The organism is Planosporangium spinosum (assembly GCF_049999945.1).
Classification (GTDB): Bacteria; Actinomycetota; Actinomycetes; order Mycobacteriales; family Micromonosporaceae; genus Planosporangium; species Planosporangium spinosum.
Genome location: NZ_JBLYUB010000001.1, coordinates 115,344 through 170,812, shown reverse-complemented (window position 1 = coordinate 170,812; position 55,469 = coordinate 115,344). Strand labels below are relative to the sequence as shown.

Below are 55,469 nucleotides of genomic sequence, written 5' to 3'. Positions count from 1 at the left end.
TTCCTTCCTCCAGGTCCAGTCGGTCGAGCGCGTCGAACCCGACGTCACCTACGACATCCAGGTGGGCGCCGACGAGCACGCGTTCGTGGCCGAGGGGTACGTCGTACACAACTGCATGGGTAAGTACCACCCGCACGGCGACAGTGCGATCTACGACGCGATGGTCCGCCTCGCCCAGGACTTCTCGCTGAACGTGCCGCTGATCGACGGGCACGGCAACTTCGGCTCGCCCGACGACGGCCCCGCCGCCGCCCGGTACACCGAGGCGCGGATGTCGCGGGAGGCCATGCTCCTGGTCGGCGAGCTGGGCGAGGAGACCGTCGACTTCCGGCCCAACTACGACGGGTCGCTGACCGAGCCGTCGGTGCTGCCCGCGGCCTTCCCTAACCTGCTGGTCAACGGCACGTCCGGGATCGCGGTCGGGATGGCGACCAACATGATCCCGCACAACCTGGGCGAGGTCGTCGCGGCGGCCCGGTGGCTGATCACCCACCCGACCGCGACGCTGGACAAGCTGATGGAGTTCGTGCCCGGCCCGGACCTGCCGACCGGGGGAATGCTGCTCGGCCTGGACGAGGTGCGCAAGGCGTACGAGACCGGCCGCGGCGTGGTCCGGATGCGTGCCAAGGTGGTGACCGGCCCGCTGGAGGGCAGCCGGGGCCGCCAGGCCATCACCGTGACCGAACTGCCCTACGGGGTCGGCGCGGAGAAGGTCATCGCCGCCATCACCAACGAGGTCAACAAGACCAAGCGGCTGCAGGGCATCGCCGACGTCAAGGACCTCACCGACCGGGAGAACGGCACCCGGCTGGTCATCGAGTGCAAGGTCGGGGTCAACCCGCAGGCGCTGCTGGCCGACCTCTACCGGCTCACCCCGCTGGAGCAGTCGTTCGGCATCAACAACCTCGTCCTGGTCAACGGGCAGCCGCAGACCCTCGGCCTGAAGGCCCTGCTCGAGGTGTTCCTGGCGCACCGGTACGAGGTGGTCACCCGCCGGACCGCCTACCGGCGCCGCAAGCGGCAGGAGCGGCTGCACCTGGTGGACGGCCTGCTCATCGCGCTGCTCGACATCGACAAGGTGGTCCGGCTGATCCGCGAGAGCGAGAACGTGCAGGCGGCCAAGGACGGCCTGATGCGCCGGTTCAAGCTGTCGGAGATCCAGGCCACCTACATCCTCGACACGCCGCTGCGGCGGCTGACCAAGTTTGACCGGATCGAGCTGGAGACCGAGCAGGAGCGGCTGCGCGCCGAGATCGCCGAGCTGTCGACGATCCTCGACGACGAGAACGTCCTCAAGAAGGTGGTCTCCACCGAGCTGGCCGGCGTGGTCAAGGAGTTCGCCGCCGAGCGGCGCACCACGCTCATCGACGGCGACCTCAAGGAGGTCCTCGCGGCGTCGGTACCCGCCGGGCCGCTCGAGGTCGCCGACGACCCGTGCCACGTGATCCTGTCGGCCACCGGCCTGGTCGCCCGGACCGCCGCGGCGTCCGAGGAGACGTCCGAGGGGCGCCGCCGCAACGGCCGCATCCGGCACGACGCCGTCCGGGCGGTCGTCCCCTCGACCGCGCGCGGGCAGGTGCTGCTGGTGACCAACACCGGCCGGGCGTTCAAGACGGAGGTCCTGCCGCTACCGGTCCTGCCCGAGCAGGCCGGCACGGTGTCGCTGCGCGGTGGCATGTCCGCCAGTGAGCTGGTGCCGCTGCGGCCGGGGGAGAAGGTCGTCGGCCTGGCCCCGCTGGGCGCGCCGGGCGCCGGGTCCCCGGGCCTCGCCCTGGGTACCCGCCACGGCGTGGTGAAGGTGTGCGCGCCGGAGTGGCCGGTCCGCTCCGACGAGTTCGAGATCATCAGTCTCAAGGACGGCGACGAGGTGGTCGGCGCCACCTGGCTCACCGACGGCATCGAGACCCTCGCGTTCCTCAGCACCGACGCGTCCCTGCTGCGGTTCAACGCGAAGGTCGTACGGCCCCAGGGCCTCAAGGGCGGCGGCATGGCCGGCATGAAGCTCGCCGCCGACAGCGAGGTGATCTTCTTTGGTGCTGTCCGCACCGACGACAGCGAACACGGCGAGCCGATGGTGGTCACCTCCACCGGCAGCACGGTGAAGGTCACCCCGCTGTCGGGGTACCCGGCCAAGGGCCGCGCCACCGGCGGGGTCCGGGCCCACCGGTTCCTCAAGGGCGAGGACGCCCTCGAGGTGGCGTGGGTGGGGGCGCGTCCGGTCGGGGCGACCGCGACCGGCGAGCCGGTCGACCTGCCGGAGCCGGACCGGCGCCGGGACGGGTCCGGCGCGGCCGTGGACTGCCCGAAGATCGTCGGCCACCTGATCGAACGGGACTGACCGCGCAGCGCAGGACGGGCGAGGGTCACCGACGCCGATCGCGTCGGTGACCCTCGCCCGCCTACGGCCTGTCTTGACCCCAACCGAGCTTCAGCTTGAACACTGGCCGGGACGCTGCTGGTGCAGTTGGTCGTCGAGGCCGGTGCCCGGATGGTGGCCGCCGCGTTCAGCGCCACCAACCTGGCGCTGGACGCGGCGGTCACTGTCGACTACGCGCGGCCAGGCTGGGTCGAACGGGTACGCGAGGCAACCGATGGTGGCGCGACGAGTGCTCGCCCCGCTGCTGGACGGCCACCGGGCCGGGAGACGGTGCGTGAGCTGCTGAGCCTGGCATTGGAGCGGGCCGCGGAGGGGCGGGGCGGCTGCGGCCGGCGATCGGCGCCACGAACCCGTTACCGCAAGCCGCCGACGCTCATCGCGTCCTGGCCGCGCGCGCGACGATGGGCACGTCGTTGCTGCTGATCGACGCCGAGCCGCCGGTCGGCTCGGGCCTGTCCTGTCGATCATTGAAAGTAGATCGGGCCGGTGACGGGCCAGGCAGGAGCGCTAGGCTGCCGCGCATGACGAGCCGGGTTGGCGACATCGTGGTCGACTGTGCGGATCCCGAGCGGCTGGCCGAATTCTGGTGCGGCGTTCTCGGGTACCGGATCTTTGATCGCGACGAGACGGGGGTGGCGATCCGAGGTGCGGCCGTCTGCCCGGACATCTTGTTCATCCGCGTCCCGGAACGCAAAGCAGCCAAGAACCGGATGCACTTCGACGTGTGCCCCACTGACCAGGACCAAGAGGAGGAGTTGGGCCGGCTGATCGCTCTGGGTGCCCGGCGGTCGAGCACTGTCGGCAGCGGGCGGTGGATAGTGCTGGAAGAGACAGAGGGGAACGAGTTCTGCCTGATGGCGAAGCGGATCCCGCCGGAGCCAGCGCCGTTTCACGATGTGTGACCAGCAGTCCGGCACGAGGAGGGCGAGCAGGACGCTCTCGCTTGCTCATCGAAGCCAGATGACGGCGGCGATGAGCAACAGGCGGGCGCGATAGATCGAGGCACGTTCGGCGAGGCGTGTGGCCCAGCCTCCACAACCAAGATCCCGTTGATGACCTGGCGATGATCGCGCCACCGACCCGCCTGTCCATCAGAGTGCGGCAGCCGCGGCTCGATCACCGCCCACGCCTTGTCCGTCAACCAGCCCGACCGACTACCGACACGTCATCGACGAACGCCTACATGATCGGCGGGGCAGACCCTGGTCGGTGGCTCGTAATCTCGGGTCATGTCGACCGAGATCGTGTTCGAGACGCACTCATGGAGTGAGGACAACGACCAGGGCATCGCCACCGGCTGGATGCCAGGCCGGTTGTCCCCTCGTGGACTCATCCTGGCGGAGCAGCTCGGTGAACGCAGGCGCCAGGACGGCATCGCCGCGGTGTTCGTCTCGGACCTACGTCGCGCAACGGAAACCGCCGACATCGCCTTCGCCGGTAGTTTCATCCCGGTCCTGCACGACTGGCGCCTGCGCGAGTGTGACTACGGCGACTACAACGGCATGCCGGCGGCTGAGCTGCATGAACACCGTGACCGCTACCTCGATGAGCCTTACCCCGGTGGTGAGAGCTGGCGGCAAGCAGTGCGCCGCGTCGGGCGTTTCCTGGATGATCTACCACTTCGGTGGGGTGGCCAACGGGTCCTGATTATCGGGCACGTCGCCACGCGATGGGCGCTCGACCATCTCCTGAATCGGGTTCCGCTGGAAGCCCTGATCAGTACTGATTTCGCTTGGCGGGAGGGGTGGGAGTATCGAGTCGGCGGACCCCATGATCGGCAGGGCAGGACCTAGGCCGCGGGAACCCGTCCGAGCGGACGGTGGCCAGCAGGCACAGGTCGCCGGTGGCGGCATGGCGGCGGGTGAATACCGCGGCGATCCGCGGCGCGGTCCCGGTGAACTCTCTCCATATCGTCATGGTCGTGACGTGATGGGCGGAACGGCGTCTCGGCACGGAGCGAGTTCCATTCGCGGGCCTCAATCGTTGTGCCGGTCTTGTATTCTCCACCGATGCCGACCTTCCACCTTCGTCCCGCGCGTGCGGAGGACGCCGAGGCGGTGGCGACCATCTGGTACGCCGGGTGGTGCGACGGCCACCTCGGGCACGTGTCCGAGGATCTCGTCGCGATCCGTACACCGGAGTCGTTCCGGTCGCGGGCCGCCGACCGCGTCGCGGACACGGTGGTCGCCGTCGCCGGTGACGAGGTCGTGGGGTTCGTGATGGTGGTCGGCGACGAGGTCGAGCAGGTGTACGTGTCGGCGGCCCACCGCGGGTCCGGCGTGGCGGGGCTGTTGCTCGCCGAGGCCGAGCGGCTCGTCGCCGCTGCCGGTCACCGGCGGGCCTGGCTGGCGGTGGTCGCCGGCAACGCGCGGGCCCGCCGCTTCTACGAGCGGTGCGGCTGGGCCGACGAGGGGATGTTCGACTACGCCGCCGCGGTCGAGGGCGGGACGATCGGGGTGCCGGCCCACCGGTACGTCAAGCCGGTCTGATCTCGGGCGGTCGGGCCCGGCGCGGAATCCGGCCCGGGGCGGGTTTACCGCCACCGCCGTGGGAAAGCAGCCTGCGCGTGCACCGCGGGGCCGCCCGCGGGTACCGGTCGTCGGGACGCCGGCGGCACCGGTGGGGTACGCCGATCCGTGACGGGCGCCGGGTACCGAGGGGAGGCCGGGTGGCGACGTACGAGTACCGCTGCCCGCGGGACGGGTCCTTCGACGTGCGCAGTCCGATCGGTACGGCCGCCCCGGCCGTGCCGTGTCCCGCGTGCGGCGACGAAGCCCGTCGGGTCATCTCCGCGCCGGCGCTGGCGCGCACCCCGCGCCCGTTGGCGGCGGCGCTGGACCGCGCGGCGCGCAGCGCCGAGGCGCCCGAGGTGGTGTCGGCGCCGCCACCGCGCCGGGCGGCGTCACCGGCGCGGCCGGCGCGGCCGGTCAACCCCGGGCACGCCCGACTGCCCCGGCCCACCCGATCCTGAGCCCCGCACGGTGACGAACCGCCTCGCATCCGACTTCACGCGAAGGGAACGGCGATGCCCGAGGTCCTGTTCCGACTGGATCCGACGAGGAAGTTCACCGATCAGGAGAAGATCGGCCACAACAGGTGGCACCCGGACATCCCGCCGGTGGCCACCGTCCGGCCCGGCCAGTCGTTCCGGGTGCACTGCCGGGAGTGGTTCGACGGCTGGATGCGCAACGACGACTCGGCCGAGGACGTCCGGGACGCCCCGCTGAGCCGGGTGCACTGCCTGAGCGGGCCGTTCGCGGTGGAGGGCGCTGAGCCCGGCGACCTGCTCATGGTCGACATCCTCGACGTCGGCCCGATGGCGGAGGACTCCGGCCCGCTGGCCGGCATGGGCTGGGGGTACACGGGGATCTTCCACAAGCGCAACGGCGGTGGCTTCCTGACCGACGAGTTCCCCGATGCGTACAAGGCGATCTGGGACTTCCGCGGGCAGAAGGCGACCTCGCGGCACGTCCCGGGGGTCACTTTCACCGGGATGATCCACTCCGGGCTGATGGGTACCTCCCCGTCACATGACCTGCTGACCAGGTGGAACGAGCGGGAGGCGGCGCTGATCGCCCGGGACCCGCAGCGGGTGCCGCCGCTGGCGCTGCCGCCCGAGCCCCGCGACGCGGTCCTCGGCACGCTGTCCGGCGAGGATTTCGAGCGGGCGGCCGGGGAGGCGGCCCGCACCGCGCCGCCCCGGGAGAACGGCGGCAACCAGGACATCAAGAACCTCACCAAGGGGACGCGGGCGTTCTATCCGGTCTACGTACCCGGCGCGAAGTTCTCGGTCGGGGACCTTCACTTCTCGCAGGGCGACGGCGAGATCACGTTCTGCGGGGCGATCGAGATGAGCGGGTACATCGACTTCCACATGGACCTGATCAAGGACGGCATGCGCAAGTACGGCGTCTCGGAGAACACCATCTTCCTGCCGGGCAACACCGACCCGCAGTACTGCCAGTGGCTGGCCTTCTCCGGCATCTCCGTCACGCAGGACGGGGAGCAGCGCTACCTGGACTCCCAGTTGGCGTACAAGCGCGCCTGCCTGCACGCCATCGACTACCTGACCCGGTTCGGCTACTCCGGCGAACAGATCTACCTGCTGCTGGGGGCCGCGCCGGTCGAGGGAAGGTTCTCCGGGGTGGTGGACATCCCCAACTCCTGCGCCACCATCTACATCCCGACCGAGATCTTCGACTTCGACGTACGCCCGACCGCCGCCGGTACGACCAGGGTCGACCCGGGGCGGGGAGCGCCGAGGGCGGGCTTCTGACACCCCGACACGGTTACTGAGCTTTCGCCCCATTTAGTCCTGGTTGTGGCACAGTCGTGGCGTGAACGAGACGGCCGGTTCCGCCACGGCGACCGAGCGGGAACTGCACCGGCGCAGCGCCATCCTCGCCGCGGCCGTCCGGTCGGCGGAGCGCTTCCTCAGCCACCCGGAGACCTGGCGCGCCGAGCTCGCCGAGGTCATGGCCGACCTCGGCGCGGCGGCCGAGGTCAGCCGCGTCTGGATCTCACACAACTTCGTCGGCGCCGACGGCGAGCTGTACTCCCGGCAGATCGCCGAGTGGGACGCCGACGGGGTGTCCTCCCAGCAGGAGGACCCCCAGCTACAGGCGTACCCGTACGAGGCGGGCGGGTTCGGCCGGTGGCGGCGGGTACTGGGCGCCAACCGGACGCTGTCCGGGCACGTCCGGGACTTCCCGGAGGCCGAACGGCGACTGTTCGTGCCGCAGGGGGTCGTGTCGCTGGTCGGCGTGCCGGTGTTCGTCGGCGACGAGTGGTGGGGCATCGTCGGATTCGACGAGTGCCACCACGAGCGGGCCTGGTCGGAGGCCGAAGTGGCGGCGCTGCGCACCGCCGCGACGACGATCGGCGCGGCGGTCCGCCACGAACGGCTGCTCAACCAGCTCCGCGAGCGTGAACTCCAGTACCGCGAGATCTTCGCGGCCTCGTCGGACGGCATGGCGATCGTCGATCTCGACGGCGTGCTCGTCGAGGCCAATCCCGCCTTCTCGGCGATGCACGGGTACGCCGACGGTGAGCTGGCGGGCCTGCCGGCCACCACCTGGACGCACGCCGACCACCTGTCCGCGGTCACCCACCACTTCGGCCACGGCGCACCGGAGCGCGCCCCGACGGTCACCGCCCAGCATGTACGCAGGGACGGCACGGTCTTCCCGGTCGAGATCCGCGGTACCACGTTCACCTTCCGGGGCAGCCCGCACCTTCTCGGCGTGGTACGCGACGTCACCGAGCGGGTGACCGCGCTGGAACTGCTGGAACGGCGGGTGTCGGCGCTGACCCGGGTCGCCGCGAACCTGGTCGTCGACCAGCCGCTCGAAACCACGCTGCGGGCCGCCGTACGGACCGTCGTCGAGGCCGGCTCGGGGGTCGCCGCGGCCGTCCACGTCATGGACGTCGACACCGGCGACCTGGCGATGCTCGCCACGTACGGGCTGCCCGACGGGTACGAGGACGCGCTGCGCGAGTCGTGGGCGCTCGGCGTCGACTCGCCCGCGGCGCGGGCCCTGCGCCAGCAGCGCCGGCAGCTCATCCGAGGCGCCCCGGCCCGCACGCTCGCCACCCCGACCGCGGCGCCGCTGCACCGCTTCCTGCCCCACGTACCGTGGGACACGCTGCTCGCCCTGCCGCTGGACTCGCAGGGCCGGGCCCTCGGTGCCCTGCACGTCTACTACCTACCCGACGTCGAGCCGGAACCCGAGGAGACGCGGTTCCTGTCGGCCGTCGCCGACCAGGTCGCCGTCGCCGTGGAGAACGCGCGCCTGCTGCGCGCGGGCCGGCGCAACGCCGCGCTGGTGGAGCGGCAGCGGCTCGCGCGGGAACTGCACGACTCCGTCTCGCAGGCGCTGTTCTCGATGACGCTGCACGCCCGGGCCGCGCAGCTGGCCATGGCCAGGCAGGACCTGCCCGCGGACGGCCCGCTGGGGCGCGCCGTCGAGCAGTTGCGGGAGCTGACCCAGGGCGCCCTGGCGGAGATGCGAGCGTTGATCTTCGAGCTGCGGCCGGGTGCGCTCGCCGAGGAGGGGCTGCTGAGCGCGGTGACCAAGCAGGCCGCCGCGATGACGGCCCGCGAGGGCCTGCCGGTCAGCGTGACCGGGCCGCGGGAGCGCCTGGCGGTGCCGGAGGAGACCGAGGAGCACCTGTACCGGATCGTGCTCGAGGCGCTGCACAACACCGTCAAGCACGCCGGTGCGTCCGCGGCGTCGGTACGGATCCGCGCCGCCGCCGGCGCGGTCGTGGTGACCGTCTCCGACGACGGACAGGGTTTCGACCCGGGGACGGCGTACCCGGGCCATCTCGGTCTGACCACGATGGCCGACCGCGCCCGGGCCATCGGGGCCACCCTGCGGATCGACAGCGCGCCGGGCCGGGGGACAACCGTGGAGGCAACACTGTGACCGACGACGTACTGACCGACGACGTGCTGCGCGTCTTCCTCGTCGACGACCACCGGGTCGTCCGCAGCGGCATGCGGGCCTTCTTCGATCTGGTCGACGACATTGAGGTCGTCGGTGAGGCGTCGAACGGCCGGGAGGCGGTGGACCGGCTGGCCGTGCTCGAACCGGCCGGCGAGCTGCCCGACGTCGTGCTCATGGACCTGCTCATGCCGGCGATGGACGGCATCGAGGCGACCCGACTGGTCAAGGAGCGGTTCGCCGGCGTCGAGGTGGTCGCGGTGACGAGCTTCCTGGAGGAGAGCAAGGTACGGGCGGCCCTCGAGGCGGGCGCCTCCGGCTACCTGCTCAAGGACGCCGAAGCCGATGAGGTGGCGGCGGCGGTGCGCGCCGCCGCCCGGGGAGAGGTGCACCTCGACCCCGCCGTCGCGCGCCAGCTCACCGCGTCGCTGCGCGCTCCCCGGGTGGGCGCGGTGACCCTCACCCCGCGCGAGCGGGAGGTGCTCGCCCTCGTCGCTGACGGGCGGTCCAACCGGGAGATCGCGAAGGCGCTGGTCGTCACGGAGCGCACCGCCCGTACCCACGTCAGCAACATCCTGGCCAAGCTCGGGCTGGCGTCGCGTACCCAGGCGGCGCTGTGGGCGGTACGGGAAGGGATCGCGCCCGGGGAACCCTCCTGACGGGGCACGCGGCTACGTCATTACGCCGATCCGGTCGGCGTAATGACGTAGCCGCAACGTGGTCCTATGCCCCGTTTCACCGGTCGGATCTGCGCCGAGACTGGTCGAATCGGCGCGACGACGACCCGGAGGTGGTGCTTGCGTACCGCCGTCCCCCGCAGCCGCCTGCTCCTGGTCGACCACGACGTCCGGGTACGGGCGGCGCTGACCGCCCTGCTGTCCGCCGTACCGGAGTTCGAGGTCGTCGGCAGTTGCGGCAACGCCACCGACGCCTGGTCCGCGGTGGCCTCCACCCGCCCGCACCTGGTCCTGCTCGACCTGCTGCTGCCGATGGCGCGTGATGGCCTGGCGCTGGTGGCGAGGCTGCGCGGCGCCGGCATCCCGGTGGTCGCGATGAGCATCCGCGGCGGGCTGCGCGCCGGCGCCCTGGCCCGTGGGGCGGTCGCGTTCCTGGAGAAGGACGGCTCGGCTGACGCGCTCGTCGCCGCCCTGCTGGCGGCGGCGCCCGGCGGGCACGACACCTGGCGGCGCGACAAATGACGGCGCGACAAATGACGGCGCGACAAATGACGTAGTCGCCTCGGCGGAAGAGCACGGCCCGACCTCGTCGCCGAGCCGTACGGCCGCCGCCCGCGATTTTCCTACCGTCAACGAGTCAGCACGTCACGACCCCGTCGGATCAGTACACCAGACAAGGAGCAGCGTATGTCCGTCATCGCGGTGGACCGCTTGACCAAGCGGTACGGCGCACTCACCGCCGTCGACGAACTCTCGTTCACCGCGGAGGCCGCGACGATCGTGGGTTTCCTCGGGCCGAACGGCTCGGGCAAGACCACGACCCTGCGGATGCTGCTCGGGATGGTCGCGCCGACGTCCGGTACCGCCCTGATCGACGGCGTACCGTACGCGCGGCTGGCCTCGCCGGTCCGCCACGTGGGTGCGCTGCTGGAGGCCCGGGCGACCCACCCGGGCCGCAGCGCCCGCGACCACCTGCGGGTCCTGGCCACCGCGGCGGGCATCGGCGACCGCCGGGTGGACGAGGTCCTCGACCTCGTGGGGCTGACCGCGGCCGCCCGCCGCCGGGTCCGCGAGTTCTCCCTGGGCATGCACCAGCGCCTCGGACTGGCCGCGGCGCTCCTCGGCGACCCACCGCTGCTCGTCCTCGACGAGCCGGCCAACGGCCTCGACCCGGAGGGCATCCGGTGGATGCGCCAGTTCCTGCGGGACCGGCGGGCCGAGGGGCGCACCGTCCTGGTCTCCAGCCACGTCCTCGCCGAGGTGGCCCAGGTGGCCGACAAGGTGGTGATCATCGCTCACGGCCGCCTGGTCACGGAGGCGCCGCTGGCACGGCTGCTCGCCGAGCACGGCGCGGCGGTACGCGTACGCACCCCGGAACCGGCCCGGCTGGCCGCCCTGCTCGCCGCGCACGGCGCGACGGTGCGCCCGGACACCGACGACGAGCTGGTCGTCGGTGGACTCCCGGCCGCCGAGCTGGGCCGGCTCGCCGTCACCAACCAGGTCGTCGTCACGCAGATCACCGACCAGGTGCCCGACCTCGAGTCACTCTTCCTCGACCTCACCTCGTCCGCTGGAGCCATCCGATGACCGCCCCGTCCACGACCGCCCCGTCCACGACCGCCCTGCTGGGAAGCGAACTGCTGAAGCTGCGTACCGTGCGGACACCCCGGTACACCCTGCTCGGCCTGCTGGTCTTCGTGTCCACGATCGCCGGTGTCGCGGCGACAGCCGTGCCGCGTGCGGGCGTGCCGGGCGAGGGCACGGCGGGCGAACTCCTGCGGACGGTACTGGGTGTCGCCGGAGGGCTGTTCCCCGCCATGGTGGCGCTTCTGCTGGGCGCGCTGTCGGCCGCGGGGGAGTACCACCACGGAACCATCCTCGGCACGTACCTGGTGACCCCGGACCGGCACCGGGTCCTCGCCGCGAAACTGCTGGTCACCAGCGCCGTCGGGGCGGCCGTCGGTCTCGCCTGCGCGGTGCTGGCGCTGGCGCTGGCCGTGCCGGTCGCGCATACGCGTGCCCTGGACACCGGCTTGACGGACGCCGGCGCCTGGGCCGGTCTGATCGTCACCTGCACCGGGGTGACGGCGCTGGGCGGCGCACTCGGCGTCGGGCTCGGCGTGTGCTTCCGCCAGCCGGTCGTCGCGGTCGTCGCGGTCCTCGCCTGGATGTCGTTCGGGGAGGGGCTCGTCAGCGCGGTCGTACCCGAGGCGCTGGTGCCCTTCGGCGCGATCCGCACCGCGGTCACCGCCACATCGGCCGTCGACGTCGGGATCGGCGCCGCCGCGCTGGCCGTCCACGCCACGGTCGTGGTCGTGCTGGCCGCGCAGGTCTTCACCCGCAAGGACGTCACTGTCTGAAGCGCCGCCGCCTGGCGAGCACCGCCACTTCGGCGCGACAGTCCCCCGAACACCACCGGCCCGAGCGGACGGCCGCGGCCGGCCACCGGGCCGTGCCCCGAAACCCGTCCGGACACCGAACAGGAGAGACAGGTACACATGGAACGCCCCCGCCACAACATCGCGGCCCGGATGGGCAGATGGAGTGCGTCCCATCGCAAGACGGCCATCTTCGGGTGGCTCGCCTTCGTCGTGCTGGCCGTCGTCATCGGCGGTTCGCTTCCCAAGACGGAGCTGACCAACGCCGAGTCGCTCACCGGCGAGCCGGCGCAGGCCCAGCGCATCCTCGACGCCAGCGGTATCAAGGAGCCACGGTCGGAGATCGTGTTCATCCAGCGCGGCGCCGACGTGCCGCAGGCGGCTGCCACCGACGCCGTCAAGGCCGTCGTGGCGCGGCTGGAGGCGACCCCGAACGTGGAGAAGATCGTCAGCCCGCTGACGCCCGGCCTTGACGGACTGGTCTCCAAGGACGGCCGCTCGATGCTGGTCAACTTCGCCATCGCGGGCGACCCCGAGAAGGCCAAGGACAAGATCGCCCCGATCATGGCCGCGGTCGAGTCGGTGGCCGGCGAGCACCCGGCGGTCAGCGTCCGGGAGTTCGGTATCACCAGCGCGGGCAAGCAGCTCGACCAGGCGATCAGCCAGGACATGAAGCGGGCCGAGATGCTGTCGATCCCGATCACCCTGGCGGTCCTGCTGCTCACCTTCGGCGCCCTCGTCGCCGCGGTGCTGCCGCTGGCGTTCGCGCTGACCGCGTTCGTCGGCGCGGTGGGCCTGCTCGGGTTCACCAGCCAGGTGCTGCACGTCAACAGCAGCGCCCAGACCGTCATGCTGCTGATCGGCCTCGCGGTCGGCGTCGACTACTCGCTGTTCTACCTCAAGCGCGACCGCGAGGAGCGGGCCCGCGGTACCGATCCGCGCCGGGCGCTGGAGGTCGCCGCCGCCACCTCGGGCCGGTCGGTGCTCATCTCCGGTATCACCGTGGTCATCGCCATGGCCGGCATGTTCCTCACCGGGCACCCGATCTTCTCCGGTATGGGCATGGCCACCATCCTGGTGGTACTCACGGCGATGCTCGGCTCCCTGACCGTCCTTCCGGCGCTGATGAGTTGGCTGGGTACGCGGGTGGACAAGGGGCGTATCCCGTTCGTCGGGCGCCTGTCCCGCTCCGACGGCGAGGGCCGCATCTGGTCGGCCGTGCTGACCGTGGTGCTGCGCCGGCCGGTCGTCTGGCTGCTCGTCTCCGGTCTGGCGCTGGTGGCCCTCGCGCTGCCCGCGCTGGGGATGCAACTGCGCAACGAGGGCATCGAGGACCTGCCGAAGAGCCTGCCGGTGATGCAGACCTACGAGCGGATCAACGCCACGTTCCCCGGCGGCTCCGACCCCGCGCAGGTGGTCGTCAAGGCCGACGACGTGCGGTCACCGCGGATGCAGCGGGCGCTGGCCGAGCTGCGGACCCGGGCGCTCGCCACCGGCAAGATGAACGAGCCGATCGACGTGCGGTTCAACCCCGACAACACCGTCGCCGTCGTGTCCGTACCGCTCGTCGGCGACGGCGAGGACGCGGCGTCGGTGGAGGCGCTGCGGGTGCTGCGCCAGGACGTCGTACCGGGTACCGTCGGCGCGGTCGACGGCGCGACGGCCAAGGTCGGGGGCGGCACCGCCAACTCGGTCGCCTTCCGCGACCTGATCATGGAACGTACCCCGTGGGTGTTCGCGTTCGTCCTGGCGTTCGCGTTCGTCCTGCTGCTGGTGTCGTTCCGCTCGTTGGTGGTGGCGGTCAAGGCGATCGTGCTGAACCTGCTCAGCGTCGCCGCGTCGTACGGCGCCGTGGTGCTGGTCTTCCAGCACGGCTGGGGCATGAAGCTGGTCGGTGTCGAGCAGACCGGTGCGATCATCAACTGGCTGCCGCTGTTCCTGTTCGTCATCCTGTTCGGCCTGTCGATGGACTACCACGTGTTCATCCTCAGCCGGATCCGGGAGGGCTTCGAGTCCGGCCGCAGCACCACCGACGCCATCGCGCACGGCATCAAGTCCTCGGCGGGGGTGGTCACCAGCGCGGCGATCATCATGGTGTTCGTCTTCCTCACCTTCGTCACGCTGTCGCTGACCAGCATGAAGCAGGTCGGCCTGGGCCTGGCCATCGCGGTGCTGCTCGACGCGACCGTGGTGCGCGCCATCCTGCTGCCGGCCACGATGAAGCTGCTCGGCGACGCCAACTGGTACCTGCCCCGGTGGCTGAACTGGTTGCCGCGGCTCGAACACGAGGCTCAGCCGGTGCCGGTGCCGGTCAGCCCGGCCGGCGATGACCTCGTCGGTGCCGGCCAGGCCGGGCCGGGTACCCGCCTCGGCTGAGGCGCACCCGCGCAGGCCGGGGCCGGAGACGTACCGCGGCGGTACGTGTTCGGCCCCGGCGTTCTGGTACCGGCATGTCGGGCCGCCGGGCTGGGCCGGCATATCGTCGGCCAAGGTGGGCAGAACGACAACCGAGCCGGGTCGGGCGACCAGGCAGGTGGCTGTCCGCGGCTGGCTGTCCGCGGCGTACCACCGGCGTGCCACGGGACCGGTGTGCCACCGGGCCGGCGAACGAGATCACCGGGAAGTGCCAGATCATCGGGAGTGCCATGGCAGCATCCGAGACGGTTTCCACGACCCGCGAGCGGCTGGGGCGGGTGGGGGTCTGGCAGGCCCTGCTGACCCCGGCCCCCGCCGGGCGGCAGCGTTCCTTCATCCGCCGGGTCGAGGTGCTCGGCTACGGGTCGGTCTGGTCCGGTGAGGTCGTCGGGGCCAACGACATCTTCGTGCAGGAAGCCACCTGGCTGTGCGAGACCTCCGTCATCATGGTCGGCTCCGGTATCGCCAATGTCTGGTCGCGTCACCCGGCGACGGCACAGGCGGCCGCGGCGGCGCTCGGCCACGCCTGGCCGGGACGGTTCGTGCTCGGCCTCGGCATCAGCCACGCGGCCATCGTCGATCGGACCGGGCAGGTCTACGAGCGGCCACTCGAACGCATGCGGCAGTACCTCGACGGCATGGAGCAGGCGACCGTCCGGGCGCCCGCCACGCCGGTACCCCGGGTCCTGGCCGCACTGCGCCGCCGCATGCTGGAGCTGGCCCGTGACCGCGCTGACGGGGCGCACACGTACTTCGTGCCGGTCGAGCACACCCGGCGGGCCCGCGAGACCCTCGGGGCGGACCGCCTGCTCATCCCCGAGCAGGCCGTCGTCGTCGACGAGAACCCGGTCACGGCGCGCGCCACCGCCCGCCGGCACACCGAGGGCTACCTGCGCCTGCCGAACTACGTGAACAACCTCAAGGAACTGGGCTTCAGCGATGAGGACGTTGCCGGTGCGGGCAGCGACCGCCTCGTCGACGCGATCGTGGCCTGGGGCTCCGCGGAGACCGTCGCCGCGCGGGTCCGCGAACACCACGACGCCGGAGCCGACCACGTCCTGCTCCAGCCCCTGGCGCCCAACCTGGACGGCGCGCTGAGCCAGCTCGAGGACCTCGCGATCCCGCTCCTGCCACCGTCCTGACCGCTTCACCGACGGCCGGCGGTCCTCCCCGGCCGACCCACCAGCGACCGGGACCTCACCAGCGACCGGCTCAGCCGGCCCGCGCGCTCACCCCGGCGCCAGCAACGTCTGGTACTCGCGTGGCAACTGCGCGGCAGTGTCGCGGAACTCCTTCTCGCCCACGGCAACGCGCAGCACGGACAGGACGGCCCGGGTATGTGCCGGCGCCTCCTGCCCGGGTACGCCTTCGCGTCGGGTGACCTGGCCGATGAACTCGCCGAGCGACATCCGCATCGCCTCCCCGCGACTGCGGTTCAGGCCCCGGTCGAGCGCCGGGCGCAACTCGTAGGGCAGCAAGGGGCGCAGGTCCTCGACCTGGCCGGCGCTGACCCGCATCGCGAGCACCTCGAGGACGGCCTCCGCCGCCCGCCGCGCCCCGTCGCGGTCGAGCCCGGCACGCTCGGCCACCCGGTCGAGGATGTCGTCGACCGACAGCGTCCCGATGAACGGAGGCTCCTCCTCCCGTGGCCGGGGCGGGGCGTCGAGCACGGCCGACTCGATCAACGGTACGAAGTCCCCGGGCAGTTGCGCGCTCATGTCGGCGAACTCCTTGGGGCCGACCGCGGTCCGCAGCGTGGCGAAGACGGCCCGCGCGAACCGGTCCGCGGCCGCCCGGTCGGCGCCCGTCTGCTTCTCGATGCGCCGCCGGAGGTCGTCGAGATGGAACACGGTCCGGCCCTCGTGCCGTACGCATGGGCGCAACTCCGACGGCAGCCGCTCGGCCAGGTCCGCCGCCTCGCCCTTCGAGACGCACTGCGCGAGCGCGCGAAGCGTGACGCAGGCCAAGGGCTCGGCCTGGTCAGGCGGGATGCCGGCGCGTTGCGCGACGCTGGTGATGAAGTACTGGTGATCCATACCGGTCCTCCTGTGCGGTGGCGGCGCCCTACCGGATAGCTGCCCCGCCCGGCACCCGATATGTCGCCGGGCGGGGTCGGGTACGACGGGGTGGTGCGCCGGTACGCCGGCCGTGCGCCGGGCACTGTCCGGCTCCTACCTGGCCTTCCTGACGGTGGCCACGGTGGTCGCGGGGATCGGGGCCCTCCTCGACCAGTCGATCCTGATCGTCGGGGCGATGGTGGTCGGACCGGAGTTCGGCCCCCTGGCGGCGATGTGCGTCGGGATCGTACGGCGACGGACCTCCATGGTCACGCGGTCGCTGCTCGCCCTCGCGGTCGGGTTCCCGGTGGTCATGCTGGTCACCGTCCTCACCATCTGGGCGATGACCGCGCTGGGTCTGGTCAACAAGGGCATACTGTTGACCGAAAGTGACAATACATTTACACCTTGAAATGTTTGTGTAGGTACGACATATCCACCCTTGGGTTGCCGCGAATCACTGCCTAAGCTGTGCCGATGCGCCGTGACGCCGACGCCGCTCGAGGAGACGTCGATGCCGCTCGAGCATCGGAGACCGCTGTCCATACCGGTCTGGGCCGCCGGCCGGAGACTCGTGGCGTCGCGCGTACCGGTGGACCCAGGCTTCCCGTCATGTGGGTGGTGACGGCGGCCGCGGCGGCAGTGGCGACGATAGGAGTCGCCGCGTTCACGATGCTCCGACCCGTCGACCGGGCCGTGGCGGCAGCCGCCACCCGCGAGTTGCTCATCATGAGCCAGCCGGGGCTCGTCGACGGCGACGACGCGTCCAGCCCGTCGCCGTCGCCGTCGCCGACCCGGCGTCGGCCGGTAGCCGGCCTTTCGCAGGCGGCCATGGACAACGCGGTGGTCATCGTCCAGGTGGGCAAGGAGATGAACCTGCCCCAACGCGCCTGCCTGGTGGCGATGATGACGGCGCTACAGGAGAGTACGCTGCGCAACCTGGCCAACTCCACCGTGCCGCGGTCGCTGAACTATCCACATCAGGGAGTGGAACGCAATTACGACTCGCTCGGCCTGTTCCAGCAGCGACCGAGTCAGGGCTGGGGGACGGTCGCCGACCTGATGGACCCCGCGACCGCCTCGCGGCTGTTCTACAACCGGCTTCTCCGGGTGTCCGGGTGGCAGACGATGAGTCCCGGAGCCGCCGCGCAGGCGGTACAGCGTTCGGCGTTTCCCGACGCGTACGACAAGCAGCAGAATCGCGCGCAGCAGATCGTGAACGCCATCTACTGAACCGTTGAACCGGGTGGGCGGTGGTGCGGGGACCGGTCCGTCCCCGCACCACCGCCGTACTCCGCCGGCGCCGATGTATCCGACCGCCGGTCGAAACGGCGAACACAGCGAACACGGCGAACACAGCGAACACGGCGAACACGGCGGACACAGCGGACACAGCGGACACAGCGGACACGGTGGACGCGGTGAAGCCAGTGAACGCGGCGATCGGGCCGGTCAGCGGCCGAAGCGCTTGGTCATGCCGCGCCAGATCCGTTCGGCCCGGCTGCGGGGTGCGCGGCGCGCCTGCCGCCATTTCAGGGCACCGACCGTCGCCGCGGTGGCGGCAACCGCACCGGCCCCGACGGACGCCCATCGCGCCGGGTGGTTGCGTACCGTCCCGCCGACCTGACGGCCGCCCTCGTGTGCCTCGGTGGAAACGTGCTGGACGGTATCGCGGGTGCGCGTCGTGGCGCCGGCCTTGTCCGCGATCGCCGTCACGGTGCCGTCGAGCGTCTCCCGCGTATCCGCCGCATTGTCGCGCGGTTCGCCGGTCAACTGTTCGGACTTCGCCTTGGCGCCATTCTTCGTACTCATGGTTTTCTCCTTTCCCGGACCGCGTTGCTGATGGTCCGAATATCGGCCTTGAGGCTGGCGAGGGTCTGCTCCGGCACCGGCGGCCCAGCCCGGCGAAGCCGGCCCCGGCCGATCAGTGCCATGACCGTCGCCACGGTGAACAGCCCGACGGTGACGGCCAGCGCGGCCAACCAGGCCGGCATGACCAGGGCCAGGACAAGGACCAGGGTGGCCAGCAGTGCGGCCACGCCGTACAGGGCGACCACGCCGGCCGCGCCGAACAGTCCCACGCCGACGCCGAAGCCCCGGGCCTTGGCGGCCAGCTCGAGGCGGCCCACCCGCACCTCGTCGCGTACCAGTCGGGACAGCTGCTCCGACGCCGTGCGAACCAGGCGAGCGGTCGAGGCGGTACCGCGATCGACGGCGCTCGCCGCGTTGCCGGTGTAATCGGTGGCCCTAACTCTGTTCACCTCTATGGAATGCCCAGGATGCACTCCCATCAATCACCGCGACGTGTCCGATCGCCGGAACAGGGCGAACGGACGGACGCTCGCCGGTACGCCGTAATCTGACGCGGCTCCCGGAGCGCCGCGGCCGCCGACCCTGCGCCCCGGCGGCGCCGGCTTTGCATCCGGCGGGCGGATGACGCCGTGCTCAGCGGTGGTCGGCGGTTCGCCGACCGGAGGCCAGGAGATCGCGCGCGTCGGCGCGGACGGCGTCGTCGACGCTGTGGTACGTCCGGGGCCGGGAGGTCAGGCCCCACGCGTGCAGTGCGTCGCACACGGCCGGGGAAGGCGCGGCCAGGCGCAGCTCGATGCCGGCGGCGGATGCCGCCCGGTCACACGCGTCGAGCATCGCCGCTCCGGCCGAGTCGCACACCGCGACGGCGGAGAGATCAACCACCAGTACCGACCGGTCACCCGCGAGCAGCCAGGCCAGCTCGGGCTCGACCGCCAGTACTGTCGACGCGCCCAACTTGCCCGTGAGCGCGAGGACGGGGGTGCCGTGCACCTCGTACGTCGACCACCTCAGCTCCATGTCCGGGACTTACCCACCGGCCGCGATGATCGCACCCGGACCGCCGGCGCCGGATGGTCGATCCTGACTGTCCGTTATATTCAACTTGCCTGTTCCGTCGGTACTGTCCGCTCTGGACGCCGGTCCGATCCTCGTCGACACGCCGGCACCGTTCGCCACCGATGTGCCTCCCACCTGCGCTTCTACGGACCCTCCTGTTCGGCGTCGGCAGTCCGCCGGTCGGCGTGGTTAAGATGACCGAACTATGGACACCGCCGCCGCTGCCCAGAGCACACCGAGGCTGCAGATCGGAGTGGAGCCGATCGGGCGCGACGAGGTCATCGTGTCGGTACGCGGTGAGCTCGACCTCGCGACCGCGGACCAGCTCCGCGCGGCAATCTCCGAGATGCTCAACCGTGGGCGAGTCGCCGCCATCGGCCTCGACCTTCGCGGCCTGGAGTTCATCGATTCCACCGGCATCGGCACCCTCGTCGTCGCGCAGCGCATCTGCCATCAGGTAGGGGTTCGGCTGCGGTTGACGGCGGTCAGCGCCTTCGCCGCCCGGATCCTCGGCGTTGTCGGCGTCGACGCCGCCCTGGGCCTGCCGCCGGCGCAGGCCGAGGCCGCGCTGGTCGGAGCCGACTGAGCGTCCGGCAACCTCCATCGGTCACGGGACGGCCACACCATCACGGTCCCCGGTATCGGCCGTCCCGCGATCCCGACGCGGGCGGTCTTCGGTGCGGTGGCGGTCGCAGGCGATGACGACCACGTCGAGTGACGAGCTGGCGGAGCGCCCGCGCGGGCGCGGTCTCTCCCGGGCCGGCCGACCTGCACGGTGTGACGCGCTCGCGCCGTGCGTCGTATATGCGATGTTATTGGTGTGAACCGGGACACATCGGGCGTTTAGGGGGTGGCGGTTCGGGTAACCGCCGACGGTTACGGATCACGGAGTGCGGTAGGGGGCTTGGTCTTGGGTTCTGGTGCGAGTAGCGGTCAGATAAGCACGCACCGGTTGGCCGACGGCACCATGATGGTCGACGTGCGGGGTGAGTTGGACCTCGCTTCGATCGCGGTGCTTCGCGATGACCTGGCGGCGCGAGTGGTCGCCATGCGTCCCCCGCGCGTTGTTGTCGACCTTGGCCTGGTCACCTTCATGGACAGCATGGCGCTGAGCGCATTGATCAGCGTTCAACGGAGCGCCCGTAGTGTGGGCGCCACCCTCCAGGTGACGAATCCGAGTCCGTTCGTGGCGCGCCTGCTCCAGTCGGCCGGTGTAGCCGAAGCCCTGGGGTGCGCGTCATCCCGGAACTGACCACCGGTGCCGGGAGCGTGGCCCGGCCGCGCCGCGCTCAGCGTGGCCGGTGCGTGACCTGTACCAGTTCCGCGAACGTGTGCGGCAGTTGCGACATGACGTCTCCGAACTCCTTCTCGCCGACGAGAGGGTGCATGGTCTGCAGGACCGCACGGACGCCACGCGTTGCGGTGTCGCTGTCGACCCCGGCCCGCTCGGCGACCCGCTGGACGAACTCCTCGTAGGAGAAGGCCTCCGCCGGTTCGGGGTACTTGATCAGAAAGGGCCGGAACTGGTCCGGTAGTCGACCGGGGAGGTCCGCGGCCTCTCCGGCGGAGATGCGCTCGGTGAGGGTGCGCAGGGTGGCCTCGGTCAGCGCGGCGGCCTTGTCCTCGGAGATCCCGGCCCGCTGCGCCACTGTCTCGATGAATTTCAACTCGGCCATGCTGGACCTCCCGCCAGCGTAAGAGGTCCGGGTACCCGCAGGCCACCTCCTCAAACCGCTACGTGGCCCGGCCGCGTGTCTGGGTTTGACCGCTATGTGGCCCAGCCTTGACCGTCGCGTGTCTCGGTGGACCCGTGCCGGCGGGGCGCCTCTGGCCCAGTATCCTAGGATGCTATACGCGCGGTGACCCGCGCCGCTCGCCGGTCCCGGACCGGCGGGGGGGTGTGAGACGGGGAACCGGGTGTGAATCGCCTTACCCCGGTCGCTGTGCGTGCCGGTCGGCACTCTGGTGTTCCGGCCGGGGCGGTGGCATCCTGGCGGGAGTCCGAGGTTGACCGCGGCAGCGGTGACCCGCCTCGGCTGTCCCGGTCGACCCTGCTGAGCTGCGCTGATGTGGTCGACCGTGCGGTGGGGGCGATCCCGGCCCGGCCTGCGGAGGCGTCGGCCGACGGTGGTGCGGTGCCCTCCGCGACCCCGGTCGTGACCGGCGGGAGTGCCGCTGGCCTCGCGACAGGCATCCCGCCATGACGTGACACGCTCTCCCTGGTGTTAGGTTAGGGTTACCTATCCGTTGTGGTGGAGGCGAGTATGGATCTGCGGGACTGCCGACCGACGGATCGCGCACGCCTGCACCGCATCGACGGTGACCGGCAGCAGCGGCGCCGGCTCATGGAACTGGGCTTCGTACCCGGGCAGATCCTGCGGGTCATGAGCCGCGGCGCCACCGGTGGCCTGCTCCTGGCTGTCGGGGACGCGCGCATCGCGGTCGACGCCGAGACCTGCCGCGCGCTGCGGGTCAGCCGGCTGGGTCACGCCGCGTGATGTCCGGCCGCTCGGTGATGTCCGGCCGCTCGATGCCGAGCCGCATGATGTCGACCATCCGTCCCCTGCGGGGCTCTGCAGCCTCGGGCGCCACTGCCACCCGGCCTGCCCGGCGACCGGTCCGCCCCGCGCCGTGCTGCGAACCGGTCGCGCAAGGTCCGCTGGCCGCTGTCGACCCCTCCCGCCATGTCGGTCGGGTGGCGCTGATCGGCAATCCCAACGTCGGCAAGTCCACCCTCTTCAACGCGATCACGGGCGCCCGCCAGCACGTCGGCAACTGGCCCGGCAAGACCGTGCACGTGGCCAGCGGTACGTGGCGGCTGACCGGCGGCTCGGTCGAGATCGTCGACCTGCCCGGCACCTACAGTCTGCTGCCCCGGTCGCCCGATGAGGAGCTGACCCGGGACCTGCTCGTCGACCGGGGCCTGGACGGGCGGCCGGACGTCGCGGTCGTGGTCCTGGACGCGTCGAACCTGGCCCGCAACCTGTACCTGCTGGCCGAGGTGCTTGAGACCGGCGTACCCGTCGTCGTGGCACTGAGCATGGTCGACGTGGCGGCCGGGCGGGGGATCGACATCGACGCCGCCGCGCTGGCCGAGGCGGTGGGGGTGCCGGTCGTACCCGTCGTGCCGCGCCAACGCCGGGGCACCGACGAGCTCGCGGCCGCGGTGAGCGGCGTGCTGGACGGCCGGTGCTGCGAAGCCCACCGGACGGGGCTGGCCCGGGTCGACCTCGGCGGACCGGTCGAGGCGGTGCTGTCCGACCTCGCCGCGCTCATCGCCGCCGAACCCGACCTCGCCGACCGGTTCGCCGTACGGTGGCTCGCGGTGGAACTGCTGACCGACGGGCCCGGCGCGGACCACCTCGACGGTGCGCCCGGTGCGCCGGCCATTTCCGCGGCGCTACCCGTGCTGCGGCAACGACTGCTGGACGCGGTCGCCGCCGAGCGCGGTGCCGGCGCCACCACCGACCTCGCCGGCGACGAGACCGACGACGAATTCGCTGGCGAGTTGGACGACGAGTTCGACGACGACGCCGAGACCGTCGTCGCCGAGCGGCGCTACGCCTGGGTACACGACGTGGTCGCCGAGTCCGTGCGGCGCTCCGGCGTCGACTCGCTGACCTGGTCGGACCGCATCGACAGGCTGTTGACCTCGCGCTGGCTGGGTCTGCCGGTCTTCCTGCTGGTGATGTGGGGCGTCTTCGTCGCCACCACCCGGGTCGCCGCGCCGTTGCAGGCCGGTCTGCAGGCGCTGCTCGACGGCCCGGTCACCGGTGGGGTCGGCGGGCTGCTGTCCCGCACCGGGGTGGGCACCGACGGCTGGATCGGCGGCCTGGTGCTCAACGGCCTGATCGGCGGGGTCGGCCAGCTCCTGACGTTCGTACCACTCATGGCGATCATGTTCGTGCTTCTCGCCGTGCTGGAGGACTCCGGCTACATGGCGCGGGCGGCGTTCGTGGTCGACCGGTTCATGCGCCTGATCGGCCTGCCCGGGCGCGCCTTCCTGCCGCTGATCGTGGGGTTCGGCTGCAACGTGCCGGCGGTCGCGGGTACCCGCATCCTGTCCGACACCCGGCAGCGACTGCTCACCAGCTTGCTGGTGCCGTACGTGACGTGCAGTGCCCGGTTGACCGTGTACGTGCTGCTGGCCAACATCTTCTTCGGCCGCGCCGCCGGTACGGTCGTGTTCGCGATGTACGTGCTGTCGATCGCGCTGATCATCCTGATCGGGCTGGCGCTGCGCCGGACGCTGTTCCGCTCGCACAGCCGGGAACCGCTGGTCCTGGAACTGCCGGCGTACCGGCGGCCGACGCTGCGCGTGGTCGGCACGCAGACCTGGCAGAAACTGGCCGGTTTCCTCAAGACCGCCGGTGGCATCATCGTCGTCACCGTCACGGCGGTGTGGCTGCTGTCGTCGCTGCCGGCTCACGGCGGCGCCGGCAGCCCGGGCCACACCCCCGTCGAGCAGAGCCTGTACGGCGCCACCGCCCGTACCGTGGCCCCGGTGTTCGCCCCGGCGGGGTACGACGACTGGCACGCCAGCGCCGCATTGATCACCGGGTTCGTCGCCAAGGAAGCGGTGGTCTCGACGTTCGCGCAGACCTACAGCGCGGCCGAGCCGGCCGATCTGCACCGGCCCGGTCAGTTGGGCACCCATCTGAGTGACACGTTCCGGCGTACCTCCGGCGGGCACACCGGCGCCGCCGTCCTGGCGTTCATGGTGTTCCTGCTGGCGTATACCCCGTGCATGGCCACGGTCGCGGCGCAACGGCTGGAGATCGGCACCCGGTGGACCCTCGTCGGGATGGGTATCCAGATGGCGGTCGCGTGGCTGTTGTCGGTGCTCGTCTTCCAGGTGGGGAGGCTGCTGTGGTGAGGTCACCCGGGGTGGGGCCGCGTCCGGTGCGGCTGCCCGTGGCGGGGAAACCCTCGTCGAGGTTGCCGTGGTCGAGGTTGCCGTGGTGACGGGCGGACCGGTCAGCCCGCTGCGGCAGGTCCTGCGCGAGATCCGGTCGGCCGGCAGCGTGAGTCTCGACGACGTGGCGCGGGCGGTCGGGGTCAGTCGCGACGAGGTGGACGCGATGGTCGACTACTGGGTACGCCGCGGCCGACTGAGTGTCGAGGAGATCGGCCGGGGCTGCCCCAGCGGTGGCTGCGGAGGCTGCCCGTCCGGCAACGACGGCGCCCCCGGCTGCGGTACCCCGAGAAGCGGCGGCCCGGTGTTGCTCGCCATCACCATCCCGACCCGTACGCCCGGCTGAGCGCGCTACCCGGGCGGGCCGTGGACCGGGCCGCGGCGCGCGGACCAGCCGGGGGCGGACGGTGGCTGCCGGTCCGGTTGCTTCCGGTCCGGTTGCTTCCGGTCCGGCGGCTGGCGGACAGGTGGCTTCCGGTCAGGCCCACTGGTCGAGCATCAGCTTGCCGACCAGGACAGTCACGACGACCAGGAGGACCGCCCGGACAAAGCCCGCGCCCCGTTTCAACGCCGTCACCGCGCCGAGCCGGGCGCCGGCGATGTTGAACACCGCCATGCCCAGCCCGGCCAGCCACAGGACGTGTCCCTGGGTGGCGAAGACGGCGAGCGCGCCGAAATTGGTACCCGCGTTGATGACCTTCGCCATCGCCGAGCTGTGGACGAAGTCCTGGCCGAGCACGCCGATGAAGGTGAAGATCAGAAAGGTGCCGGTGCCGGGGCCCAGCACGCCGTCGTAGCAGGCGATCACGACTCCGGCGAGCAGCAGCGCGGCCACCCGGCGTCCGGTTGTCGACTCGGCGCCCTGCTGGACCGTGCCGAACGCCGGCCTGAACACCACGAACAGCGCGACGGCCAGCAGCATGACCATGATGATCGGGCGGAAGTACCCGGCCGGCACCGCCGACGCGGACAGCGCGCCGAGCGCCGAGCAGGCGACCGCGAGCAGCGCGGCCGGGGTCAGGGTGCGCCAGTCCAGCTTCGTGCGCCGGCCGTAGGTCACGGCCGCGGTCGCGGTGCCGGTGATCGAGGCGAGCTTGTTGGTGCCGAGGGCGGTCGCCACCGGCACGTTGGGGAGAGCCAGCAGGAGCGCCGGGAGCTGCAGCAGCCCGCCGCCGCCGGCAACCGCGTCGATCCAGCCCGCGGCCGCCGCGGCGAGGCACAACAGAAGCAGGTGTTGCAGCGTCACATGCCCTCCGCAGAAGGATCTTCACAAATGCCGTGGGCACCGTAACGGATGTCACCCGCCCTGCCTACGGCGCGTCACGCCGAAGCGTCGGTGGTCACGCCGCGAGGGAGCCGCCTGCGCGGCCCCGGCGGTCGGGTCGGACCCGGCCGGCCGGGGACCGCGACGTCCCGGGTGGCGGCAGGTACCGGTTGCCGGGGCCGCTGCGGCGATGGCCGCGGCAGGCTGCCGGGGACGCTCAGGCCGTGGCGATGGCAGGCGTCCGGGGCGGCGTGGGCGCCGCGGCGGCAACCCCCGGTACGGCCGCGGGTTCGGTCACGGATTCGGCCGTGGGTACGACCACGAGCGCGGCCGGCGCGACCGTCCTCCCGGCGGCCAGTCGGACGAACAGGGCCGCGGCGACCGCGCAGGCGACCAGGCAGGCGGCACCGGCGGCGACCAGCGCGGTGCGCGGGCCCAGCACCTGCGACAGCCAGCCGAGTAGCGGCGCGCCGACCATGCCGGACAGCGAACTGACGACCGACATCGTCGCGACCACCCGGCCGCGCATGTCCTCGCGGGTGTCGAGTTGGACCCGGGCCGCGACGGTCGTGTCGATCACCACGGCGGCCGTCGCGATCGGCAGCAGCAGCACGGCGAACGTCAGCAGACCGGGCGCCAGGCCGGCCAGTAGTTGCAGGGCGCTCGCCAGGGCCCCCGCGCCGAGCAGCAACCGGCGGGACAGTTCCGGTCGCTGGGCGGTAACCAGCGCACCGAGCACGGTACCGACGGCGAAGACGGTCGACAGCAGCCCGTAACCGGTCCCACCTGCGTGCAGTGGACCGGCGCTCATCGCGGCCATGGTCACCTGGTAGTTGCGGCCGAGCATGCCGAGGATCAACGACAGTGCGAGTGTGACCAGCACGACCGGCTGGCCCAGCAGGTAGCCGAACCCCGCGCGTACCCCGCGCTCGGCGGCCGGAGCGTCGGCCGCGCTGGCCAGCGTGTGCCACTCCCGGGGGCGCATCAGCAGCATCGCGGCGACCACGGCCAGGAAGCTGACCGCGTTGGCGGCGAACAGCGGCCCCGCTCCGGCGGCGGCGACCAGTACTCCGCCGAGGCTCATGCCCACGATGCGGCCGCATGAGTTGATCAGTGAGCCGAGTGCGAGCGCGTTGCCCAGCGACTTCGGTCCGACGACCATCGACCCGAAGCGGCCCAGCGCCGGGCCGTCGACGGCGGAGACCACGCCGCTCAGGAACGAGATCAGGTACACCGGCCAGATCGCGTGTGAACCGCCGAGCACGATCAGCGCGAGCGTGCCGACGAGCCCGGCGTGTATCAACTGGCTGGCCACCAGCAGCGGGCGGGGCCTGATCCGGTCGGCCAGGGCTCCCGCGAACGGTCCGAGCAGCAGCATCGGAAGCGACTGCAGCACGATGCCCAGCCCCATCTTCGTCGCCGAGTCGGTGGTCTGCAGCAGGTACCAGTTGACTCCGAGAACCTGCATCCAGGTACCGGTGATGGAGATCAGGTCAGCCGTGGCCCACAGCCGGTAGTTGTACTGTCGCAGCGCTCCGAACATCGGTCGCACGCGGATGCCCCCTGAGATGACGCGGATGTACCGCGCCTGACATCCGGGTGGGTGCGCGTCGCGCGAGAGGTTGACCGGCCCCACCCCGGTTCGCACCCGTACGACACCCGGTGCGACCGGTGGTGAGTAAGGGCTCCACACGTATCGGCGGTACACGAGCCGTGTGACGACGAAAGTTTGTCATCTGTTGTCGACTCAAAAGGGATATGTGCGTGCTTGCTCACAGGGAAATGGCCTGGTTTCGGGCGCAGAGCCCACCATGCCCGCGACATTCAGTGCACGGGCTATCGGCTGGATTCGGGCTGCTGGAAGAGGTGTGGCCCGCGGTGGGGAACCGACAGTCCGAATGGTGTGGCCGTTCGGCCGAGCCGCAATCGGGCACCCGCGAGCAATTGATCATCACCGTCGTTTGATCCGGGTCGTCGTTTGATCGGCGGCGTCGCTGGTCTCCAATGATCAACTGACTACCGGTGATTCGCCGGTTACTGATGATCAATTGATTTCTGGTGGTCCTTGATTCGAGACGGGAAACGGCAATGGTGTACCGGATTCCGGACGAAGATTGCGGTCGTCGTCGATCAGTCAACCGCTGGAGTAGACCCGGCGCGGGGTCACCAGCACGGCGGTCCGGCGCTCGCCGGCCATGACCCGGTCGTAGGTACCCCAGTCGTCATGCGTGCCGCCCGCGGCGGTGAAGACCGTGCGCAGCAGCAGTCGCAGGCCCTCGGGGTCGAGGCCCGGTAACGGATCGTCGGGGCCGGCGAGCGCGACCGTGCCTTCGACCGCCACCCAGTCCCAGCCGACCCGGGCCACGACCGTGGTCTGAGGGCGGGCCCGCAGATTGGCCAGCTTCCGGCTGCCGCCCATTGCGACCAGCGCGACCACTGGCTGCCCGGTCACCGGATGGTCGATCACCCCAGCGTTGACGACGGAGGACTGGATCGTGTCGTCCGCGCGCAGCGTGGATACCACGCACAGTCCGTGATCACCGGCGATCAGCCGGGCGAAGTCGCCGAGGTCCGCCATGGGGCGACGATAGCGGCGCGGCGGACAGCGCGCGCGGCGAGCACGATCGGGGGGACGACGCGGACAGCGCGCGTCGCGAACAGCGCGGGAAGCGCGGCTCGGGACCGCCGGGGCGTCAGCCGAACGACACGTGCGCGAACGACGACGGGTTCTCCACCTCGTCTCGGCGCAGCCGGAGTTCGGCGAGTTCGCGCCGCAGTTCGTCGACGCCGTGGAGTGGCGGGTCGACGGTGTCGAGTGTCTTCAGCCGTTCGCCGATCGCGGCCACCGCCAGGTCCTCGGAGAACTGGCCGGGATCGACCCCGTAGGAGAGCTGGTGCTGCCAGATCCTGGTCCGCTCGAACAGGAACCGCCTGTCGCGCACCTCGAGCCACGCCCAGCCCTCGGCCGGGCCGTTCTTCCACCGTACGTGCAGACCGCCCACGGTAGGGTCGGCGACCTGACCGGTGACGTACGCGTTGGTGGCCACCGTCCGGGCGACCACCCCGAGGTCGTTGACGAGTCCGGTACGGCCGTCCGGCAGGCGACCGACGATGTCCCGGAAAGTCAACGCCCCCGGCGACGGCGGGCCCGGCGGGTCGTCGGGGTCACCGCCGGCGCGGGCGAACGTCCAGGCGTCGATCAGGTACTCGACCACCCGTCTGGCGTGCCCGTCCAGGCGCAGCGCCGACGACTCCAGGCGCAGCAGCCTCAGCCCGGCCGCCCCGCACACGGCGGTGGTGACCCGGTCGGCGCGTGCCGCCTCGGCGGGGGAGTGGTCCGGGTCGCGCGACTCGACGGCAAACACCGGTATGTAGGTTCGGGCGTCCCAGACGACGAAGGCCAGCAGGGCACGGACAGCCGAGTTCCACTGGTTCGCGGTGACCCCGGCTGGTCGGCGGATGACCTGGCCGAGCTTGCGGTTGGACCGCACCACGTACCCGGCGCGTTCGAAGAGTTCACCGCGTGCGACCGCGACCCCGTACTCCTCCGGGGTACGGACCGGCCGCAGCCAGGTGTTGGTCTCCCTACTCATGGTCACCAATACGCTCGACCTCACCACGTCGTCGTCACCGCTGTCCGTCACCGGCGTCCGTCACCGGCGTCCAGAAGCTCGCGATCATGCTAGGGAAGCGCGATCAGCGGCGTGATCGGGCCTACCGCGACCGCCAGCCGGACCAGCCACGAACGCGCGACCGGTCACGCCGGCCGGACCGGGTTCCGGCTGCGCGGCCGGACGGCGGTCGGTTCGCGGTATCCGACCTGTCGGCCCGGCCTACGGCTCTGTCGGCCCGACATCCCGACATACGGAAGGCCCCGGAAGCGTCCTCGCCGCTGCCGGAGCCTTCGTCATCTCCCGTACCCGCCGGGCAGCCCCGGCCCGCCGGGGTGGGTACTGGCCGTCACATCGGGAAGGTCACTTCCCCTGGGTGGGGCTGGTCTCCATACCCGCACCCGGGCTTTCGCTGGCCTCCGGTCCGCCGTGCCCCTTCCAATGGTGGTGGTGGTACTCGTGGCAGCAGCAGCAGCACTCCTCCTCGGGAGCTGCCGAACCCTTCCCGCCGGCCGGGGCGGAAGAACCGGGCGTCGGGCTCGGAGCGGTGGTGGTAGTGGTCGGGGACGCGGGAACCATCGGTGCGGGGACAGCGCCGGGTGCCGTCGTCGTACCCGGCACGGTGGTCGGGCTGGGGACGGTGGTCGGGCTGGGAACGGTGGTGGTAGTGGGCGTGGGTGACGGTGCCGCGTCTGCCATCGCCACGCCGACGCCGCCGCCGAGCGCCATGGTGGTGGCCGCCGCCGCGACCAGCACGATGCGCCTGATCGGCTTCATGCCGGACCTCCAGGTTTACTTCAACGGTGATCCGCTCTCCGGATCACCCGGCATTCACCTTCCCAGGCTGCTCGCCATTGGCTGTGTAAACGCTGAAGAGCGCTTCCTGCGGTGAGCCGCACGGCGGCGGCCCGGAGGCGGCGAACCGTCAGAAGTCGCCTGAGCTGCTCCCGCCGCTGTCGCCGCTGTCGCCGCCACCGAAGTCACCGCCGCTGTCGCCACCGCCGAAGTCGGCGTCCGCGCCGCCGCCGTACCCGCTGTCACCCGATCCGCCGTACCCCTGGTCGTGCTGTTCTTCGTAGCGGTGCGCTTCCCGTTCGCCCTCCATCCGGCCCAGTTCGTAGCCGAGCAGGCCGCCGGCCGCCGCGCCCGCGCCGCCGGCGAGCCACGGGTTGACGCCGGACCGGCCGTAGCCCGGCTGCCCGTAGTCGGGCTGGCCGTACCCCGGCCCGTATCCCGGCTGGCCGTAGCCTGGCCGGCCGTAACCGGCGGTGGGACCGACCGCCTGGCGGGACCGGCGTCCGCGGCGGGACAGGCGCACCACCGCCACGATGATGCCCACCACGACCAGGATCGATACGAGCAGGCAGAACATGCCGCCGATGGTCGAACCGCTCGACGTGTTCCGTGGCTGGGGCCCGGCCACCCCACCCTGGCGGGGCGCACCGGTACGGATGGCGGCGCGCAGCGAGTCCAGCGCCGCCACGGTCGCCGCCGTGTAGTCGGAGCTGCCACGGTACGAGCTGACGAACGCCTGCGTCGCCGTCGCGGCGGCCTGCTGGTTCAGTCCCGACTTCGGGCCGGTACGGATCGCCAGGTGGTGCGACTGGGTATTGATCGCAATCGCGATCATCGTCGGGGAGGTGACCTTTGACTGGGTCTCGCGGTCGAACGCGGCCTTGTCGTCGGCGAACTTCGTCGTCGTGTAGATGGCGACCGGGTCGGGCAGCGTTGCGGCCTCGTTCTGTAGCCGGGTGACGTCCAGGACGTGCGAGTCGTCGTGGACGCTGACCGGTGCCGCCGCTGCCGGGGCGGCACCGAGCAGGACCGTCCCCAGAACCACGGCACCCAGAACCACGGCACGTAGCGCGGTGGCACCCAGAGCGGTGGCCCCCGGGGTCAGGACGCGGCCGAGGCGTCGATGGCTACGGTTGTCTGCCGCCCACATCATCGTGTCTCCCATCATCGGCGCCCGCGTATTCAGGGGCACTGATCGAGTCTCTACCCGCCCCGCAAGCACCAGACACAAACACCGGGACCGGAGGCGGGACGGCGCCCCGCGCCGGGCCGTACGCGGATGGCATCGGGGCGCCCCGCCGCACCGGGTCGTACGCGGATGGTGCCGGGGCGTCCCCGGGACGACCGGTTTCGGTCGTACCTGCGTGGGCAGCAGACACTGGTGACAACCAGAACCGAGCCTCGGCGGGCGAGTCCCGGTGGCGCGCCCCGCACCCGGACCGCACCCCGTGCCCGGACCACGACTCGTACCCCGCGCGCGCCCCGGCCGGAGAGCCGGCCCGCGAAGGAGACGGTGAGTCCCGTCGGTGCGGTCGCGGAGCGGGAGACCGCCGGCCGGGAGGCCGCGGACGGCGGCCGCTCGTTGGCGCGGCGGGCCACGGGGGTACTGAGCGGGGCGATGCACCGGATGAGCGGGCTCAGGGTGACGGTTCCGCTGGTCGGCGAGGTGAGGCTGCCACCCGCCCAGGAGTTCGTGTTCTACGCCACCGTCGGGGTGCTCGCCGCGACCCGGCTCGTCCCGTGGCCGGTGGCGTTTATCGTGGTCATCGGTCACGTACTCGCCACCCGGGCGAGGAGCCGGATGGCACGGGACTTCGGCGAGGGGTTGCAGCAGGCGTAGGCGTCCCCTGCCGCTGCGCCTACCGCCCGCTGTGCCGGCCTACCGCTCGCCGGGCCGGCCGCACGGTGCCGCGGCGCTGACCCGGTCGGGGTGCGCCGCGACGAATGCGTCAAGGGTGTCGTCGCGAGCCGCGGCGAACAGGTGACGGCTGGTGTCGGTGAGGATCTCGAAATCCTGGCCGTTGATGACCTGGGTGTTGTACCGGCCAGAGTGGGTCTTCACCGTGGCGATGTCCGGGTCGACGTCCTTCAGGGTGAAGATCCAGTCCGCTATGGACATCCCGTTGCCGTCAAAGGTGACCGCGCTGCCGCGTGCCCGAAGCGTCCGGTCGGTCGCCACGGAATTGCCGAGCGGGCCCGCGGAGGCGATCTTCTTGGTCACCGCCGCGACGAGCTGCTGCTGGTGACGCTGACGGCCGTAGCCGCCGTCCGGGATCAGTTCGCGCGGCCGCACGTAGTCCAGGGCCTGCCAACCGGCGAAGGGCTGACAGCCGACGTGGTAGAGCTGTGCGCGCACCCCGGGGACGTCCCCGGCTAAGCGCGTCCGGGCTCGGCACGTCCCGGGTCGGCACGTCCGGGCTCGGCTGCGGTCGCCTCGAGGTAGCGCCGCCGGGACCGCGTGACCTCGGCCTCCGCCTCGGCGCGCCCGGTCCAGTCGGAGCCCTCGACGCTCTTGCCAGGCTCCAGGTCCTTGTACACCTCGAAGAAGTGCTGGATCTCCAAGCGGTCGAAGTGCGGTAGGTCGTCGATGTCGCGAAGGTGCTGCTGGCGTGGATCCTGAGCCGGCACGCACAGAACCTTGTCGTCGATGCCCTTCTCGTCGCGCATGCAGAACATGCCGATCGCGCGGCAGTGGATCAGACAGCCGGGGAAGGTCGGCTCCCGGACCAGTACGAGTGCATCGAGGGGCGAGTCGTCGTCGCCGAGGGTGCCCTCGACGAACCCGTAGTCCGCCGGGTACTGGGTAGCGGTGAAGAGGGTCCGGTTGAGCCGGATCCGCCCGTTGGCCGGATCCACCTCGTACTTGTTCCTCTGGCCTTTGGGGACTTCGACGGTCACGTTGAACTCCATCGTCGGCTCCTCCCGCTCGCCTCGTCGCGATCACGCGTGGGCCGGGTGGCGCGGACCGGGTGGGGGCTGTCCCGGTCGGGGCGGCGCCGGTCAGGCGGCGGTCCCGGCCGCGCGGTCTCGGTGGCACGATGGCACGGTGTCGGCGGCACGGTGTCGGCCTCGAGGCCTTGCGTCAGCCGCACGGTGTCAGCCGTGCGGCGTCTCGGCCCCGAGACCCTACCGATCCTGGCGTCACACCCGGGCGTGGCGGCTTCCTACCCACCGTAGACCCGGGTTCCGGCCGGCGATCGCCCAGGTCGCCGCCGTCAGGCTGGGCTGGAGGAGGGTCCCGGCTCCGGTGCGGTGCCAGCGGTACGGCCGGTCGGCGCGGCGGGCGTGGCGGGCGTGGCGGGCACCGCCGCTCCGTGCCACAGCCATGCCGTGGCCTGTGCGAACGCCGGGTCGTCCGGGTAGTCGAAGTGTCCGTAGGTAGGCGGGTAGCGGCTGTCGCCCGGAGCCCGCTCGAAGGACGGGTCGAGCAGGGCGCAGTCGACGTGGTGCACGAGTTGTTCCTGTACGGCGCGGTGCTGTTGTGTCACGTCGGGCCATTCGGACGGCCAGAACTGGTGGAAGACGTGACCGCCGATCGGGTCGCTCGGCCGGTGCAGGTTCCGCCACCGTGCCGCGCCGGTTGCCGTGCCTGGTTCCGCCCCCAGGAAGCCGCTCAGCCGGTGCAGCGGGTAGTCGCCGAAGTAGGCGGGGAAGAACCGGGCGTACAGCCGTCGCAGCGGGCTGCCGTAGGTGAGTAACCGGACGTGCCGCGCGGTCTCCTCGCTCAGTTGCATGACCGTCACCGCGGCGAGGACCGAGCCCTGCGAGTGGCCCGACAGCAGCACCTGCCCGGTGTGTGGCGGCGGCCCTGACGCGGTACCCGCACCCGCCGGATCCCGGCCGTCCGGCTCCCGTCCGTCCGCCGGCTCCCCGGTGCCGGTCAGGTAGGTCAACCGGTTGATCAGGTCAGGGACGGCCCGCTCGGCGTAGCAGGGCGGCCCGAGGGGGTGTACCGCCCTCGGCCAGAACGTACCGATGTCCCACAACACGCCGACCGTGCGGCGCCAGGCTGGGCTCGCGTACGCCTGCCGGCCGACATAGAACAGGACCAGGACGAGCCCGCCGAGCAGCCAGCTACCGATGGTCACCGGCCACCGCCACGACGCCGCGAACAGGGCCGGCGGCATCGTCAGGTCGGCTGCGGCGCCGGCGGCCACGACGAGGGCCACCACGGCCGCGAGCAGGCCACCATGGCGTGCGAGCCGATCGGCCAGCCGGCCCCGGCTCCAGTCCCGCGCGATCGACTCCGCGCGCTGCTGCCGGGGTGAGCCCGGCGGGGCCGAGTCGAGGTGCTGGAACCGGTACGCCTGCCGCACCCGGGTCACCATCGCCGGGTCCGGCGCGCCCGACAGCAGGACCGCGCCGGTGGCGGCCAGCAGGACGCAGGCGACACCCACCGCGGTCACGGCAGCCCAGAGGACCGCGGGCGCGACGACGAACCGCTGGCCGGTGACGGTACCGGCCGGCGGCCCCGGCGTACCGAGCCGGTCGGCGGCCAGCAGCGTCACCCCGGCCGCGAGGCCGTCCTGGAGCAGCCAGGCGAGCCCGGCCGCCACCGCCGGCGCCAGGCCCCACCACACCGGCCGGTCCACCGGGTGCGCTGCCACGGGACGCGTCGCCGCCGGGTGCGCCGCCGCCCAGCAGCAGGCGGCGAGCACGGCGGTGGCGACGACCTGGCCGACGAACAGCGCCGTTATGGCGCCCGACAGCCACGGCAGGGCGGCGGACGAGGCCGGGCCGCTCGCCGCGCGCGCCGCGGACGGCCGGCCCGCCGCAAGCGCCGCGGCCGCCGCCAGGACGACCAGCGCCAGCCCGATCCGGGGGAGCCACCGGAACAGGTGTTCCTCCAGGGGGAGGGGGCGGTCCGCGGAGCCGGTACCGGTACCGGGCCGGTCACGCCGGCCGGCCACCGGTAGCGCCGCCGCGACGAGTGTGCCCGCGATCAGCACCAGCGACGCCAGCAGGACGGTGACGACCGGCCAGCCCCGGGGCCGGTGCCACTCCTGCGCGGCCGCCCACGCTGCCAGGCCACGGTCGGGCGCGGCAAGCGTGCCGGCGGCGAGGAAAGCGGCGATCACCGCGAACGCGGCCGTCACGTGTACCGCGCGCAGCATGCGCACCGACCGCCGCCCGTTCCACATGCGGCGGTCCTCCAGCGGTGTGCGTACCCCGGTCGGCGGCGCCGCCGGCACCGGGACCGACTCCAACTGCTGCCAGGTGCGGTTGCCCAGCCACCACAACAGAAGTACGAGGGCGGTCGGCGCCGCCGAGGTGAGAACGAGCCTGCGGGTGTCGTCCAGCCATGGCCAGGACAGGAAGGCCAGGGCTGGGGTGCAGGACCGGCCGTCGGCCACGCACTGGGTGCCCAGAAGGTCCATCGACACCGCGACCGCCGCCAGTACGCAACCGACGGTCAACGACAGCGCGAGCAGGCGCTGGAGCGCTTCGGCGCTGCGCTGCATGACTCGCTGCCAGCCGCGCGGGTCGGCTCGCCCCGGCTCCGGGCCGGCTCGCCCTTCCTCCGGGCCGGCCGGTTCCGTGACGACGGCGGGCGCGGTCCAGTAGCCGATGTTCGCAAGCATGAACGGCAGCAGGAGCAGCCACAGCGCGCGGGTCCAGTCGCGGGAGGTCAGGCCGGCCCAGCAGTACGCCTCGACCCGTACGGGCGAGGCCGTGCCGTCACCGGCGCCCGCGCCGCGCCCGTGCTCGGGTGTGTCACGCCGGTCGAACGGTGCGCCACGCCGGTAGAACCCGGCGTCGGAGTCGCCGGCGACCAGGGTCACCGCCGGGGGAACAAGGATCTGGGCCGCGCTGACCCCGCCGACGCCGGGGATGACCACCTGCGTCCTGTTCGGGTATTCGGGGTGCTCGGTCATGCCCGCACCTCTGCCGTGTTTCTGTGCGGTGGGCGCTACCAGCCACGATGGTCGGGTAACCGGCCGTTCGTCAAGACGGTCGTGATTGCGCGACGCTTCGCATGTCGCCAAATCTGAATAGCCAGGCAACCGGCCAGTCAATGGATGGCTATCCTGAGTCGGAATTCCCGCCGCGCCAGGCGTCCATCGCCGGACAGATTTCCCCTCCCGTCAGGAGGAGGCGGCATCGTGTCAACCGAGCCGGTTCGAGACCTGCGCCGGACCAGTGCCCTCGCCTGCCGGGCCAGTGCCTTCGTCCACCGGGTCAATGCCTTCGTCCGCCGGGCCAGTGCGTCCGCCCGCAGCACGACGTTCGCGCCGGCGGTGCTCACGACCGCGGTGACCGTCGCCCTGCTCGGCGCCGGTGCCGCGGGTGTGCTGCCACCGGCCGCGGCCGTGGCCCTGGCCGTCGGCCGGTCGGCGGCCGTCCACAGCACCCGGATGATCCGGCTCGCGCTGTCGGTCCATCGTGGCCGGCGTACGTTCGGCCCGTGCCGCGGCGCCGGACTGCTCGGCATGGGCGTGGTCACCGGCGGGGTCACCGTCACCGCGCTCACCACCGTGCCGGACTGGCCCCACGTCGCCGAACTGGGGCTCGCCGGGCTCGTCGCGACGACCACCGTGTACCTGCTGGGACTGCTCCTGCTGCCCGGCGCCACCACCGACCCGGCCGCCCGGCTGGAGCGCCTGCTCGACGGGGTGGCTGCCGGCAGTTGCCTGTTCTCGCTGGCCCGACTGGCCGCGCGGGCGCTCGGTCCGGGCCAGCAGGGGCCGGCGTTCCTCGCCGGGCTCGTCGCCTGCACCGCCGCGGCCGTCGCCCTCATCACGGGGCTGCGCGCGGCGCGGTACCGGCGGGCCGCGCTCGCCTGCAGCGGCGGCGTGGCGCTCGCCGTCGCGGGGCTCGCCGGTCTCACCGTCGTCGGGCCGTCCGCCGGACCCGGGACGTGGCTGGCCGCGGCGGCCCTCGCCGTCGGCCCCGCCCTGGCGGCGGAGGGCGTCCGACGCGCCGAGCCGCGCGAGCCGGGCCCGGCCGCCGCGGATGGCTTCCTGGCCGGGTACCCGCTGCTGGTACTGCCGCTCGGCGGGGCGCTGCTGGCGGTGGTGTGCCGGATGGCGCGGGGCGACATGCCGGACCGTACCGACGTGCTGCTCGGCCTCGTCACGCTGGCCGCGCTGGCCGTCCGCGAGGCGCTCGCCGCCCTGGTGATCCGGCGGTACGCGGTGCGCCTGGCCGGCCGGGAGGCGCACTTCCGCTCGCTGGTGGCCGGTTCGCGGGACGTGACCGTCGTCGTCGACACCGACCAGGTCGTACGGTGGTTGTCGCCGGCCGCCGCGCGCCAGTTCGCACTGTCCGAACAGGAGGCGGTCGGCAGGCCTTTCGCCGCGCTGCTGCACCCCGACGACGCCGGCCGGGTCACCGATTGGCTGTCGGCACCCGGCCGGACCGGCCAGCCGTCGCTGTTCGAGGCGCGGCTGCGGGACGGGTACGGGCGGTGGCGCGAGACCGAGTCCACCCTCAGCGACCTGCGCGACACCCCGGAGGTGGCGGCGTTCGTCGTGCACATCCGCGACATCGGCGACCGGCGCGCGATGGAGCGCACGTTGCGGCAGATGGCGTTCACCGACCAGTTGACCGGGTTGGCCAACCGGCGCGAGCTGCTCCGTGCCGTCGCCGCGGTCCGCTCGACGCCGGAACCGGCCGGGTCGGTCCTGATTATCGACCTCGATGGCCTCGCCGGCGTCAACGACGTGCACGGCCGGGAGCTCGGCGACGCCGTCCTCGTCGAGGTGGGCCGCCGGCTGCGGTTCACCCTGGACACCGGCGACCTGCCGGCACGGCTCGACGGAGACGAGTTCGCGGTGCTCACCCCGACTGGTTCGGTCCGGGCGTACGCGCTGGCGACCCGGCTGGTGACGGTCCTGAACGAGCAGTACCGGCTGCCCGGCGTCAGCGTGCGGCTGACGGCCCGCGCCGGCCTCGCCGAGGTCGCCGGGGCGGGCAGCGTCGAGGAGATACTCCGCCGCGCGGATCTCGCCCTGCTGCGGGCCGAGCGCGCCGGCCAGAGCTGCGTGGAGTGGTACGACCGGTCGATGGAGTCGGCGCTGCTGAGGCGCATGACGCTGGAGCGTGAGCTGCCGGGTGCCATCGACCGCGGTGAACTGGATCTGGTGTACCAGCCGGTGCTCGACCTGGCCGACCGCCGGCCGGTCGGCGCGGAGGCGCTGCTGCGGTGGCGGCACCCTCGGCTGGGTGCGGTACCACCCCGCGAGCTGGTCGCGGTGGCCGAGGACCTCGGCCTGGCCGACGAGATCGGCGGCTGGGCGATGCACCGGGCGTTCCGCCAGCTGTCGTGCTGGTTGCACGAGGGGTGGGACCTGTGGATGTCGGTCAACGTATCGGCATGCCAGCTGGTCGCCGCCGGGTTCGTCCCCGCGCTGCGGGGTGCGCTCGACACCCACCTGGTCCCACCGGAGCGGGTCGTGGTGGAGGTCGCCGAGAAGGCGACCGGTACCCGGCCGGACCCGGAGGCGCGGGAGGCGGCCTTCGCGGCGGTCCGCGCCGTGGGCGTGCGCACCGCGATCGACCACTTCGGCACCGACGCGACGTCGCTGGCGCACCTGCGCCGGATGGCGGTCGACGTGCTGAAGGTGGACCGGTCGCTGTTCACCGAGCCGGCCGGCCGCGGCGGGCCGGCCGCTCCGATCATGGACGTCGTGATGAGCCTGGGCGACCGGCTCGGCCTGGAGGTCATCGCCTGCGGCCTGGAGGCGGAGGCGCACCTCGACGTGGTCCGGGCCGCCGGTTGCCACCTCGGTCAGGGGCACCTGTTCGCCCCGCCGGGGCCCGCCGAACGCGTCGAGGCGTACCTGACCGACCACCGGTCCCCGACCTTGTGACCGCCCGGCCCGGGGAGACCGGGTCCAGGGAGCCGAGACGGCGTACCGGTAGGGAGGCTGGGCCCAGGTCACCGGGTGGGTTGTCTCAAGTACGGCGCCATTCGGCCGATCCGGGCGTTGTGACCAGACTCCGCGCCGGCATCGGTACCAGCGCGGTGGACGACGCCGCAACCGCCGGTCGTGCCGCCGCCATGGCGGCCCTCGCCGATCTCACCACCCGGGAGCCCGCCGCGTGGCCGGCCGGGTTCCACAACGCGACGATGGCGGCGATCGCACTGTGACAGCGTCTGTCGACCGTACCGGTGCCCGCGCCGAGGCGCGCATCGCGGAACTGGAAAGCCAACTCGCGACGGCCACCGCTGCCGCGCACGAGGCGTACCGGGACACCACCCGCCTCATCCGGCTGCTGACCGTGATCAGCCAGCCCTCGTCACCGCGCGACCTGGTGGAGAACACGCTGCACACCCTGTCGGACGTCTTCTCCGCCGGCGTGACCTGCATCGGCCGGCTGGTCGGCGACAAGCTGATGATCATCAGCGCGTGCGGTCTCAGCGAGGACGACCCGGCGTACACGCAAGGCTGGGCCGCCAGCCGGACCGCGCGCGAGGCGCTGGAGGGCCGGCGCAGCGTCGCCGGCGGCTACGACCGTTCGGTGCGGATGCCGGCTCCGCTGGCCGCGCTCGGCGTCCGCTCCGCCGCCTGGGTACCGCTGTCGACCGGCCCCGACGAGTTGCTCGTGCTCTACCGGAGCGCCGACGAGTGGTTCACCTCCGCGGAGCTACAGGTCCTCGCCTCCGTTGCGGACCGGCTGTGCCTGGCACTGCGCGCCAGCGAGCGCAGCGCCGCGACCGAACGGCTGGCGCAGACCGGCCCCAGGCTGACCCGCCACCTCGACCTCGACCCGCTGCTGGCCGAGGCGGCCGAACTGCTCGAGCAGCTCACCTACTCGCAAGCGGCAGCGGTCGCGGTCGTCGACGGCGAGGTGGCGCACCTGCGCGCGCATCGCGGCCCGGCCCCGGCGGACTGGCCCCGCCCGGTGGCGCGGGTACCGGGCTGGGAGACGGTCGCCACCGGTCAGCCGTACCAGACGACCGACGGATCCCGCGCGATGCTGTGCGTACCCGTGATGCGCGGCGACGCCGTCGCGGCGGTGCTGCTCGCCGAGCGCGACGCCCGGCAGCCCTACCCGGACGACGTGGTGGAGATCGGTGCGGTCTTCGCCAACTACGTCGGTGCCGCGATGGTGAACGCGCAGCTGTACCAGGCGCTCGCGGACAGCGAGTCGTCGCTGCGGCTGATCACCGACTCGATCAGCGACCTGATCGCCGTCCTGGCCGCCGACGGTACGTTCCGCTACGCCTCACCCTCGTACGCCCGGGAGCTCTGCCACGACCCGGCGGCGCTGATCGGCACCAGCGCGCTCGACCTGGTCCACCCCGACGACCGGGAGGCGGTCGTCGGGGCGGGGCGCGACGCGGTACGCCAGCCAAGGGTCGAGTGCCGGCTGCAGGACGGCGCCGGGAGCTGGGTGTGGATCGAGAGCGTGCTGCGGCCGGCCGGGTTCGAGGAGCATGCTCTGGTCGTGTCGTCCCGGGTCGTGGACGACCGCAAGCGGCTGGAGGAGGAGCTGCGCCAGCGGGCGACCCACGACCCGCTCACCGGGCTGGCCAACCGGTCGCTGGTGGGACAGTTTCTCGACGACGCGCTGAGCCGGGCCGACCTGACCGACGTCGGCCTGCTCTTCTGCGACCTCGACCGGTTCAAGGCGGTCAACGACCGGCTGGGCCACGAGGCCGGAGACCAGCTTCTGGTGGAGGTCGCCGAGCGGCTGCGGGCGTGTGTGCGCCCGACCGACCTGCTCGCGCGCTTCGGCGGTGACGAGTTCGTGGTCGTCCTGGACGGCGTGGACGACCTGGCCGCCGTCGGTGCTGTCGGCCGGCGGGTGCTGCGCGCCCTGGACCGCCCGGTCCGGCTCGGCGCGGAGTCGGTACAGGTGTCGGCCAGCGTCGGCGGGGTCACCGGGGTGCGCGGGCACACCACGGCCAGCGACATGCTCCGGGATGCCGACGCCGCCATGTACCAGGCCAAGGAGAAGGGCCGCGGCCTGGTCGAGGTCTTCGACGAGGCCGCGTCCAGCCGGTCGCGGGACCGACTGGACCTGCGGTCCGAGCTGGCCCACGCGCTGGAGCGGGACGAGCTGTCGGTGCATTACCAGCCCATCTGGGACCTCAGCGGCGGGGAGATCATCAGCTTCGAGTCGCTGCTGCGGTGGCACCATCCGCAGCGCGGGCCGGTCCCGCCGGACGTGTTCATCCCGTTCGCCGAGGAGACCGGCGAGATCGTCGGTATCGGCCGGTGGGTGATGGCGCAGGCCTGCCGGCAGCTCGCGGCGTGGCAGCGGCGGCTGCCGGGCCGCGGGCTGAGCGTCAGCGTGAACGTGTCCCCGGTCCAGCTACGCCGGCCCGAAGCGGCGGCCGACCTGCTCGCCGCGATCCGGGACGCCGGAGTCGACCCGGCGGACGTGTGGCTGGAGGTCACCGAACACAGCTACGTCCACGACGACGTCACCCGGTGGGCGACGGCGCTGCGGGCCGCCGGGGTGCACTTCGCCCTCGACGACTTCGGTACGTCGTACTGCAGCCTGGCCTATCTGAAGCGGTTCCCGATCGAGGGTTTGAAGATCGACCGTTCGTTCGTGTCGGGGCTGGGGGAGAACGCCACCGACCGCAGCATCGTGCGGGCGGTGCTGGCCATCGCGGAGTCGATGGACCTGCGGGTGGTCGCCGAGGGTATCGAGACCGACGAACAGCGCGCGATCCTGTCCGAGTTGGGCTGCCGGATCGGGCAGGGGTACCTGATGTCGCGCCCGGTGACGGCCGACGAGGCCGCTGCCCTGCTGCTGCCGTCGGCACGACCGACCGGCGACTGACCGCCAGGCGCCACCGTCCGGCCGGTGTGGCGGGACGGGCGCCGGCCGGCTGGCTCCGGCTGACCGATGGTCGTAACCCCTGAGGGTGCGCGGTAGGCCGTCCCGGCGCGTCGGCGCCGCCAGTCGCGGACGGGGCTCCTAGGGTCGGCACGGGCGCGACTCCCGGGGGCGCCGACCGGAGCACGAGCGGAGGTAGTCATGGGTGAGTCGAGGCGGCCGACCGAGGTGGCGTGGGTGTTTCGGCCGAACCTGGCGCAGCAGCCCGGGCACCGGCTCAGCGCGCTGGTCGGCAAGCCGGTCTACGGGGTGGGTCCGCTCGGCGACGACGGCCGGGTCGAGGTGGTCCTGCTCGACGGTACGCGGGTCCGGGCCACGCCGGGTGAGGTCGTCGCCGAGTAGCCGTCGTCGGGCAGCCGGCACTGCGGTGCGCATCGCCCGGGCGACGTTCGACCACTGAGCGCCGGGTCGGCAGGGCGGACGCCCGGTGGTCAGACCGTCGGGCGTTTACCGGCCAACCGCACGCGACCCACGACGACGACGGGCATGGATTGGAGAGCCGGCTCGTCGGGTACCCCCATCGCTGTCCGAACCGGACGGTCGGACGCGAGGGGTGGAGCATGGTCGTGAGCAGGGTCGCCGTGGTCGCGCACCGGAAGAAGACCTTCGGTGGCGGGCTCGACGAGCTACGCCGGCTGATCACCGAGGAAGGCGTCGACGACCTCGGCTGGTACGAGGTCTCCAAGAGCAGGAAGGCGCCGAAGAAGGCCCGGCGGGCGCTCAAGGAAGGGGCCGAACTGGTCTTCGTGTGGGGCGGGGACGGCATGGTCCAGCGCTGCATGGACGCGCTGGCCGGCTCGGACGTCGCGGTCGCGATCCTGCCGGCGGGTACGGCCAACATGCTCGCCGGAAACCTCGGCATCCCGCGCGACCTGCCGGCAGCGGTGCGCATCGGGTTCCACGGCCGACGCCGCCGGCTCGACCTGGGCCGGCTCAACGGCGAGCATTTCGCGGTCATGGCGGGCGCCGGTTTCGACGGCGAGCTGATCCGCGACGCCAGCCGCTCGATGAAGGACAGGGCCGGGCGGCTGGCGTACGTGTGGACGGCGTTGAAGCACGTCCGCGACGACGCGGCGGCGGTGAGGATCAGGGTGGACGGTAACCGCTGGTTCGACGGCAGGGCCAGCTGCGTGCTGCTGGGCAACGTCGGCACCATCACCGGTGGTATCCGCGCCTTCGACGACGCACGGCTCGACGACGGCTGGCTCGAGGTCGGCGTCGCCACCGCGGAGAGCCCGCTGCAGTGGGCCCGCACGCTGGGCCGGATGACCCTGGGCCGCTCCGACCGGTCGCCGTTCGTACGGATCACCCGGGCCAGGTCGGTCGACGTGAAGCTGCGCCGGCCCACCACGTACGAGCTGGACGGCGGTGCGAGGGGTACGACCAAGCGGCTCAAGGCCCGGATCGTCGCCGGTGCCGTCGCCGTGTGCGTGCCGGATCCGGCCGCCGATCAGCGGTTGTCGGAGTGACCGAGGTCGAGCCCGGGTGCGATACGGTCCCGCACCAGCCGCTTCAGCTCGGCGAGATCGGGGAAGCCGCTCGCCTTGCGCGACCAGATCGTCTCACCGTCGAGCCTGATGTCGAACACGCCACCGGTCGCCGGTACGAGCGCGACCTCTCCGAGTCGGAGTTGGAACGTGGTGAGCAGTTCCTGCGCCGTCCATGCGGCGCGGAGAAGCCAGCGGCACTGCGTGCAGTACTCGATCTCCAACCGCGGCTGCCTCGTCGTCACGGCCACGAGTATGCCCGGTTCCGCGTGGCATGTCGGGACGGGGCGAGCCGTATCCGCCGGTCCGTGGGCAGCAATCCCGCACGTTCGTGGTGGCGCGGGGCGTGCACGCACCGGCCGGTCCGGTTCCCGGCCCGGCTCTCATCGCGGGTTGCCGATGCGGCCATGGCCTAACCTCGAACGGTGACCGTCCACGAGCTCTCCCGCCTCGACGCGCGCCGCATCGCCGTGCGCGCGCAACTGTTGGACAGCACGCGGCCGGCCGGCCTGCTCGACGTGGTGCGCCACCTGACGCTGTTGCAGCTCGACCCGACTGCGGCCATCGCCCCGAACGCCGACCTCGTGGCATGGAGCCGCCTCGGGTCGTCGTACTCGCCGGCCGATCTGGACGCCGCGCTGGAGGATCGGACGCTGCTGGAGCTGCGGGCGATGATCCGGCCCAGCGAGGACCTCGCGCTGTACCGCGCGGACATGGCCGCCTGGGACGGGGCGACCGCGCGCGGACATCTGATCGGCTGGCGGCCGGGCTGGCGCAACTGGGTGCGTGCCAACGACGCGTGCCGGCTGGACATCCTCGATCGGCTCCGTTCTTCGGGGCCGCTGCCGTCCCGCGAGCTTCCGGACACCTGCCCGGTGCCGTGGGCGTCGACCGGCTGGACCAACAACCGCAACGTCATCCGGATGCTGGAGTTCATGGTGCTGCGCGGCGAGGTCGCCGTCGCGGGGCGCAGCGGCAGCGAGCGGCTGTGGGACCTGGCGAGCCGGGTCTACCCCGACGATCCGGTGGTCCCCGCCGGCGAGGCGCTGCGGATCCGTAACGCGCGGCGGCTGCGCGCCCTGGGCATCGCCCGCGCCCGGGGGCCGGAATCCCCGGTCGAGCCGGTGGACGTGGGCGAGGCCGGCGAGCCGGCTGTGATCGAGGGCGTCAAGGGTACGTGGCGGGTCGATCCATCCCAGTTGGGCCAGCCGTTCTCGGGACGTGCGGCGTTGCTGTCACCCTTCGACCGGCTCATTCACGATCGCAGGCGCACCGTCGAGCTCTTCGAGTACGACTACCAGCTGGAGATGTACAAGCCGGCCGCCAAGCGTCGATGGGGGTACTTCGCGCTGCCGATCCTGTACGGCGACCGGCTGGTGGGCAAGCTCGACGCCACCGCCGACCGCACGGCCGGCGTGCTCCGGGTCGACGCGATCCACGAGGACGTCGCCTTCGACCCGACCGTGGCCGCCGCGGTGGAGAGTGAGATCAAGGATCTGGCCCACTGGCTCCGGTTGGACCTCACGCTGCCCGGTCGATGACGCCCCCCGGACCGGGCGGTCACCACCGGCCGTCACCGGCGCGCCCGGGTCCTGGCGGCCGACCCGGTCAGGGCCGGTGCACCCGGGCGGCCCGGTCGAGCAGGGCCGTCACGTCCGCGTCGGTGGTGGCGTCGAAGTTGTCGTAGTACTGGCCGACCGCCTGGAACCCGTACGGCTGCTCGACGCACACCACCTCGTCGGCGACGTCGGACATCGCCTCGACGGCGTGCGGCGGTCCCACCGGTACGGCCAGGACGACCCGGGCGGCGCCCTGTTCGCGGGCGACCTGGCAGGCGACCCGGGCGGTGGCCCCGGTGGCGATGCCGTCGTCGATCACGACCGCGGTCCTGCCGTGCAGGTCGGCGCGGTGCCGGCCGCCTCGCAACCGTTCGACCCGCCGGTCGAGTTCGGCGCGGGCGTCGGCCGCCGCGGAGCCGAACTCCGCCGCCTCGACCCGGGCTGCCTGGACCACCGCCGGGTTGACGATCACCGCGCCGCCCTCGCCGACCGCGCCCATGGCGAGCTCCGGCTGCCACGGCACACCGATCTTGCGCACGACGATCACGTCCAGCGGGGCATCGAGGGCGCGGGCGACCTCGAACGCCACCGGTACGCCGCCGCGCGGCAGGCCCAGTACGACGGTGTCGGCACCGTGCAGGTGCGCCAGCGCGGACGCCAGTCGCCGCCCCGCATCGACGCGGTCACTGAACGGCATGTCGGTCCCTCCGGTCGTCAGCCGTCCCTTACCACCCTACGAGCGCCGGGACGGCGGCCCTACGAGCGCCGGGACGGCGGTGCCGCTGGTCAGCCCATGCTCTTGGCGCCGTCCAGGGACTCGCGGATGATGTCGGCGTGGCCGGCGTGCTGGGCGGTTTCGGCGATGATGTGCATCAGCACCCGGCGGGCCGACCACCGTGCGCTGGGCTCGAACCACGGGGCCTTCGGCAGTGGGTGGGTGGCGTCCAGGTCGGGCAGGGTGGCGACCAGCTCGTCGGTCCGGCGGGCCACCTCGGCGTAGGCGGCCAGCACACCGGCGAGCGTCTCCCCGGGCAGCAGCCGGAACTCGTCGGCGCGCCGGGCCCAGTCAGCCTCGGTCATGGCGGTGACGTCACCGATCGCCGATGGGCCCTCCAGGATGAAGTCCACCCAGAGCCGCTCGACCGTGGTGACGTGCTTGACCAGGCCACCCAGGCACAGCTCGCTGGCGGTGGTCCGCCGCCCGGCCTCCTCGTCGGTGAGGTCGCGGGTGGTGAAGCGCAGGAAGTGCCGGTGCTTGGCCAGCATCTCCAGCAGGTCGGCGCGCTCGCCGGTCGCGGTCGGCGCGCCGGCCGGGTCGTGGTCGGTCGTCTTGTCGATGGTCGTGATCTCGTTCATGGTCTCCGCCTTCCGTGGCCCCTGTGCCGTCGGCCGAGGACCACGCTAGGAGCCATAGCGGTCACCTTTCGGCCTGAATTCCGGAAGAATCTGAAGCCATGGCGAATACCAGCACCCGGACGCTGCGGCTGCTGTCCCTGCTCCAGACCCACCGGTACTGGCCGGGCACCGAACTGGCCGAGCGGCTGGGAGTGTCGGTCCGCACCCTGCGCCGCGACATCGACCGACTGCGTGAGCTGGGCTATCCGGTCGAGGCCCAGCGCGGCGTCGACGGCGGCTACCAGCTTGCCCCGGGAACGGCGCTGCCGCCGCTGATGATCGACGACGAGGAGGCCGTCGCTCTGGCCGTGGGGCTGCAGGCCGCCACGCAGAGCGAGGTGGAGGGTATCGCCGAGTCCTCGGTCCGGGTGCTGGCCAAGGTGGTGCAGGTGATGCCCACCCGGCTGCGGCGGCGGGTCGAGGCGCTGCGCGCGATGACCGTACCCGCCGGCTGGGGCGGCCCGATCACGGCGCGCGTCGACCCGGGCGTGCTCACCGCGGTGGCGCTGGCCTGCCGGGACAGCGAACAGGTCCGCTTCTCCTACACCGCCGCCGACGGCCGGCACACCGACCGGCACGTCGAACCGCATCGGTTGGTCTGTCTCGGTCGCCGCTGGTATCTGGTCGCGTACGACCTCACCCGGCACGACTGGCGCAGCTTCCGAATCGACCGGCTCACCGCGCCGCAGGGTACCGGCGCCCGGTTCCGCCCCCGCGACCTGCCCGCCGCCGACGCGGCCGAGTTCGTCCGCGCCGGCCTGGACAACCTGCCCCGCCCGTACCGTGTCGAGGTCCTGGTCGACGCGCCGGCCGCGACCGTGCGCGAACGGATCGGCCGGTGGAGCACGGTCGAGGAGGTGGACTCCGCGCACTGCCGGGTGCACATGCTCACCGACTCCCTGGACTGGCCGACCATGGCGCTGGGCGTGCTCGGCGCCGACTTCCGCGTCCTCGACCCGCCCGAACTGCTTGACCAGCTCCACGAGTGGGGTGCCAGGTTCAGCCGGGCACAGGGCTCTCCTTCGGACCATCGTGCGGACCGGAGGAAGATGCCTGCGAGGGGCCTGGGTCTGCGGGCAGAGCCCCACCAACGGACGGCTGAACCGAAAGAAACGGCTTAGCGGCGGCCGCCACCGGGCCGGGACGCCTCGGTGGGGTGCCACCTCCAGTCTCCCGGCGAGCTCCGGTCCACCGCCGGGCTCCGGTCCTCCGCCGGGTGCGGCCCGGCGCGGTGCCGGCCGATGTGTTCGCCGCTACCGGCCGAGCCACCGGACGCGACCGGCGGCCGGGGCGGCGCCGGCAGACCGACCGGCGGCACGTACACGCGGGCGTCGACCGCCTCGGCCAGTACGAGCGCGGCGACCAGGCTGGTGGGGCGCTCCTCCGGACCCTCGTTCAGGCAGCTTCGGCACAGCTCCGCCGCTTCGGGGGCGAGCCCGTCGATGGGCGGGAGCGGTGCGGGCGGGGTGTGGTGGCTCGCCTCCAGCAGCTGGGTCGGGGTGCGGCGCGGCCAGGGCAGCCGGCCGGTGAGGCACTCGTACAGCAGGACACCGACGGAGTACATGTCCGTGGCCGGGGTCGCGGGCCGGCCGCCGATCCGCTCCGGAGCGAGGTAGGCGGGCGTACCGAGCACGGTGCCCGCGGGCTGCGGGTCGCACTGGCCGGTCGCGGTTGCGATGCCGAAGTCGAGGACCTTCGCGCCGGACGGGGTGAGCATGATGTTGGCCGGTTTGATGTCGCGATGGACGATGTCGTGGCCGTGCGCCGCCGCGAGCGCCGCGCTGATCTCGGCGCAGATCCGGACGGCGATGTCCCAGTCCATCGGCCCGGCGGCGAGGTGTTCGGCCAGGGTCGCGCCGTCGACGAGTTCCATCACGATGTAGGGCGCCTGCCGGTCCGGCGCGACGGCCGCCATCCCGAAGTCGAAGACGCCGGCCACGTTGGGGTGTACCAGCTGGGCGGCGGCGCGGGCCTCGGTGCGGGCACGCTCCTCGGCGTCCGGGCCGGTCGGTTCGTGGGGGGCCAGCAGCTTCACCGCGACGGGGCGCGCGAGCACCTCGTCGTACCCGCGCCACACCTCCGACATCCCGCCGACGCCGATGCACTGTTCGAGCCGGTATCGCCCGCCCAGTACCCGCACGTGCCGCTCCTTGCCGTCGCCCTCGCCCCGCCGTGTACCCCACCTACGGAACGGACAAACGGCCCCGTCCGGCCGCCGGGTTCACGACCGCGTGACCGGATCCGGCCGTCGCGGACCAGCGCCTCGGCGAGTACGGCCACGTCGGCGACGGCCAGGTTGAGGCCCTTGGCGCCGGTCGGCGCGGGCATCGGGCCGACACACCGGCGACGTGCGCTATACGAACGACTGTGCTTTTCGCGAACGCGGGGATGTCGCATCGGTCGTCAACGGATCGTCGGGCCGGGTGTCGCCGCGCCGCCGACCCGCTTGCTGTGCTCCTCGGAGGTCCGCCACCGATCTCTTGTCGTGATCCGGGCGGTTCCATGGGGCGAAGCCGCGGAAAGCCCTCCTGGTCCAGGACTGGCTGCGGGTGGCACCGCCGACCGGCGACGGACGGCTCGTGGCGGCGTTGACGGACAACCGCCGTGTCCGTACCGTTCGACTGGGGAACGATAGTTCGTTATCCGAACAACGGAACTCTGAACGAACCTCGGCGACCGGCCCGGCGGACAGGCGACCGCTCGGAGACGAGAGCCAGACCCGGAAATGGTTTCGCGACCCACGGAGTGCCATGGATGGCCGAGATCGTACCGCTCGCCCAGGCCGTGTCCGACCTCGTGCGCGACGGCGATACCGTCGCGCTGGAGGGCTTCACGCACATCATTCCGTTTGCCGCCGACCCGCGCACCACCGAGGCGCCCACGGACGAGGAGTCGGCGGTACTGCGCCGCCTGGAGGAGACCAAGGGCGGCCGGCGCCTCGAGCCCAAGGGCGGTGCGGCCACGGGAGCCGCCCGATGACCCGCGACGGGTACGTCCTCGACGCCGTCCGCACCCCGATCGGCCGGTACGGCGGGGCGATCGCGATCGGGCACCCCCCTGGGCTGCGCAGGTGCGCGCATTCCAGGCTCGCTCGCCTGGGAAATGCACCGGCGCGGCGGAGGCTCGGGCTCGCGGCCAGCTGCATCGGCGTCGGTCAGGGCCTGGTCGTTGCCCTGGAAGCGTCTGGAAGCGTAAGGAGGCACTGTGACCGACTCCCTGACCGTCACCGGCGACGGCGGCGCCCTGCGGCTGCCGCGCTACACCCGCCCGGTCGGCGTGCACCCGGCGCTGCAGAGTCCCGAGTACGGCTCGACGGTGCTGCGCGCCCCGTCGCAGCCGCTGGTCCTGCTGCCGCACAACCTCACCGAGGTGACCGGTCCGCTGCTCGGGCCGGGCCGGGTCACCGAGGCCGACAGCGACCTCACCCGCCAGCACCTGGGCGAGCCGCTCGGGCAGCGCATCATCGTCCACGGGCGGGTCCTCGACAGCGACGGCCGGCCGGTCCCCGACACGCTGCTGGAGATCTGGCAGGCCAACGCGGCCGGCCGGTACCGCCACGCGGTCGACACCTGGCCGGCGCCGGTCGACCCCAACTTCACCGGGGTGGGCCGCACCGCCACCGACGAGCAGGGCCGCTACCGGTTCACCACGATCCGGCCCGGCGCGTACCCGTGGCGCAACCACCGCAACGCCTGGCGGCCGGCGCACATCCACTTCTCGCTGTTCGGCCGGGCGTTCACGCAGCGCCTGGTCACGCAGATGTACTTCCCGGACGACCCGCTGCACCCGTACGACCCGATGCTCATCATGGTGCGCGACGAGAAGGCCCGTGACCGGCTCATCTCGCGCTTCGACCTGGACGCGACGCAGCCGGAGTGGGCGCTGGCGTACCAGTTCGACATCGTGCTGTGCGGCACGGACGCGACCCCCATGGAGGACCCGCACGATGACGACGAGTGAACCGCTCGGCGTGACCCCGTCGCAGACCGTCGGCCCGTACCTGGCCATCGGCCTGACCTGGCCGGACGGTCCGTACGTGGTGCCCGAGGGCACGCCCGGCGCGATCGTCGTCACCGGCCGGGTGTACGACGGGGCGGGCCAGCCGGTCACCGACGGGCTCGTCGAGACCTGGCAGGCCGACCCGGACGGGCGCTTCGACCATCCCGCCGACCCGCGCGGCGCGCGAGCGTCGACGGTGCCGGGGTTCCGCGGGTTCGGCCGCTGCAACACCGACGCCGACGGCCGGTTCCGCATCGTGACGGTCAAGCCCGGGCCGCTGCCGACCCCGGACGGCCGGACCGAGGCGCCGCACCTCGACGTCTCGGTCTTCGCCCGGGGCCTGGTCAACCGGGTCGTCACCCGGCTGTACTTCCCCGACGAGGCGGAGGCCAACGCCGTCGACCCGGTCCTGGAGGCGGTACCGGCCGACCGGCGGGCCACCCTGGTGGCCGAGGCGACCGACGACGGGTACCACGTCGAGATCCGGCTGCAGGGTGAGAATGAGACCGTCTTCTTCGACGTCTGACGCCCCGATGTCCGGGTCGCTGTTCGCGCCGATGTTCGGCCGGCCCGAGGTGGACGCGGCCGGGGCGATCGCGGCGTGCTGCGTGGCCGACCGGCTCGCCGACCTCGCCGACACGCACCGCCGTGGCATACCGCAGGTTGCCCGGGTGCCGCAGCCGCACCGCGCCGACGTCGTCGAACGCGTCAGGCAACCGTGCTGCGCCGCTGACGCCAGCGCGCAGCGGCCAGGCGCCCATCGCTAGCAGCCGACGTTCCACGTACTCGTGTCCCTGCTCGCCGGCGCGGACCTTCTGCAGCGCCCAGTCGGATAAGCTCGTCCCGTCCAGCAGAACGGTGAACGTGTGGACGGAGCCCCGGCTCCATCACCTCGTACAGAGAGCGCGGACGTGCGGGCAGCAGGACTGTCCATGATCAGAAGCCAGCGGGGAGAGCGGGCGGGGTACGCACCTTTGCCCACGAGACTGCCGCAGTGACAAGGGCGGGCAGCTCCGCCGGTGTGTCCAGTTCGGTGAGCTCGGCGAGCGGCACCCACCGGGCGTCGGCGACCTCGTCACGTTGGGCGGCCAGGTCGCCGGACATGGCGCGCAGCACGTAGACGAGGTCGATGTGGCGGTGAGGACCGACGGAAGCGTCGGCGACGTCCATCTCGATGATCGTGTAGGGCGCGGCGTGGGTGGTGACGGCCGGATGGGCGAACAGCGCATTGCTGATCACCTCGGTGCGGATGCCGGTCTCTTCGAGTACCTCGCGCTGCGCGGCCTGGGCCGGGTCCTCGTTGGCGTCGATATGCCCGCCGGGGTACAGCCACCGGCCGATCTTGTTGTGGTGTACCAACAGCACCCGATCCCGGTCGTCGAAGACGATCGCGGAGGCGGTGAAGTGGCGGATCCCGGTCATACGGCTTCTCCTGCGCGGGCGAGGGCGGTGACGCGGTCGGTCACCCACCCTACGGCTGCGTCCGACGTGCCGGGATGCACCGGCAGTTGAACGGTGGAGGTGGCGAGCGCCTCCGCGTTCGGACACGTGGTACCTCTACAGCGGAGACCGGGTACGTGGGGTGAGTTTGCACTCGACGTCGGTCGGGTCGAGGGCGACGAGACTTAACGGGCGCGTACGTCGATGACGATCACGGTGACGTTGTCCGGGCCGCCGAGCCCGTCGGCGACCGCGAACAGCGACCGGCCTACGTACATCGAGTCCTCGTTGCGTCGGCGTACGAGCCCGGTGTAAGTGCGGCCGACGGCTTCCACGCTGAGGGTCGAGGTCACGGTTCACCTGCCGCTTCGTGGTCGTCGGGCGTCTCGGTGTCGTTGGGCCAGGGATCCTGTGCGGACTCGTCGCGGTGCAGAATGTGGACGGTTTCGACCCGGTCGCTGGCCACGATGTACTCGGTCACCTCGACCGGTTTGCCGTCGCCGCCTGACGTGCCCACCCGTACGATCTCCAACACGGGCAGGCTGGTGGGGATCTCCAGGAGGGCGGGCTCGTCCTTGGTGGGCATCCGTGCCCGGTGGAACTCCATCCAACTGATGGGCCAGTGGCCGGCGCGTTCGATCCGGTACAGCCAGTCTCCCGGTCCGGGAGCCTGGGAGGTCACTCCGGGGATGTCAGCTACGCGCGGGTGGATCCACGAGATGTTGATCTGGAAGGGCGGCTCCGACTCGGGTCCGGTGACCCGGAAGCGACGCACCACCGTCGTGCCCGCCGGGATGCCGAGCAGCTTGGCGATTCGCGGATCGTTCAAGGATTCGGGGGACGCGGTCGGCGGGATGTGGTGCTTCCATACCTCCTGGCTGGACGCCGAGGGGAAGGAGTAACCGGGGGCGGTGGCGTTCCGCTTCACCAGGTTGCCCCGCGGCCGACGTGGCCGCATCGTGCCGTGCCGGACGGTGATCCCTCGCCCCTGCACCGCCCAGACGAACCCCTGCTGCTCCAGGGCTCCGATGGCGCGGCTGACGGTGTCGCGGTTCGCGCCGTACTCCGCCGCGAAAGAGTCCAAAGTGGGAAGTCTGGCACCTGGCTCCCACTCGCCGTTCTCGATCCGGGCGCGGATCTTCGAGGCGATGTCCAGGTAACGCGAGTGCACTGCCACTGCGTGCCTCTCTTCCCGAACGTGACCCGGGTCAACCCTCGTGGATCGCCAGACCGTCGTGCAAGTAGGCCGTGGCCGCCTCCCGGACTGCGCGTACGGCGGCTTCCACCCTTCGCCGCACGTAGGGCCGTAGCAGCAGTCCCGCCTCGTCCAGCGGCACGAACCGGAACTCCGCCAACTCCCCGTCCCGCAGCGAAATCCTGGCCCGATCCTCGTCCTGGAGGACGCCACCGTCGAAAACGAACATCAGGCTGTCGTCCCACGGCCCATGCGGTGCGACCCAGTCGACGACCAGAAGCCGACCGCCGGTGTACTCGATCCCGAGTTCCTCCCGTACCTCACGTCTGGCGGCATCGAGCGGTGGCTCGTTCGCCTCGGCCATTCCGCCAGGAAGATCCCAATCAGGCTTGTAACTGGGATCGACTAACAGGATGCGGTCGGCGTTGTCGCGGAACAGCACGTCCGCGCCGGCCCGCTTGCGCGGTTGGATGCGGTTTCCCTCGGCGAGATGTGCCTGCCAGGCTTGTGGATCACGTCGGTGAAGCGGAAGGTCAGCGCTCACGGCGTACCCGTACCCGGTGGGACGGCCGGTTCAGTCGTCGGTAGCCACCGCGACACCCATCGCCGTTCGTGCAACTCCACCGTGAGTTGGCTCAGAAAACCGGCTATCTCGCGACTGCGGCGATACGGTCTCAGGAGCCGGTGAAGCTGTTCGAATTGCCGCAGTACGAGGTGGGAGCCAAGGGAGCGGGTCGCGTCGAGCGTGCCGTGGGCGAGGGCACACGCCTCGTCAGGTTTACCCTCGGCAATCAGGATCGAAGCCAGCATCAACTGGGCGAAGGCCCGGCTCCGGGTCCGGTCCATCGAGCGCAGCGAGACGACCTGTTCGGCTTGCTGTCGAGCGGCGCCCAGACGACCAAGTTGCCGGAAGCAGCGGGCTGCCTCGGTCGCCAGCGATGCCTCGTCGAAGGTGCTGACCCAAGGTGAAGAAACATCCGTGGAGGAGCAGGCAAGCGTGCGTTCGGCGCGGCGAAGCTGTTCCTCACAGCGATCGTGATCACGCATACCGGCGTGGCCGCGAGCCTGCATGGCCAGGAGTTGCGCTTCTACCCCGGGATGCGGTCGCCCGGTCGCCAGCCTGGCGTGACCGTCCTGGGCATAGGCGATGGCCCTCTGTGGTCGCTTCTGGTGGTTTGCCAAGTGAGCCAGGCTGGCGAGAACGTGGGCACCGAGTTGGTGATCCTGGCCGAGCGATGTCATACCCAGCGCTCGCCGGAAGTGCTGTTCGGCCAGTGTGTCACGGCCGGCGTCGTGTGCCATCCAGCCAGCCATTTCGGTGAAGCTGGCGGCGGCAGCGAATACGCGGTGCTCATCACTGTCGGTGTTCTCACCGAACAGTCGGGGGGCGATGCGGGTCTGCAGGTAGCTCGCCACGGTGGCGTACAGATGTCCACCGCCTACCTGGCGGTCGGACGTACGCAGCGAGTGCATGGCGGCCAGGTCGTCAACGGCCACGGACCCGCGAAGAGGATTCGGGAGGGCAGCGGCTACGGGCGGAAAGGGGAGAGTCGCCCGCGGCGGTGGGGCAGGGTGAACCGAGGTGCGGGAATGGCTGGTCGGTAACCGGAACCACAGCAGTTGCTCGGGGACGCCGAGTAGTTTCGCCCATGCGATGAGTCGGTCGAGGTCTCGCACGGGTGCGCCGTTCTCGATCCGGCTGAGCTGCGACTGCGTGACGCCCAACCACCCGGCCACGACCTCTTGGGCGAGTGGTTGGATGCCGTGGAAGGAATGACACCAGTAGGCGCGGATCACGCGGCCGAAATGGCAGCTGGCGAGGGCGTGGCGGATTTCGGCGTGGTCCCAGAACTCCGGCGGAACCAGCGGCGGACGCTGGAATCGCTGTCGGTCCTTCTTCCGGCATGCGCCACAGCGACCGGTGCGGTTGTCGCTCGCCAGGCGGGTACCGCAAGAGCAGTAGTGTGCTGCACCTGTCGGAGTCACGATCACCGCCCTGCCACCGTCGATGGTGCCGGATGTCGGGAGTCTATCGGGCTGCACCAGATCGCCATGAGAGTCGATGACGACCGTGCATAGGTCGTATGCGCCACGCGCTATGGGCGGGCCGCTCTCGGCCATCGATTCTCAAGGTGCGGCACCGACGGTAGCGCCGAACCAGGAAACCTGGTCCGGCTGATTGGGTGAGCCCGACTGCACGGTGCCGATCCGTCAACGACCGAATCGCTCATGAGGAGAAGACGGGATGGTGTACACCGTCGTCCCGGTGGCCCTTGCCTCCGGCCTGCTCGGTTTTGTCGCCGGGTTGTTCTCGTTCAAGGTCAAGTCGCGGTGGTGCCCGATGTGCGGCGCGACGCTGACCTGCCCCGGCTGCCGGGGATCGGGCGCGTACCCGCCGGGGGTGCGGCGATGACCGGCACGACGTACCTCAGCACGGGCGTGCTCGTACAGTTGGCGCGCGCCCAGGCCGAACTGGACCGTCACCTCGTCAGTACCCCCGGCGGACGCTGCCGTACCTGCGGAGCGGACGAGCCATGCGCCGGCCGACTGGCCGCCGGTCGGACCTTCGCCCGGTTCGGACGGCTACCGCGGCGCACGCCGGGAGCGGTCGGTGGGGCACTGTGGGGAGGGCAGCGGTGACGGGGCAACCGCGTCCGACCGCGTCGGCGCTGACCGGCGAGGAAGAGAACTTTTTTCGGGCCATGCACTACTGCGCCGGTACCGCGTTGGTGCTCGGCGTCGCCTGCGAAGCCCTGGCGGCCGTACGGCAGGTGATCGAACGTGCGCTACGC

The 55,469-nt window shown here is 71.9% G+C and carries 57 protein-coding genes and 3 pseudogenes (2 of these 60 cut by a window edge); 37 read left to right on the top strand and 23 right to left on the bottom strand.

The genetic code is table 11. From position 1 onward, the window contains the following. The 3 genes and pseudogenes from ACNTMW_RS00795 to ACNTMW_RS00785 form a co-directional block, all read left to right on the top strand. On the top strand, positions 1-2,338 hold the 3' portion of the coding sequence (locus tag ACNTMW_RS00795; protein ID WP_426631718.1) for a DNA topoisomerase (ATP-hydrolyzing). 143 nt of this gene lie to the left of the window's left edge; 2,338 of the gene's 2,481 nt are visible here — the last part of the coding sequence; the start codon falls outside the window, past its left edge; its stop codon occupies positions 2,336-2,338. A gap of 105 nt (positions 2,339-2,443) precedes the next feature. Continuing rightward, positions 2,444-2,802 (top strand): annotated as a pseudogene (locus tag ACNTMW_RS00790) (MDR/zinc-dependent alcohol dehydrogenase-like family protein); the annotation flags it as partial. A 96-nt stretch (positions 2,803-2,898) separates the two neighbouring features. After that, positions 2,899-3,279 (top strand): VOC family protein, encoded by a 381-nt coding sequence (locus ACNTMW_RS00785; protein ID WP_426631717.1) that lies wholly within the window; start codon positions 2,899-2,901, stop codon positions 3,277-3,279. 137 nt (positions 3,280-3,416) lie between these two features. Here the strand turns inward: ACNTMW_RS00785 and ACNTMW_RS00780 are convergent. Further along, positions 3,417-3,518: pseudogene (locus ACNTMW_RS00780) on the bottom strand (IS5/IS1182 family transposase); the annotation flags it as partial. An 88-nt stretch (positions 3,519-3,606) separates the two neighbouring features. Between ACNTMW_RS00780 and ACNTMW_RS00775 the strand changes: the two are divergent. From ACNTMW_RS00775 to ACNTMW_RS00725, 11 genes are all read left to right on the top strand, one after another. Beyond that, positions 3,607-4,170: a histidine phosphatase family protein gene (locus ACNTMW_RS00775; protein ID WP_426631326.1), complete on the top strand. Its 564-nt coding sequence runs from the start codon at positions 3,607-3,609 to the stop codon at positions 4,168-4,170. A gap of 216 nt (positions 4,171-4,386) precedes the next feature. Beyond that, complete coding sequence (locus tag ACNTMW_RS00770) at positions 4,387-4,866, top strand: GNAT family N-acetyltransferase (protein ID WP_426631325.1); 480 nt, start codon at positions 4,387-4,389, stop codon at positions 4,864-4,866. 179 nt (positions 4,867-5,045) lie between these two features. Next, the gene (locus tag ACNTMW_RS00765) at positions 5,046-5,348 is read left to right on the top strand and encodes an FmdB family zinc ribbon protein (RefSeq protein ID WP_426631324.1); all 303 of its coding nucleotides are present in this window, start codon (positions 5,046-5,048) and stop codon (positions 5,346-5,348) included. A gap of 54 nt (positions 5,349-5,402) precedes the next feature. Continuing rightward, positions 5,403-6,653, top strand: a complete 1,251-nt coding sequence (fmdA, locus tag ACNTMW_RS00760) for a formamidase (protein ID WP_426631323.1) — start codon at positions 5,403-5,405, stop codon at positions 6,651-6,653. Positions 6,654-6,714: 61 nt separating this feature from the next. Next, positions 6,715-8,805: a PAS domain S-box protein gene (locus ACNTMW_RS00755; protein WP_426631322.1), complete on the top strand. Its 2,091-nt coding sequence runs from the start codon at positions 6,715-6,717 to the stop codon at positions 8,803-8,805. Continuing rightward, on the top strand, positions 8,802-9,482 hold the full coding sequence (locus tag ACNTMW_RS00750) for a response regulator (protein WP_426631321.1): 681 nt from the start codon (positions 8,802-8,804) through the stop codon (positions 9,480-9,482). Before ACNTMW_RS00755 ends, ACNTMW_RS00750 begins: the two co-directional genes overlap by 4 nt. Positions 9,483-9,620: 138 nt before the next feature. Beyond that, complete coding sequence (locus ACNTMW_RS00745) at positions 9,621-10,022, top strand: response regulator (protein ID WP_426631320.1); 402 nt, start codon at positions 9,621-9,623, stop codon at positions 10,020-10,022. Between the two features lie 165 nt (positions 10,023-10,187). Further along, positions 10,188-11,087: an ABC transporter ATP-binding protein gene (locus ACNTMW_RS00740; protein ID WP_426631319.1), complete on the top strand. Its 900-nt coding sequence runs from the start codon at positions 10,188-10,190 to the stop codon at positions 11,085-11,087. Further along, complete coding sequence (locus tag ACNTMW_RS00735; RefSeq protein ID WP_426631318.1) at positions 11,084-11,860, top strand: hypothetical protein; 777 nt, start codon at positions 11,084-11,086, stop codon at positions 11,858-11,860. The genes ACNTMW_RS00740 and ACNTMW_RS00735 overlap by 4 nt, the downstream gene beginning before the upstream one ends. 138 nt (positions 11,861-11,998) lie before the next feature. Next, the gene (locus ACNTMW_RS00730) at positions 11,999-14,254 is read left to right on the top strand and encodes an MMPL family transporter (protein ID WP_426631317.1); all 2,256 of its coding nucleotides are present in this window, start codon (positions 11,999-12,001) and stop codon (positions 14,252-14,254) included. Between the two features lie 269 nt (positions 14,255-14,523). Beyond that, a complete protein-coding gene (locus ACNTMW_RS00725) occupies positions 14,524-15,435 on the top strand; it encodes a TIGR03620 family F420-dependent LLM class oxidoreductase (RefSeq protein WP_426631316.1) in 912 nt (303 codons plus the stop codon). Between the two features lie 87 nt (positions 15,436-15,522). On the opposite strand, the gene ACNTMW_RS00720 is transcribed toward ACNTMW_RS00725, so the two are convergent. Further along, positions 15,523-16,329: a DUF2267 domain-containing protein gene (locus ACNTMW_RS00720; protein WP_426631315.1), complete on the bottom strand. Its 807-nt coding sequence runs from the start codon at positions 16,327-16,329 to the stop codon at positions 15,523-15,525. Between the two features lie 112 nt (positions 16,330-16,441). Here ACNTMW_RS00720 and ACNTMW_RS00715 point away from each other — a divergent pair, with 112 nt between their 5' ends. Beyond that, positions 16,442-16,762, top strand: a complete 321-nt coding sequence (locus ACNTMW_RS00715; RefSeq protein WP_426631314.1) for a DUF389 domain-containing protein — start codon at positions 16,442-16,444, stop codon at positions 16,760-16,762. Positions 16,763-16,962: 200 nt separating this feature from the next. After that, a complete protein-coding gene (locus ACNTMW_RS00710; RefSeq protein ID WP_426631313.1) occupies positions 16,963-17,583 on the top strand; it encodes a hypothetical protein in 621 nt (206 codons plus the stop codon). Positions 17,584-17,802: 219 nt separating this feature from the next. On the opposite strand, the gene ACNTMW_RS00705 is transcribed toward ACNTMW_RS00710, so the two are convergent. The 3 genes from ACNTMW_RS00705 to ACNTMW_RS00695 form a co-directional block, all read right to left on the bottom strand. Then, positions 17,803-18,162 (bottom strand): hypothetical protein, encoded by a 360-nt coding sequence (locus ACNTMW_RS00705; protein WP_426631312.1) that lies wholly within the window; start codon positions 18,160-18,162, stop codon positions 17,803-17,805. Next, a complete protein-coding gene (locus ACNTMW_RS00700; RefSeq protein WP_426631716.1) occupies positions 18,159-18,533 on the bottom strand; it encodes a phage holin family protein in 375 nt (124 codons plus the stop codon). Before ACNTMW_RS00700 ends, ACNTMW_RS00705 begins: the two co-directional genes overlap by 4 nt. Before the next feature lie 262 nt (positions 18,534-18,795). Beyond that, positions 18,796-19,179 carry an STAS domain-containing protein gene (locus ACNTMW_RS00695; protein ID WP_426631311.1) on the bottom strand — a complete coding sequence of 128 codons (384 nt, stop codon included), beginning with the start codon at positions 19,177-19,179 and terminating at the stop codon, positions 18,796-18,798. Positions 19,180-19,423: 244 nt separating this feature from the next. On the opposite strand from ACNTMW_RS00695, the gene ACNTMW_RS00690 reads away from it, so the two are divergent. Together ACNTMW_RS00690 and ACNTMW_RS00685 are read left to right on the top strand one after the other, a co-directional pair. Next, positions 19,424-19,804: an STAS domain-containing protein gene (locus ACNTMW_RS00690; protein WP_426631310.1), complete on the top strand. Its 381-nt coding sequence runs from the start codon at positions 19,424-19,426 to the stop codon at positions 19,802-19,804. A 366-nt stretch (positions 19,805-20,170) separates the two neighbouring features. Beyond that, positions 20,171-20,470 (top strand): STAS domain-containing protein, encoded by a 300-nt coding sequence (locus ACNTMW_RS00685; protein ID WP_426631309.1) that lies wholly within the window; start codon positions 20,171-20,173, stop codon positions 20,468-20,470. 37 nt (positions 20,471-20,507) lie between these two features. On the opposite strand, the gene ACNTMW_RS00680 is transcribed toward ACNTMW_RS00685, so the two are convergent. Continuing rightward, positions 20,508-20,894, bottom strand: a complete 387-nt coding sequence (locus ACNTMW_RS00680) for a DUF2267 domain-containing protein (protein WP_426631308.1) — start codon at positions 20,892-20,894, stop codon at positions 20,508-20,510. A gap of 588 nt (positions 20,895-21,482) precedes the next feature. Between ACNTMW_RS00680 and ACNTMW_RS00675 the strand changes: the two genes are divergently transcribed. The 3 genes from ACNTMW_RS00675 to ACNTMW_RS00665 all read left to right on the top strand — a co-directional run bounded on the left by ACNTMW_RS00675 (position 21,483) and on the right by ACNTMW_RS00665 (position 24,479). Further along, a complete protein-coding gene (locus tag ACNTMW_RS00675; protein WP_426631307.1) occupies positions 21,483-21,716 on the top strand; it encodes a FeoA family protein in 234 nt (77 codons plus the stop codon). A 197-nt stretch (positions 21,717-21,913) separates the two neighbouring features. After that, positions 21,914-24,094, top strand: coding sequence for a ferrous iron transport protein B (gene feoB, locus ACNTMW_RS00670; protein ID WP_426631306.1), 2,181 nt, complete (start codon positions 21,914-21,916; stop codon positions 24,092-24,094). 85 nt (positions 24,095-24,179) lie between these two features. Beyond that, positions 24,180-24,479 (top strand): FeoC-like transcriptional regulator, encoded by a 300-nt coding sequence (locus tag ACNTMW_RS00665; protein WP_426631305.1) that lies wholly within the window; start codon positions 24,180-24,182, stop codon positions 24,477-24,479. 132 nt (positions 24,480-24,611) lie between these two features. On the opposite strand, the gene ACNTMW_RS00660 is transcribed toward ACNTMW_RS00665, so the two are convergent. From ACNTMW_RS00660 to ACNTMW_RS00645, 4 genes are all read right to left on the bottom strand, one after another. Further along, positions 24,612-25,379, bottom strand: coding sequence for a sulfite exporter TauE/SafE family protein (locus ACNTMW_RS00660; protein ID WP_426631304.1), 768 nt, complete (start codon positions 25,377-25,379; stop codon positions 24,612-24,614). Between the two features lie 235 nt (positions 25,380-25,614). Beyond that, complete coding sequence (locus tag ACNTMW_RS00655; RefSeq protein ID WP_426631715.1) at positions 25,615-26,940, bottom strand: MFS transporter; 1,326 nt, start codon at positions 26,938-26,940, stop codon at positions 25,615-25,617. A 591-nt stretch (positions 26,941-27,531) separates the two neighbouring features. Beyond that, positions 27,532-27,975: a pyridoxamine 5'-phosphate oxidase family protein gene (locus tag ACNTMW_RS00650; RefSeq protein ID WP_426631303.1), complete on the bottom strand. Its 444-nt coding sequence runs from the start codon at positions 27,973-27,975 to the stop codon at positions 27,532-27,534. Between the two features lie 115 nt (positions 27,976-28,090). Then, positions 28,091-28,990, bottom strand: a complete 900-nt coding sequence (locus ACNTMW_RS00645; RefSeq protein WP_426631302.1) for a DUF2726 domain-containing protein — start codon at positions 28,988-28,990, stop codon at positions 28,091-28,093. Positions 28,991-29,384: 394 nt separating this feature from the next. On the opposite strand from ACNTMW_RS00645, the gene ACNTMW_RS00640 reads away from it, so the two are divergent. Continuing rightward, positions 29,385-29,900, top strand: coding sequence for a hypothetical protein (locus tag ACNTMW_RS00640; protein ID WP_426631301.1), 516 nt, complete (start codon positions 29,385-29,387; stop codon positions 29,898-29,900). Between the two features lie 33 nt (positions 29,901-29,933). Here the strand turns inward: ACNTMW_RS00640 and ACNTMW_RS00635 are convergent, their stop codons facing one another. After that, complete coding sequence (locus tag ACNTMW_RS00635) at positions 29,934-30,971, bottom strand: hypothetical protein (RefSeq protein WP_426631300.1); 1,038 nt, start codon at positions 30,969-30,971, stop codon at positions 29,934-29,936. Between the two features lie 345 nt (positions 30,972-31,316). Between ACNTMW_RS00635 and ACNTMW_RS00630 the strand changes: the two genes are divergently transcribed. Further along, entirely contained in the window at positions 31,317-31,643 is a 327-nt protein-coding gene (locus ACNTMW_RS00630; RefSeq protein ID WP_426631299.1) for a hypothetical protein, read from the top strand. Positions 31,644-31,682: 39 nt separating this feature from the next. Here the strand turns inward: ACNTMW_RS00630 and ACNTMW_RS00625 are convergent, their stop codons facing one another. From ACNTMW_RS00625 to ACNTMW_RS00615, 3 genes are all read right to left on the bottom strand, one after another. Further along, positions 31,683-32,159, bottom strand: coding sequence for an LCP family glycopolymer transferase (locus tag ACNTMW_RS00625; protein WP_426631298.1), 477 nt, complete (start codon positions 32,157-32,159; stop codon positions 31,683-31,685). Positions 32,160-32,176: 17 nt separating this feature from the next. Next, positions 32,177-32,713: an inorganic diphosphatase gene (locus ACNTMW_RS00620; RefSeq protein ID WP_426631297.1), complete on the bottom strand. Its 537-nt coding sequence runs from the start codon at positions 32,711-32,713 to the stop codon at positions 32,177-32,179. Positions 32,714-33,018: 305 nt separating this feature from the next. Then, positions 33,019-35,679, bottom strand: coding sequence for a hypothetical protein (locus ACNTMW_RS00615; protein WP_426631296.1), 2,661 nt, complete (start codon positions 35,677-35,679; stop codon positions 33,019-33,021). A gap of 228 nt (positions 35,680-35,907) precedes the next feature. Here ACNTMW_RS00615 and ACNTMW_RS00610 point away from each other — a divergent pair, with 228 nt between their 5' ends. From ACNTMW_RS00610 to ACNTMW_RS00590, 5 genes are all read left to right on the top strand, one after another. Next, on the top strand, positions 35,908-38,616 hold the full coding sequence (locus tag ACNTMW_RS00610) for a putative bifunctional diguanylate cyclase/phosphodiesterase (protein WP_426631295.1): 2,709 nt from the start codon (positions 35,908-35,910) through the stop codon (positions 38,614-38,616). Positions 38,617-38,735: 119 nt separating this feature from the next. Continuing rightward, positions 38,736-38,897, top strand: a complete 162-nt coding sequence (locus ACNTMW_RS00605) for a hypothetical protein (RefSeq protein WP_426631294.1) — start codon at positions 38,736-38,738, stop codon at positions 38,895-38,897. Beyond that, complete coding sequence (locus ACNTMW_RS00600) at positions 38,894-41,545, top strand: putative bifunctional diguanylate cyclase/phosphodiesterase (RefSeq protein ID WP_426631293.1); 2,652 nt, start codon at positions 38,894-38,896, stop codon at positions 41,543-41,545. The genes ACNTMW_RS00605 and ACNTMW_RS00600 overlap by 4 nt, the downstream gene beginning before the upstream one ends. A gap of 198 nt (positions 41,546-41,743) precedes the next feature. After that, positions 41,744-41,944 carry a hypothetical protein gene (locus ACNTMW_RS00595; RefSeq protein ID WP_426631292.1) on the top strand — a complete coding sequence of 67 codons (201 nt, stop codon included), beginning with the start codon at positions 41,744-41,746 and terminating at the stop codon, positions 41,942-41,944. A 224-nt stretch (positions 41,945-42,168) separates the two neighbouring features. Beyond that, a complete protein-coding gene (locus tag ACNTMW_RS00590) occupies positions 42,169-43,071 on the top strand; it encodes a diacylglycerol/lipid kinase family protein (protein ID WP_426631291.1) in 903 nt (300 codons plus the stop codon). Here ACNTMW_RS00590 and ACNTMW_RS00585 read toward each other — a convergent pair. Beyond that, the gene (locus ACNTMW_RS00585; RefSeq protein ID WP_426631290.1) at positions 43,053-43,334 is read right to left on the bottom strand and encodes an Rdx family protein; all 282 of its coding nucleotides are present in this window, start codon (positions 43,332-43,334) and stop codon (positions 43,053-43,055) included. The genes ACNTMW_RS00590 and ACNTMW_RS00585 overlap by 19 nt on opposite strands. A 180-nt stretch (positions 43,335-43,514) precedes the next feature. On the opposite strand from ACNTMW_RS00585, the gene ACNTMW_RS00580 reads away from it, so the two are divergent. Beyond that, on the top strand, positions 43,515-44,630 hold the full coding sequence (locus ACNTMW_RS00580; protein ID WP_426631289.1) for a DNA glycosylase AlkZ-like family protein: 1,116 nt from the start codon (positions 43,515-43,517) through the stop codon (positions 44,628-44,630). A 67-nt stretch (positions 44,631-44,697) separates the two neighbouring features. On the opposite strand, the gene ACNTMW_RS00575 is transcribed toward ACNTMW_RS00580, so the two are convergent. Continuing rightward, positions 44,698-45,345, bottom strand: coding sequence for a phosphoribosyltransferase (locus ACNTMW_RS00575; RefSeq protein WP_426631288.1), 648 nt, complete (start codon positions 45,343-45,345; stop codon positions 44,698-44,700). 89 nt (positions 45,346-45,434) lie between these two features. Further along, positions 45,435-46,004 (bottom strand): DinB family protein, encoded by a 570-nt coding sequence (locus ACNTMW_RS00570; protein WP_426631287.1) that lies wholly within the window; start codon positions 46,002-46,004, stop codon positions 45,435-45,437. Positions 46,005-46,102: 98 nt separating this feature from the next. Here ACNTMW_RS00570 and ACNTMW_RS00565 point away from each other — a divergent pair, with 98 nt between their 5' ends. Next, on the top strand, positions 46,103-47,164 hold the full coding sequence (locus ACNTMW_RS00565) for a helix-turn-helix transcriptional regulator (RefSeq protein ID WP_426631286.1): 1,062 nt from the start codon (positions 46,103-46,105) through the stop codon (positions 47,162-47,164). Here ACNTMW_RS00565 and ACNTMW_RS00560 read toward each other — a convergent pair. Continuing rightward, positions 47,161-48,183, bottom strand: a complete 1,023-nt coding sequence (locus tag ACNTMW_RS00560; protein WP_426631285.1) for a serine/threonine-protein kinase — start codon at positions 48,181-48,183, stop codon at positions 47,161-47,163. The two genes, ACNTMW_RS00565 and ACNTMW_RS00560, sit on opposite strands and share 4 nt — an antisense overlap. Positions 48,184-48,797: 614 nt before the next feature. Here ACNTMW_RS00560 and ACNTMW_RS00555 point away from each other — a divergent pair. The 4 genes from ACNTMW_RS00555 to ACNTMW_RS00540 all read left to right on the top strand — a co-directional run bounded on the left by ACNTMW_RS00555 (position 48,798) and on the right by ACNTMW_RS00540 (position 50,809). Next, positions 48,798-49,022, top strand: a complete 225-nt coding sequence (locus ACNTMW_RS00555; RefSeq protein ID WP_426631284.1) for a hypothetical protein — start codon at positions 48,798-48,800, stop codon at positions 49,020-49,022. A gap of 225 nt (positions 49,023-49,247) precedes the next feature. Next, entirely contained in the window at positions 49,248-50,003 is a 756-nt protein-coding gene (pcaH, locus tag ACNTMW_RS00550) for a protocatechuate 3,4-dioxygenase subunit beta (protein ID WP_426631283.1), read from the top strand. Continuing rightward, entirely contained in the window at positions 49,990-50,568 is a 579-nt protein-coding gene (gene pcaG, locus ACNTMW_RS00545; protein WP_426631282.1) for a protocatechuate 3,4-dioxygenase subunit alpha, read from the top strand. Before pcaH ends, pcaG begins: the two co-directional genes overlap by 14 nt. 7 nt (positions 50,569-50,575) lie before the next feature. Next, positions 50,576-50,809, top strand: a complete 234-nt coding sequence (locus tag ACNTMW_RS00540; protein ID WP_426631281.1) for a hypothetical protein — start codon at positions 50,576-50,578, stop codon at positions 50,807-50,809. A 169-nt stretch (positions 50,810-50,978) separates the two neighbouring features. On the opposite strand, the gene ACNTMW_RS00535 is transcribed toward ACNTMW_RS00540, so the two are convergent. From ACNTMW_RS00535 to ACNTMW_RS00515, 5 genes and pseudogenes are all read right to left on the bottom strand, one after another. After that, positions 50,979-51,464, bottom strand: coding sequence for an NUDIX hydrolase (locus ACNTMW_RS00535; RefSeq protein ID WP_426631280.1), 486 nt, complete (start codon positions 51,462-51,464; stop codon positions 50,979-50,981). A gap of 251 nt (positions 51,465-51,715) precedes the next feature. Next, positions 51,716-51,817, bottom strand: a pseudogene (locus ACNTMW_RS00530) (serine/threonine-protein phosphatase); the annotation flags it as partial. Between the two features lie 14 nt (positions 51,818-51,831). After that, positions 51,832-52,653, bottom strand: a complete 822-nt coding sequence (locus ACNTMW_RS00525; RefSeq protein WP_426631714.1) for a GntR family transcriptional regulator — start codon at positions 52,651-52,653, stop codon at positions 51,832-51,834. 37 nt (positions 52,654-52,690) lie between these two features. After that, complete coding sequence (locus ACNTMW_RS00520) at positions 52,691-53,221, bottom strand: NUDIX domain-containing protein (RefSeq protein WP_426631279.1); 531 nt, start codon at positions 53,219-53,221, stop codon at positions 52,691-52,693. Then, the gene (locus tag ACNTMW_RS00515) at positions 53,218-54,798 is read right to left on the bottom strand and encodes a helix-turn-helix domain-containing protein (RefSeq protein ID WP_426631278.1); all 1,581 of its coding nucleotides are present in this window, start codon (positions 54,796-54,798) and stop codon (positions 53,218-53,220) included. Before ACNTMW_RS00515 ends, ACNTMW_RS00520 begins: the two co-directional genes overlap by 4 nt. A gap of 124 nt (positions 54,799-54,922) precedes the next feature. Here ACNTMW_RS00515 and ACNTMW_RS00510 point away from each other — a divergent pair, with 124 nt between their 5' ends. The 3 genes in view from ACNTMW_RS00510 to ACNTMW_RS00500 are tightly spaced (each overlapping or abutting the next) and all read left to right on the top strand, a layout consistent with a single transcriptional unit that may run on beyond the window. Then, complete coding sequence (locus tag ACNTMW_RS00510; RefSeq protein ID WP_426631277.1) at positions 54,923-55,090, top strand: hypothetical protein; 168 nt, start codon at positions 54,923-54,925, stop codon at positions 55,088-55,090. Next, positions 55,087-55,317, top strand: coding sequence for a hypothetical protein (locus tag ACNTMW_RS00505; RefSeq protein WP_426631276.1), 231 nt, complete (start codon positions 55,087-55,089; stop codon positions 55,315-55,317). The genes ACNTMW_RS00510 and ACNTMW_RS00505 overlap by 4 nt, the downstream gene beginning before the upstream one ends. Next, positions 55,314-55,469 carry the 5' portion of a hypothetical protein gene (locus tag ACNTMW_RS00500; RefSeq protein ID WP_426631275.1) on the top strand. The gene runs 45 nt beyond the window's last position, so 156 of the gene's 201 nt are visible here — the first part of the coding sequence; its start codon is at positions 55,314-55,316; its stop codon lies off the right edge, out of view. Before ACNTMW_RS00505 ends, ACNTMW_RS00500 begins: the two co-directional genes overlap by 4 nt.

What these genes read in the sequence shown, in the direction of transcription:
- ACNTMW_RS00570 (WP_426631287.1), bottom strand. Translation starts at nt 46,004, where the DNA reads ATGAACGAGATCACGACCATCGACAAGACGACCGACCACGACCCGGCC.
- ACNTMW_RS00770 (WP_426631325.1), top strand. Translation starts at nt 4,387, where the DNA reads ATGCCGACCTTCCACCTTCGTCCCGCGCGTGCGGAGGACGCCGAGGCG.
- ACNTMW_RS00650 (WP_426631303.1), bottom strand. Translation starts at nt 27,975, where the DNA reads ATGGCGGACCTCGGCGACTTCGCCCGGCTGATCGCCGGTGATCACGGA.
- ACNTMW_RS00575 (WP_426631288.1), bottom strand. Translation starts at nt 45,345, where the DNA reads ATGCCGTTCAGTGACCGCGTCGATGCGGGGCGGCGACTGGCGTCCGCG.
- pcaG (WP_426631282.1), top strand. Translation starts at nt 49,990, where the DNA reads ATGACGACGAGTGAACCGCTCGGCGTGACCCCGTCGCAGACCGTCGGC.
- ACNTMW_RS00645 (WP_426631302.1), bottom strand. Translation starts at nt 28,990, where the DNA reads ATGAGTAGGGAGACCAACACCTGGCTGCGGCCGGTCCGTACCCCGGAG.
- ACNTMW_RS00505 (WP_426631276.1), top strand. Translation starts at nt 55,087, where the DNA reads ATGACCGGCACGACGTACCTCAGCACGGGCGTGCTCGTACAGTTGGCG.
- ACNTMW_RS00740 (WP_426631319.1), top strand. Translation starts at nt 10,188, where the DNA reads ATGTCCGTCATCGCGGTGGACCGCTTGACCAAGCGGTACGGCGCACTC.
- ACNTMW_RS00620 (WP_426631297.1), bottom strand. Translation starts at nt 32,713, where the DNA reads ATGGAGTTCAACGTGACCGTCGAAGTCCCCAAAGGCCAGAGGAACAAG.
- ACNTMW_RS00690 (WP_426631310.1), top strand. Translation starts at nt 19,424, where the DNA reads ATGGACACCGCCGCCGCTGCCCAGAGCACACCGAGGCTGCAGATCGGA.
- ACNTMW_RS00540 (WP_426631281.1), top strand. Translation starts at nt 50,576, where the DNA reads ATGTCCGGGTCGCTGTTCGCGCCGATGTTCGGCCGGCCCGAGGTGGAC.
- ACNTMW_RS00735 (WP_426631318.1), top strand. Translation starts at nt 11,084, where the DNA reads ATGACCGCCCCGTCCACGACCGCCCCGTCCACGACCGCCCTGCTGGGA.
- ACNTMW_RS00775 (WP_426631326.1), top strand. Translation starts at nt 3,607, where the DNA reads ATGTCGACCGAGATCGTGTTCGAGACGCACTCATGGAGTGAGGACAAC.
- ACNTMW_RS00595 (WP_426631292.1), top strand. Translation starts at nt 41,744, where the DNA reads ATGGGTGAGTCGAGGCGGCCGACCGAGGTGGCGTGGGTGTTTCGGCCG.
- ACNTMW_RS00615 (WP_426631296.1), bottom strand. Translation starts at nt 35,679, where the DNA reads ATGACCGAGCACCCCGAATACCCGAACAGGACGCAGGTGGTCATCCCC.
- ACNTMW_RS00725 (WP_426631316.1), top strand. Translation starts at nt 14,524, where the DNA reads ATGGCAGCATCCGAGACGGTTTCCACGACCCGCGAGCGGCTGGGGCGG.
- ACNTMW_RS00555 (WP_426631284.1), top strand. Translation starts at nt 48,798, where the DNA reads ATGGCCGAGATCGTACCGCTCGCCCAGGCCGTGTCCGACCTCGTGCGC.
- ACNTMW_RS00535 (WP_426631280.1), bottom strand. Translation starts at nt 51,464, where the DNA reads ATGACCGGGATCCGCCACTTCACCGCCTCCGCGATCGTCTTCGACGAC.
- ACNTMW_RS00785 (WP_426631717.1), top strand. Translation starts at nt 2,899, where the DNA reads ATGACGAGCCGGGTTGGCGACATCGTGGTCGACTGTGCGGATCCCGAG.
- ACNTMW_RS00680 (WP_426631308.1), bottom strand. Translation starts at nt 20,894, where the DNA reads ATGGCCGAGTTGAAATTCATCGAGACAGTGGCGCAGCGGGCCGGGATC.
- ACNTMW_RS00515 (WP_426631278.1), bottom strand. Translation starts at nt 54,798, where the DNA reads ATGGCCGAGAGCGGCCCGCCCATAGCGCGTGGCGCATACGACCTATGC.
- ACNTMW_RS00565 (WP_426631286.1), top strand. Translation starts at nt 46,103, where the DNA reads ATGGCGAATACCAGCACCCGGACGCTGCGGCTGCTGTCCCTGCTCCAG.
- ACNTMW_RS00705 (WP_426631312.1), bottom strand. Translation starts at nt 18,162, where the DNA reads ATGAGTACGAAGAATGGCGCCAAGGCGAAGTCCGAACAGTTGACCGGC.
- ACNTMW_RS00695 (WP_426631311.1), bottom strand. Translation starts at nt 19,179, where the DNA reads ATGGAGCTGAGGTGGTCGACGTACGAGGTGCACGGCACCCCCGTCCTC.
- ACNTMW_RS00730 (WP_426631317.1), top strand. Translation starts at nt 11,999, where the DNA reads ATGGAACGCCCCCGCCACAACATCGCGGCCCGGATGGGCAGATGGAGT.
- ACNTMW_RS00655 (WP_426631715.1), bottom strand. Translation starts at nt 26,940, where the DNA reads ATGTTCGGAGCGCTGCGACAGTACAACTACCGGCTGTGGGCCACGGCT.
- ACNTMW_RS00710 (WP_426631313.1), top strand. Translation starts at nt 16,963, where the DNA reads ATGTGGGTGGTGACGGCGGCCGCGGCGGCAGTGGCGACGATAGGAGTC.
- ACNTMW_RS00720 (WP_426631315.1), bottom strand. Translation starts at nt 16,329, where the DNA reads ATGGATCACCAGTACTTCATCACCAGCGTCGCGCAACGCGCCGGCATC.
- ACNTMW_RS00675 (WP_426631307.1), top strand. Translation starts at nt 21,483, where the DNA reads ATGGATCTGCGGGACTGCCGACCGACGGATCGCGCACGCCTGCACCGC.
- ACNTMW_RS00510 (WP_426631277.1), top strand. Translation starts at nt 54,923, where the DNA reads ATGGTGTACACCGTCGTCCCGGTGGCCCTTGCCTCCGGCCTGCTCGGT.
- ACNTMW_RS00635 (WP_426631300.1), bottom strand. Translation starts at nt 30,971, where the DNA reads ATGATGGGAGACACGATGATGTGGGCGGCAGACAACCGTAGCCATCGA.
- fmdA (WP_426631323.1), top strand. Translation starts at nt 5,403, where the DNA reads ATGCCCGAGGTCCTGTTCCGACTGGATCCGACGAGGAAGTTCACCGAT.